49 protein-coding genes, 1 pseudogene and 1 riboswitch (2 of these 51 only partly in view) are annotated in these 57,671 nt (G+C 67.0%); of the genes and pseudogenes, 32 read left to right on the forward strand and 18 right to left on the reverse strand.

Annotated elements, in window-relative coordinates; genetic code table 11:
• From ACFWF1_RS11240 to ACFWF1_RS11300, 13 genes are all read left to right on the forward strand, one after another.
• Positions 1 to 304, forward strand: the end of a protein-coding gene (locus tag ACFWF1_RS11240; protein WP_379281650.1) for an AMP-binding protein. It extends 1,811 nt beyond the left edge of the window; the window shows 304 of its 2,115 coding nt (coding positions 1,812–2,115); its start codon lies off the left edge, out of view; the stop codon is at positions 302 to 304.
• A 2-nt stretch (positions 305 to 306) separates the two neighbouring features.
• On the forward strand, positions 307 to 1,350 hold the full coding sequence (locus tag ACFWF1_RS11245) for a 3-oxoacyl-[acyl-carrier-protein] synthase III C-terminal domain-containing protein (RefSeq protein ID WP_379281651.1): 1,044 nt from the start codon (positions 307 to 309) through the stop codon (positions 1,348 to 1,350).
• Between the two features lie 22 nt (positions 1,351 to 1,372).
• Entirely contained in the window at positions 1,373 to 3,994 is a 2,622-nt protein-coding gene (locus ACFWF1_RS11250; protein WP_379281652.1) for an aminotransferase class III-fold pyridoxal phosphate-dependent enzyme, read from the forward strand.
• A 54-nt stretch (positions 3,995 to 4,048) separates the two neighbouring features.
• Complete coding sequence (locus ACFWF1_RS11255; RefSeq protein ID WP_379281653.1) at positions 4,049 to 5,149, forward strand: acyl-CoA dehydrogenase; 1,101 nt, start codon at positions 4,049 to 4,051, stop codon at positions 5,147 to 5,149.
• A gap of 37 nt (positions 5,150 to 5,186) precedes the next feature.
• On the forward strand, positions 5,187 to 6,665 hold the full coding sequence (locus ACFWF1_RS11260) for an FAD/NAD(P)-binding protein (protein WP_379281654.1): 1,479 nt from the start codon (positions 5,187 to 5,189) through the stop codon (positions 6,663 to 6,665).
• Positions 6,662 to 8,242 (forward strand): DHA2 family efflux MFS transporter permease subunit, encoded by a 1,581-nt coding sequence (locus ACFWF1_RS11265; RefSeq protein ID WP_379281655.1) that lies wholly within the window; start codon positions 6,662 to 6,664, stop codon positions 8,240 to 8,242. The genes ACFWF1_RS11260 and ACFWF1_RS11265 overlap by 4 nt, the downstream gene beginning before the upstream one ends.
• Positions 8,243 to 8,272: 30 nt before the next feature.
• The gene (locus tag ACFWF1_RS11270) at positions 8,273 to 9,367 is read left to right on the forward strand and encodes a DUF3419 family protein (RefSeq protein ID WP_379281656.1); all 1,095 of its coding nucleotides are present in this window, start codon (positions 8,273 to 8,275) and stop codon (positions 9,365 to 9,367) included.
• Between the two features lie 7 nt (positions 9,368 to 9,374).
• A complete protein-coding gene (gene mtnA, locus ACFWF1_RS11275) occupies positions 9,375 to 10,952 on the forward strand; it encodes an S-methyl-5-thioribose-1-phosphate isomerase (protein ID WP_379281657.1) in 1,578 nt (525 codons plus the stop codon).
• A complete protein-coding gene (locus ACFWF1_RS11280) occupies positions 10,949 to 11,518 on the forward strand; it encodes an acireductone dioxygenase (protein ID WP_379281658.1) in 570 nt (189 codons plus the stop codon). Before mtnA ends, ACFWF1_RS11280 begins: the two co-directional genes overlap by 4 nt.
• 502 nt (positions 11,519 to 12,020) lie before the next feature.
• Positions 12,021 to 12,956 carry an SGNH/GDSL hydrolase family protein gene (locus ACFWF1_RS11285; protein WP_379281659.1) on the forward strand — a complete coding sequence of 312 codons (936 nt, stop codon included), beginning with the start codon at positions 12,021 to 12,023 and terminating at the stop codon, positions 12,954 to 12,956.
• Between the two features lie 17 nt (positions 12,957 to 12,973).
• Positions 12,974 to 14,242: an acyltransferase family protein gene (locus ACFWF1_RS11290; RefSeq protein ID WP_379281660.1), complete on the forward strand. Its 1,269-nt coding sequence runs from the start codon at positions 12,974 to 12,976 to the stop codon at positions 14,240 to 14,242.
• A gap of 76 nt (positions 14,243 to 14,318) precedes the next feature.
• Positions 14,319 to 15,185 (forward strand): alpha/beta fold hydrolase, encoded by an 867-nt coding sequence (locus tag ACFWF1_RS11295; RefSeq protein WP_379281661.1) that lies wholly within the window; start codon positions 14,319 to 14,321, stop codon positions 15,183 to 15,185.
• 31 nt (positions 15,186 to 15,216) lie between these two features.
• Positions 15,217 to 15,771 carry a TetR/AcrR family transcriptional regulator gene (locus ACFWF1_RS11300; RefSeq protein ID WP_379281662.1) on the forward strand — a complete coding sequence of 185 codons (555 nt, stop codon included), beginning with the start codon at positions 15,217 to 15,219 and terminating at the stop codon, positions 15,769 to 15,771.
• 2 nt (positions 15,772 to 15,773) lie between these two features.
• Here the strand turns inward: ACFWF1_RS11300 and ACFWF1_RS11305 are convergent, their stop codons facing one another.
• The gene (locus ACFWF1_RS11305; protein ID WP_379281663.1) at positions 15,774 to 16,826 is read right to left on the reverse strand and encodes a glycosyltransferase; all 1,053 of its coding nucleotides are present in this window, start codon (positions 16,824 to 16,826) and stop codon (positions 15,774 to 15,776) included.
• On the opposite strand from ACFWF1_RS11305, the gene ACFWF1_RS11310 reads away from it, so the two are divergent.
• Entirely contained in the window at positions 16,798 to 17,193 is a 396-nt protein-coding gene (locus ACFWF1_RS11310; RefSeq protein WP_379281664.1) for a hypothetical protein, read from the forward strand. The two genes, ACFWF1_RS11305 and ACFWF1_RS11310, sit on opposite strands and share 29 nt — an antisense overlap.
• 196 nt (positions 17,194 to 17,389) lie before the next feature.
• On the forward strand, positions 17,390 to 18,295 hold the full coding sequence (locus tag ACFWF1_RS11315; protein ID WP_379281665.1) for a cutinase family protein: 906 nt from the start codon (positions 17,390 to 17,392) through the stop codon (positions 18,293 to 18,295).
• Positions 18,296 to 18,337: 42 nt separating this feature from the next.
• Here ACFWF1_RS11315 and ACFWF1_RS11320 read toward each other — a convergent pair whose 3' ends face one another.
• The 6 genes from ACFWF1_RS11320 to ACFWF1_RS11345 all read right to left on the reverse strand — a co-directional run bounded on the left by ACFWF1_RS11320 (position 18,338) and on the right by ACFWF1_RS11345 (position 24,970).
• Entirely contained in the window at positions 18,338 to 19,069 is a 732-nt protein-coding gene (locus ACFWF1_RS11320) for a copper homeostasis protein CutC (protein ID WP_379281666.1), read from the reverse strand.
• 119 nt (positions 19,070 to 19,188) lie between these two features.
• Positions 19,189 to 19,803, reverse strand: a complete 615-nt coding sequence (locus tag ACFWF1_RS11325) for a class I SAM-dependent methyltransferase (protein WP_379281667.1) — start codon at positions 19,801 to 19,803, stop codon at positions 19,189 to 19,191.
• 129 nt (positions 19,804 to 19,932) lie between these two features.
• Positions 19,933 to 20,805 (reverse strand): alpha/beta fold hydrolase, encoded by an 873-nt coding sequence (locus ACFWF1_RS11330; RefSeq protein WP_379281668.1) that lies wholly within the window; start codon positions 20,803 to 20,805, stop codon positions 19,933 to 19,935.
• Between the two features lie 112 nt (positions 20,806 to 20,917).
• Entirely contained in the window at positions 20,918 to 22,063 is a 1,146-nt protein-coding gene (locus tag ACFWF1_RS11335; protein ID WP_379281669.1) for a diguanylate cyclase domain-containing protein, read from the reverse strand.
• Between the two features lie 124 nt (positions 22,064 to 22,187).
• Complete coding sequence (locus ACFWF1_RS11340) at positions 22,188 to 23,648, reverse strand: FAD-dependent oxidoreductase (protein WP_379281670.1); 1,461 nt, start codon at positions 23,646 to 23,648, stop codon at positions 22,188 to 22,190.
• A 143-nt stretch (positions 23,649 to 23,791) separates the two neighbouring features.
• A complete protein-coding gene (locus ACFWF1_RS11345) occupies positions 23,792 to 24,970 on the reverse strand; it encodes an aminotransferase class V-fold PLP-dependent enzyme (RefSeq protein WP_379281671.1) in 1,179 nt (392 codons plus the stop codon).
• A gap of 198 nt (positions 24,971 to 25,168) precedes the next feature.
• Between ACFWF1_RS11345 and ACFWF1_RS11350 the strand changes: the two genes are divergently transcribed.
• Positions 25,169 to 26,059, forward strand: coding sequence for a hypothetical protein (locus ACFWF1_RS11350; protein WP_379281672.1), 891 nt, complete (start codon positions 25,169 to 25,171; stop codon positions 26,057 to 26,059).
• Positions 26,060 to 26,062: 3 nt separating this feature from the next.
• Here ACFWF1_RS11350 and ACFWF1_RS11355 read toward each other — a convergent pair whose 3' ends face one another.
• Positions 26,063 to 26,956: a LysR family transcriptional regulator gene (locus tag ACFWF1_RS11355; protein ID WP_379281673.1), complete on the reverse strand. Its 894-nt coding sequence runs from the start codon at positions 26,954 to 26,956 to the stop codon at positions 26,063 to 26,065.
• Positions 26,957 to 27,031: 75 nt separating this feature from the next.
• On the opposite strand from ACFWF1_RS11355, the gene ACFWF1_RS11360 reads away from it, so the two are divergent.
• Together ACFWF1_RS11360 and ACFWF1_RS11365 are read left to right on the forward strand one after the other, a co-directional pair.
• Entirely contained in the window at positions 27,032 to 28,555 is a 1,524-nt protein-coding gene (locus ACFWF1_RS11360; protein WP_379281674.1) for an MFS transporter, read from the forward strand.
• 148 nt (positions 28,556 to 28,703) lie between these two features.
• Positions 28,704 to 29,369 (forward strand): TetR/AcrR family transcriptional regulator, encoded by a 666-nt coding sequence (locus tag ACFWF1_RS11365; RefSeq protein ID WP_379281675.1) that lies wholly within the window; start codon positions 28,704 to 28,706, stop codon positions 29,367 to 29,369.
• 4 nt (positions 29,370 to 29,373) lie between these two features.
• On the opposite strand, the gene ACFWF1_RS11370 is transcribed toward ACFWF1_RS11365, so the two are convergent.
• The 3 genes from ACFWF1_RS11370 to ACFWF1_RS11380 all read right to left on the reverse strand — a co-directional run bounded on the left by ACFWF1_RS11370 (position 29,374) and on the right by ACFWF1_RS11380 (position 32,079).
• Positions 29,374 to 30,459 carry an S-(hydroxymethyl)mycothiol dehydrogenase gene (locus ACFWF1_RS11370; RefSeq protein ID WP_379281676.1) on the reverse strand — a complete coding sequence of 362 codons (1,086 nt, stop codon included), beginning with the start codon at positions 30,457 to 30,459 and terminating at the stop codon, positions 29,374 to 29,376.
• An 8-nt stretch (positions 30,460 to 30,467) separates the two neighbouring features.
• Entirely contained in the window at positions 30,468 to 31,628 is a 1,161-nt protein-coding gene (locus ACFWF1_RS11375) for an NAD(P)/FAD-dependent oxidoreductase (RefSeq protein WP_379281677.1), read from the reverse strand.
• Positions 31,629 to 31,728: 100 nt separating this feature from the next.
• The gene (locus tag ACFWF1_RS11380; protein ID WP_379281678.1) at positions 31,729 to 32,079 is read right to left on the reverse strand and encodes a bifunctional 3-phenylpropionate/cinnamic acid dioxygenase ferredoxin subunit; all 351 of its coding nucleotides are present in this window, start codon (positions 32,077 to 32,079) and stop codon (positions 31,729 to 31,731) included.
• A gap of 195 nt (positions 32,080 to 32,274) precedes the next feature.
• Between ACFWF1_RS11380 and ACFWF1_RS11385 the strand changes: the two genes are divergently transcribed.
• The 10 genes from ACFWF1_RS11385 to ACFWF1_RS11430 all read left to right on the forward strand — a co-directional run bounded on the left by ACFWF1_RS11385 (position 32,275) and on the right by ACFWF1_RS11430 (position 47,372).
• Positions 32,275 to 34,716, forward strand: coding sequence for an FAD-dependent oxidoreductase (locus ACFWF1_RS11385; RefSeq protein ID WP_379281679.1), 2,442 nt, complete (start codon positions 32,275 to 32,277; stop codon positions 34,714 to 34,716).
• A 4-nt stretch (positions 34,717 to 34,720) separates the two neighbouring features.
• A complete protein-coding gene (solA, locus tag ACFWF1_RS11390; RefSeq protein WP_379281680.1) occupies positions 34,721 to 35,884 on the forward strand; it encodes an N-methyl-L-tryptophan oxidase in 1,164 nt (387 codons plus the stop codon).
• Positions 35,885 to 35,933: 49 nt separating this feature from the next.
• Positions 35,934 to 37,073 carry an aromatic ring-hydroxylating dioxygenase subunit alpha gene (locus ACFWF1_RS11395; protein ID WP_379281681.1) on the forward strand — a complete coding sequence of 380 codons (1,140 nt, stop codon included), beginning with the start codon at positions 35,934 to 35,936 and terminating at the stop codon, positions 37,071 to 37,073.
• Positions 37,074 to 37,080: 7 nt separating this feature from the next.
• Entirely contained in the window at positions 37,081 to 38,562 is a 1,482-nt protein-coding gene (locus tag ACFWF1_RS11400) for an aldehyde dehydrogenase family protein (protein WP_379281682.1), read from the forward strand.
• A gap of 62 nt (positions 38,563 to 38,624) precedes the next feature.
• Positions 38,625 to 40,154: an APC family permease gene (locus tag ACFWF1_RS11405; RefSeq protein ID WP_379281683.1), complete on the forward strand. Its 1,530-nt coding sequence runs from the start codon at positions 38,625 to 38,627 to the stop codon at positions 40,152 to 40,154.
• Positions 40,147 to 41,703 carry a GMC family oxidoreductase gene (locus ACFWF1_RS11410; protein ID WP_379281684.1) on the forward strand — a complete coding sequence of 519 codons (1,557 nt, stop codon included), beginning with the start codon at positions 40,147 to 40,149 and terminating at the stop codon, positions 41,701 to 41,703. Before ACFWF1_RS11405 ends, ACFWF1_RS11410 begins: the two co-directional genes overlap by 8 nt.
• 7 nt (positions 41,704 to 41,710) lie before the next feature.
• Positions 41,711 to 43,573, forward strand: a complete 1,863-nt coding sequence (locus ACFWF1_RS11415) for a putative nucleotidyltransferase substrate binding domain-containing protein (RefSeq protein ID WP_379281685.1) — start codon at positions 41,711 to 41,713, stop codon at positions 43,571 to 43,573.
• A gap of 12 nt (positions 43,574 to 43,585) precedes the next feature.
• Entirely contained in the window at positions 43,586 to 44,371 is a 786-nt protein-coding gene (locus ACFWF1_RS11420) for an IclR family transcriptional regulator (protein WP_379281686.1), read from the forward strand.
• A gap of 210 nt (positions 44,372 to 44,581) precedes the next feature.
• A riboswitch (glycine riboswitch) is annotated at positions 44,582 to 44,675 on the forward strand.
• Between the two features lie 40 nt (positions 44,676 to 44,715).
• Positions 44,716 to 46,008 (forward strand): serine hydroxymethyltransferase, encoded by a 1,293-nt coding sequence (gene glyA / locus ACFWF1_RS11425; RefSeq protein WP_379281687.1) that lies wholly within the window; start codon positions 44,716 to 44,718, stop codon positions 46,006 to 46,008.
• Positions 46,005 to 47,372 carry an L-serine ammonia-lyase gene (locus ACFWF1_RS11430; protein WP_379322169.1) on the forward strand — a complete coding sequence of 456 codons (1,368 nt, stop codon included), beginning with the start codon at positions 46,005 to 46,007 and terminating at the stop codon, positions 47,370 to 47,372. The genes glyA and ACFWF1_RS11430 overlap by 4 nt, the downstream gene beginning before the upstream one ends.
• An 86-nt stretch (positions 47,373 to 47,458) precedes the next feature.
• Here ACFWF1_RS11430 and ACFWF1_RS11435 read toward each other — a convergent pair whose 3' ends face one another.
• From ACFWF1_RS11435 to ACFWF1_RS11445, 3 genes are all read right to left on the reverse strand, one after another.
• Positions 47,459 to 48,511 carry a medium chain dehydrogenase/reductase family protein gene (locus ACFWF1_RS11435; protein ID WP_379281689.1) on the reverse strand — a complete coding sequence of 351 codons (1,053 nt, stop codon included), beginning with the start codon at positions 48,509 to 48,511 and terminating at the stop codon, positions 47,459 to 47,461.
• Positions 48,512 to 48,584: 73 nt separating this feature from the next.
• Positions 48,585 to 49,148, reverse strand: coding sequence for a TetR/AcrR family transcriptional regulator (locus ACFWF1_RS11440; protein ID WP_379281690.1), 564 nt, complete (start codon positions 49,146 to 49,148; stop codon positions 48,585 to 48,587).
• A gap of 109 nt (positions 49,149 to 49,257) precedes the next feature.
• Positions 49,258 to 49,452 (reverse strand): hypothetical protein, encoded by a 195-nt coding sequence (locus ACFWF1_RS11445; RefSeq protein ID WP_379281691.1) that lies wholly within the window; start codon positions 49,450 to 49,452, stop codon positions 49,258 to 49,260.
• Between the two features lie 80 nt (positions 49,453 to 49,532).
• On the opposite strand from ACFWF1_RS11445, the gene ACFWF1_RS11450 reads away from it, so the two are divergent.
• From ACFWF1_RS11450 to ACFWF1_RS11460, 3 genes are all read left to right on the forward strand, one after another.
• Positions 49,533 to 50,282, forward strand: a complete 750-nt coding sequence (locus ACFWF1_RS11450; RefSeq protein WP_379281692.1) for a molybdopterin-dependent oxidoreductase — start codon at positions 49,533 to 49,535, stop codon at positions 50,280 to 50,282.
• Entirely contained in the window at positions 50,266 to 50,892 is a 627-nt protein-coding gene (locus ACFWF1_RS11455) for a cytochrome b/b6 domain-containing protein (RefSeq protein ID WP_379281693.1), read from the forward strand. Before ACFWF1_RS11450 ends, ACFWF1_RS11455 begins: the two co-directional genes overlap by 17 nt.
• Before the next feature lie 169 nt (positions 50,893 to 51,061).
• Entirely contained in the window at positions 51,062 to 51,475 is a 414-nt protein-coding gene (locus ACFWF1_RS11460; protein ID WP_379281694.1) for a hypothetical protein, read from the forward strand.
• A gap of 30 nt (positions 51,476 to 51,505) precedes the next feature.
• Here the strand turns inward: ACFWF1_RS11460 and ACFWF1_RS11465 are convergent, their stop codons facing one another.
• Positions 51,506 to 52,492 carry a monodechloroaminopyrrolnitrin synthase PrnB family protein gene (locus ACFWF1_RS11465; protein WP_379281695.1) on the reverse strand — a complete coding sequence of 329 codons (987 nt, stop codon included), beginning with the start codon at positions 52,490 to 52,492 and terminating at the stop codon, positions 51,506 to 51,508.
• 639 nt (positions 52,493 to 53,131) lie between these two features.
• Here ACFWF1_RS11465 and ACFWF1_RS11470 point away from each other — a divergent pair.
• A complete protein-coding gene (locus tag ACFWF1_RS11470) occupies positions 53,132 to 54,610 on the forward strand; it encodes a cellulase family glycosylhydrolase (RefSeq protein WP_379281696.1) in 1,479 nt (492 codons plus the stop codon).
• 77 nt (positions 54,611 to 54,687) lie between these two features.
• Here ACFWF1_RS11470 and ACFWF1_RS11475 read toward each other — a convergent pair.
• The 3 genes and pseudogenes from ACFWF1_RS11475 to ACFWF1_RS11485 form a co-directional block, all read right to left on the reverse strand.
• A pseudogene (locus ACFWF1_RS11475) lies at positions 54,688 to 55,533 on the reverse strand (fatty acid desaturase family protein); the annotation flags it as partial.
• Between the two features lie 20 nt (positions 55,534 to 55,553).
• Entirely contained in the window at positions 55,554 to 56,465 is a 912-nt protein-coding gene (locus ACFWF1_RS11480) for a pyridoxal-phosphate dependent enzyme (RefSeq protein ID WP_379281697.1), read from the reverse strand.
• Between the two features lie 10 nt (positions 56,466 to 56,475).
• On the reverse strand, positions 56,476 to 57,671 hold the 3' portion of the coding sequence (locus ACFWF1_RS11485) for an amino acid adenylation domain-containing protein (protein ID WP_379281698.1). It continues 5,710 nt past the right edge of the window; 1,196 of the gene's 6,906 nt are visible here — the last part of the coding sequence; its start codon lies beyond the right edge, outside the window — the gene reads right to left on this strand; its stop codon occupies positions 56,476 to 56,478.

Raw genomic sequence — 57,671 nt, forward strand, 5'->3', positions numbered from 1 at the left:
ACTGGTGCAGCAGGGCCTGCTGACCCAGGTGCAGGAGTGGATCGCCCAGCACCTGGGTTCCGAGGTGGCGCAGGTGGATACCGGCCGCTCGCTGGTCGAGCACGGGCTCGGCTCGGTCGATCAGATGAACCTGCACGACCACCTGGAGACCTGGTCGGGCAAGCGGTTCCCGCCGGAGCTGATGTGGGACGCCGAAACCATCGACGACATGACCGGCCGCATCGCCGACCATCTCGTGCCCAATCCCACTGCGGCGCCGCTCGAAACGCCGGTCACCGATCCCACCGGCGTAGGAGCTCAGTAGCGATGAAGATTCGTTCGGTGGCCGCGGGCTTACCCGCCCGCACCGTGACCAATACCGACATCACCGACCTGATCGCCGAGCACAGCGCGGACTACTTCGAGGGTGACCTCGACGCCGCACTGCGCAAGGTCGACTACTACCTGCGTTACGCGGGTTCGGAATCGCGGCAGTGGCTCGACGCCGGGGAACGACCCATCGAACTGCTCCGCGATGCGGCCAATTCCGCACTGGCACAGGCTGATCTGCGCCCGGACGACATCGACCTGCTGATCTACACCGGCATCGGCCGCGGCTTCATCGAACCGGGCGGCGCGTACCACTCGGCCGCCGCGATCGGCCTGACCAACGCGCACTGCTTCGACATCCTCGATGCCTGTATGAGCTGGACCAGGGCCGTGCAGGTCGCCGAATCCCTTTTCCGGACAGGGCAATTCCGCAGGGCGATGATCGTCAACGCGGAGTTCAACCTGCGCTGGGGTGGTGCGGTGTTCCCGCACCTGTTCCGGATGCGGCAGCTCGACGCGCTGGAATCGACCTTCCCGGCCTACACCCTCGGCGAGGCGGCCACCGCGACCGTGCTCACGGCCGAGGACAACGAGCCGTGGGAGTTCCACTTCGCCTCGCGCCCGGACCTGGCGCCGCTGTGCAACGTGACGCTCGACGGCTACGAGGGCTACTGCGAGCCGTCGGACAAGCTGGCCGCGAACGGCGTCGGCTTCTTCACCTCCTACGGCTTCGAGATGCACGAGGCGGGTGCGGCCGACGCGCACGCGGTCTTCGAGCGGCTCGACGTGCCGATCGACGAGGTTGCCGCGCTGTTCACGCACGCGTCGAGCAAGCGCTACTGGCAGAGCATGGCCGACAAGGTCGGCCTGGGCGAGGTGATCCATCACGTCTACGACACCACCGGCAACGTGGTGTCCGCGTCGGTGCCCGCTGCCATCGCCTCCGCGGTCGCGGCCGGGCGATTACGCCCCGGCGACCGGGCGGTCGGCTGGGTCGGCAGCGCAGGCATGTCCTTCGGCGCGTTCTCCTTCGTCTTCTGAGCCTGATCGGAACTGGTTAACCATGCTCAAGCATCTGGCCAAGGCGGCCACCTTCTCGGCGCTCGGCGCCGCGGAGTATTCGATCGCGACGATCCGGCAGCGCGACGTCAAGGGCACCGAACAGCGGCGCGCGGACGCCATCCTGGAGTTCCTGCTGCGGATGGGCCCGATCTACATCAAGATGGGCCAAATCGCCGCCACCCGTTCGGATCTGCTGCCGCCGTCCTGGGTGGACACCCTGCGCGTGCTGCAGGATCAGACGCCGCACATGTCGAAGGAGGCGTCGCGCCGGGCGATCGAACGCGAGCTCGGCGGACCGATCGAAAACACCTTCCGTTCCCTCGATTTGGAGCCGGTGGCCAGCGCGTCGGTCGCGCAGGTGCACATCGCCGAGCTGCTCGACGGCCGCAAGGTCGCGGTGAAGCTGGTCAAAGACGCGGTGCCGCAACAGATCGAGGAGAGCCTGAGCGCCATCGGCTCGGTGCTGAAGGTGGTGCACCGCGCCACCCCGCGGGTGCGGGAACTGAACCTGCCCAAGCGCTTCGACGAGGTGGCCCGGTTGCTGCGGCCACAGGCCGACATGACGCACGAGGCCGAACAGCAGCGGCGGATCGGCGCGAACTTCAAGGCGCACCCGTATGTTCAGGTGCCGACCGTGCTGCCCGAACTGGTCACCTCGCGCATGCTGGTGATGCAGTTCATGGACGGCATCCCCGGAAAGCTCTCCGAGACAGTGGGATTCCCGCGCGAGCGGCTGGCGCAGCGGTTGCAGGACGTCATCTACACGATGCTGTACATGCACGGCATCTGCCACGGCGACCCGCATCCCGGCAACGTCATGTTCACCGCGGACGGCTCGCTGATCCTGCTGGACTACGGCGTCACGGTGGAGCTGAGCGAGGACGAGAAGTGGGGCCTGTCCTCGTTCTACTACGCCTGCACCCGCAAGGAGTGGGATGTCGCGATCGACCGCTTCACCCGCTACTTCGTGCTGACGAACAAGAAGCTCGATGCCGATCGCGACACCTACAACGCCGAGATGGCCGAGGTGCTGCGCTACCACTTCGACATCAGTTCGAATCAGTGGTCGACCGTGTCGTACTTCAACGACGTGAGCAACGTGCTGCGCAAGTACGACGCGCAGTACACCACCAACTTCACCAAGGTCGAGCTGGTCTTCCTGTCGTGTGAGGGCTTCGCCTCGCAGATCGATCCGAACATCGACATCTGGGCCAACGCGCGCAAGTTCACCGATCGCTACTCGCCCTACATGAACGCCGAGATCGAGAAGCGCTTCGAGACCGGCTTCGCCGCGCAGATGCCGACCTCGCTGGCCATGCGCGACCGGGCCCGCGACACGCTGGTCGCGCCGACGCACATCGACCGCTACTTCTTCCCGAGCGGGTTCCCGGTGTTCGTCAAGGAAGCCGCGGGCGGCAGCGTGCGCGACTTCGACGGCAACGAATACCTCGACCTGTCCGGCGGTTACGGCCCGCACCTGCTCGGCTACGCGCACCCCGTGATCAACGCCGCGATCACCGCGGGCACCGAACGCGGCCTGGTGAACGGCATCGGCAACGCGGCCGAGATCGAGCTGGCCGAACTGCTGGTCGACGCCTTCCCCGCCGCGCACAAGGCGGTGCTGTGCAATTCGGGCACCGAGGCGATCATGATCGCCACTCGGATGTGCCGCGGTTACCGGCGGCGGACCACGGTGGCCAAGTTCGAGGGCCATTACCACGGCTTCTCCGATCAGGGCATGGTCAGTTCGTGGTTCCGGTTCTCCGGTGACAGCAAGCGGCCCGAGCCGGTGGCCGGTTCGCTCGGTTCCGACCCGGGCACCGTGGACAACACGCTGGTCATGCAGTACGGCGACATCAACGGGCTGGCGCGGCTGCGCGAGCATGCCGACGAACTGGCCTGCGTGATCCTGGAGCCGATGCCGACCTCGGTGGTCGCGTTGAAACTGGAGTTCCTGCGCGAATTGCGCAGGCTCTGCACCGAACTCGACATCCCGCTGATCTTCGACGAGGTCGTCTCCGGCTTCCGCGTCGCCTACGGCGGGGTGCAGGTCTTGGCCGACGTGCACCCGGACCTCACCTGCCTCGGCAAGGTGATCGGCGGCGGCCTGCCGTGTGGCGCGGTGGTCGGCGACGCGCGGATCGTCGACCTGGCGAAGAGTTCGCAGGATCCGTTCTACGACTACGAGAACAAGGTCTTCGCCGGTGGCACGCTCAGCGGCAACTCACTGACCTGCACGGCCGGCCTGGCCGCCCTGACCTATCTGCGTGAGCACCAAGAGATCTACGTCGAACTGGAGGAGAACACCCAGCGCCTGGCCACCATGCTGCGCGCGGCCACCGAGCAGCGCGATATCGCCTGCCGGATCAACGCCCGTAACTCGATTTTCTCGCTCAACTTCAGCCACCGCGAGGCGGGGCTGTACCGAGAACGGATGGCGGGCAGCAACTTCAAGGCCACCATCGCGCTGGCCTACTACATGCGCAAGCATCAGGTGTATCTGCCTGAGCTGCACAGCTTCCTGATCAGCGCCGCACATACCACCGAAGACCTCGACCAGATCGCGAATGCGTTCGAGAAGAGCCTCGACGAGATGCTCGCCGATCAACTGTTCGTCGTCTGACCCCGTACCAACGAAACACTGGGGGGTCAATCATGGGAGATAGCAATGCGATTCATGTCGAGGGAACGAGAGACCGCCGAGCGGTACGTGCCCGGACTCGATGCCAAACTGGGCGAGGTCGCGCTCGACGTCCTCGAATCCACCGATAGTCCTGGACTGAGCCTGTTCCGGGCGGCGGGCGGCGCCGGCCTGCTGATCGGCAAGGAGGCGGGCGGTCTCGGCGCCTCGCTGCTGGAGGCCGCACAGGTGCACCGGGTGCTCGGAAGTCGTTCGCCCTCACTGGCTATCGCGGTGAACATGCACTCGTGCACGGTCGCCGCGATCCCGCCGGGGCCGACCACCGAGGCGATGCTCGGCATGGTCGCCCAGGGCGGCCTGTACCTGGCTTCGGCGTTCGCCGAAGGCGTGCCGAGCGCGAGCGTCATCGCGCCCAAGCTGCGCGGCGAGCGGGTGCCCGGCGGCTGGAAGCTGTCCGGCAGCAAGAAGCCGTGCAGCCTGTCCCGGTCGATGGACATCCTCACCGCGAGCGTCATGCTGCGCCCGGACGGCGAGGACGAGGAACAGCTTGCCCTGGTGATCATTCCGGCGGATTCGCCGGGCATCGAGGTGCGTCCGCTCGGCAACGGACTGGTCTTCCCCGGCTCGGAAACCGAGGAGGTCGTGCTGACCGACGTCGAGATCCCCGAGGAGTCGGTGTCGTTCTTCGGCAAGACCGACAGCCTGAACGCGGCACTGACCGCGGGCTGGCTGACCTTCGAATTGCTGGTCTCGGCCTGCTATCTCGGCATGGCGAGTGGGCTGGCCGAGCAGGTGCTGAATCAGCGTCGCGGCAGTGCCGTGGATCGGATGCTGCTGGTGAGCGAGTTGGACGCCGGGATGGCCGGGATCGAGTCCGTCGCCACCGACATCATGAACGGCCGGGCCGACGCCGAAACCGTCGCGCGCGCTTTGCATGTGCGCTTCGCGGTGCAGCGCACCGTCGAACGGACCTCGGCGCTGGCCACCGAGCTGCTCGGCGGCGTCGGCTTCATGGTCGGTTCGAGCGCGCTGTTCTACACCGCCTGTCGCGGCCTGGCCTTCCACCCGCCGTCACGGGTGAGCATCGCCGACCCGCTGGACCGGTTCCTGGCCGGCGAGGCGTTGATCGTCACGTGAGAGCCGCATCGCGAGAACAGGATTCGAGGTCGGACTGATGGGGAAAGACCCGGACACGGCGGTCGTCGTGCAGATCGGGCGCGGGCCGACCGGGACGGCGCTGGCCAGGCAGCTGCTGCCCGGCCTCGCCGCGGGCTCGCGCTATGTGGTGATCGACCGTGACCCGGCCGCACCGCATCTCGCGTTCGGCACGCCGGAGCCGACGCACCTGCTGAACACCAGGGCGGCCAAGTCGGCGCTGAATCTCGGTGACCCCGAGGAACTTCAGCGCTGGCTGACCGAACAGGCGGCGGTGACGGGGGAGCCGGTCGCGGAGTTCCCGTCGCGCGCGGCGTTCGGGCGCTACCTGCGGGACGTCTTCGATCAGGCGGTGAAGCAGGCGGCGGCCACCGGGGTGGTGGTCGATCTCATTCAGGACGACGCCGTCGGGATCACCGGCGAGCCGGGAAACTGGGTGGTGCACTGCGCCGGTGGCGGTAGCTATCGGGCCGATCGGGTGGCGATCTGTGTCGGGATGCTGGCGCAGAACGATCCCTTCCCCGAATTGGCATGGCAGCCAGGGTATTTCGAAGACCCATGGCGGCTGCCCGCGGTGCCCGCCGATGCCAGCGTCGCGGTGCTCGGTACCCGGCTCACCGCGATCGACACCGGACTGACGCTCGCCGCGCGCGGCCACACCGGCCCGGTGCTGTTCGCCTCCCGGTCGGGGCGGCTGCCCCGGCTGCGCGGCCCGGAGACCACCGCGCCGGTACCGCACGTCGACCAGTGCATGCGGGCCGCCGCCGACGCCGGCACGCTGCGGCTGGCCGACTTCGGCCGGGCGCTGATGGCCGACATCGAGGCGGCGTCTACCGAACCGCCGGATTGGTCGCAGGTTCGTGACTGCGGCCCGACCACCCGGGAGATGCTCGCCGCCGAGCTGGCCGAGGTCGAGGCGGCTACCGAACGCGGCTGGCAGCAGGTGGTCAACGGCGCCTCCCCGCTGCTGCTGCCCGCCTGGCAGCTGCTCGCCGAGGCCGACCGGGTGGAGTTCTTCGCCGAGTGGCTCACGCCGCTGCTGGTGCACGGCGCGCCGATCCCGCCGGAGACCGCGCGGCGGGTGCTCGACGCGATGGACGCCGGGCGGTGGCGGGTGCTGGGCGGGCTGTACCACGTGGTCGCCGACGACACCGGGTTCGAGGTGTTCACCGAGGACCACGTGCAGCAGGTGGACGTGGTGATCAACGCGACCGGCTCGGGCACCGACGAGCCCGCGCTGCGCACCGAACCGTTGCTCGCCGCGCTGCTCGACGCGAACCTGCTGACGGCGCATCCGCTCGGCGGGGTACGCATCGACGTCAGCACCTTCGAGCCGCTCGACGATGCCGGCGCACCGGTGCGCGGCATCCACGTGATCGGTGACCTGACCCGCGGTGCGGTGCTCGTCACCAACGATGTGATCGCACTGTCATTCCAGGCCGCACTCGCCGCCACGGCGATGCGCGCGAAGAACGAAGCAGGGGTGCATATTTCATGACAACATCGGCCGTGACCAGCACGACCTCGCGAACGAAATCGCTCGTGCTCGCAGTGCTGTGCCTGTGCGTCATCGCGATCTACATGGACGCGATGATCGTGAACCTGGCGCTGCCGAGCCTGGTACGCGAACTGGGTTCGAGTACCAGTGGGCTGCAATGGATCATCGACGCCTACGCGCTGACCTTCGCGGCGCTGGTGCTCGCGGCCGGTAGCCTCGGTGACCGATTCGGCAGGCGCTCAACGCTGTTGGCGGGTCTGCTGGTCTTCACCGTGGCGACCGGCGCGGGTGCGCTGTGCACCTCGACCGGTCAGCTGATCGCCGCGCGCACGGTGATGGGTCTCGGTGCGGCGCTGATCTATCCGTCGACACTGTCGATCCTGACCAACGTCTTCGTCGAGCGTAAAGAGCGCGCGGCGGCGATCGGCGTCTGGGGCGCGGTGTCGGGCATCGGCGTGGTGCTCGGCCCGATCCTGGGCGGCGTACTGCTGGAGCACTTCTGGTGGGGCAGCGTGTTCGTGGTGGTGGTCCCGGTCGGGCTGGTGTGCCTCCTGCTCGTCGCGCTGCTGGTGCCGAATTCGCGGGACCCGGAGACGCCGGGCCTGGACTTCCCGGGTCTGGTGTTGTCGACGACGGCGATCGGGCTGCTCGTCTACACCATCATCGAGGCGCCGAACCGCGGCTGGTTGAGCGCGGTAAGCTTGCTCGGCTTCGTCTGCGCGGCAGCGCTTTTCGCCGGTTTGGTCTGGCGCGAACTGAATACCGCGTATCCGATGATCGACGTGCGGCTGTTCCGTAACCTGCGGTTCTCGGCCGCCTGCGCGACGATCACCATCACGTTCTTCACGCTGAACGGCTTCACCTTCCTGGTGACCCAGTACTTCCAGTTCTTGAAGTCCTACACCCCGCTCGGCGCCGGTGTGCGGCTCATCCCGGTGGCGGTCGCGATCATCATCGGCTCGGTGGTCGGCGGCAAGCTGGTGATCAAGCTGGGCACCCGGATCGTGGTGACGGCGGGGCTGGTGCTGATGGCCAGCGCCTACGCCTGGTTCTCCATCGACGGCATCGAGACCAGCTACTGGCTGATCGCGGCGCAGATGGTGGTGATCGGCCTCGGCATCGGCTCGGTCGCGGTGCCGGCCACCGAGGCCATCATGGGCGTGGTGCCCGCCGCCAAGGCGGGCATCGGCTCGGCAATGAACGACGCGACAAGGCTTTTCGGCGGCACCCTCGGCATCGCCGTGGTCGGCAGCGTGCACCACTCGCTCTACAACAACAAGCTGCCCGACGGCAGCGTGCCCGGCGTGCCGCCGGAACTGCTGGAGCACAGCCGGGATTCGGTGGGTGCCGCACTGCAGGCCGCCGCGGGTCTGGCCGCGCGCGGCCAGAACGCGGTGGCCGAGGCGCTGGCCGACGGCGCGCAATCGGCCTTCCTGCACGGCTTCCAGGTCTCCTGCCTGGTGGTGACCGGCATCTGCGCGGTCGCCGCCGTCGTGGCGGGCACGCTGCTGCCCGCCCATCCGCCGGTGCCGGAGCCCGCACCCGCCGCCGACCAGGCCGACGTGGCCAACGCATGACAACACGCTTTGCTCGGAGAGGTACACATCATGAAAAGTGCTGAAACCAACGAACGTTGGCTGCTGTACAGCACCTGCGACGAAGACTCCCGCTCGGAGCTGCGCGCGCTCGACATCGCCGAAGGCGACAACGTGCTCGCGGTGACCGGGAGCGGCTGCCGGGCGCTGAGCCTGGTGGTCGGCAACCCGGCCACCGTCACCTCGGTGGACAGCTCGGCCGGACAGACGTATCTGCTGGAGCTGAAACTGGCGGCCATCCGGCACTTTTCGTATGACACGCTGCTGGAGTTCCTCGGCGTCGACGAGTCGGCGCACCGCTGGAAGCTGTTCGAGGAGCTCTCGCCGAAACTCTCGCGTGGCGCGGTGGCCTATTTCACCAAGTACCACAAGGCGATCGAGAAGGGCGTGCTCCAGGCGGGCCGGCACGAGCAGCTGTATGTGCGGGTGGTCGCCCCGGCGATGCGGCTGCTCTACGGCGCGGGCATGCGCGAGCTGTTCAGCGCGCCCGATCTGGAGACCCAGCGCCGGATCTACCGCAACCGCATCGACGGCAAGCTGTGGCGGGCCATGGTGCGCAACGGCTTCACCGAACGCACGCTCAAAACGGTGCTCAACGACGACTCCTACCGGGTGGTCACCGACGTGCAGTCCTGCGGCGACTACGTGCTGGAGCGGCTGGACCACACGCTCACCAATCACCTTGCCAAGGACAATGACTGGGTCACCTTCATGTTCAATGGCAAGTACCTGAACCGAGAGGTGCTGCCGCACTACCTGTTGCGCGACAGCGTGGCGGCCATCCGGGCCGCGGACACCGCCGTGAACGTGGTCAGGGCGGACCTGATGGATCACCTGCGCTCGCTGCCGGACCGGTCCGTCGACAAGTTCTCCCTGTCCGACGTGACCAGCTGCATCGACCGGGAGCAGTTCGGCACCCTGATGAAGGAGGTCGTGCGGGTCGCCCGGCCGGGCGCGCGCATCGTCTACCGCAACTTCCTGTCCAGGCACACGCCCGCACCCGAATTGCTCGACCTGCTGCAGCGCGACGACGAGCTGTGCGCGGCGCTCTACCACGACGATTACGCGTTCGTGTACCAGTTCGAAGTGTTCACCGTCGCGGCCTGAGCGCATCATGGAACGCTCACTGGACTGGGTGGACGGCACCGTCCACGCCGTGGATCAGCGCGCACTGCCCGGCGAATACCGGGTCGTCGCGCTGGGCACGGTCGATGAGGTCATCGAGGCCATCAAGACGCTGACCATCCGCGGCGCGCCCGCGATCGGCGCGGCCGGGGCCCTCGCGGTAGCGCTGGCGGCCCGCAAGCACGGCGACGACCATGCCGCGGTGCGCGCCGCCGCCGAGCGGATCGCGGTGGCCAGGCCGACCGCGGTGAATCTGGGCTGGGCGGTCCGCCGGGTGCTCACGTCGCTGGCGGACGGGCCCGCGGCGGTGCTGGATACCGCCCTCGCGCTGCTCGCCGAGGACGAACAGGTCAACCGGACGATGGCGGCGCGGGCGGCCGACGAGGTGCTGGCGTTGTCGGGCCGGGATCGGCTGCGGGTGCTGACCCATTGCAACACCGGCAGATTGGCGACCGTCGCCTGGGGCACCGCGCTCGGTACGATCCGCGAGCTCGCGCAGCGGGGCCGGCTGGAATCGGTGCTCGCCGGGGAGACCAGGCCGCTGCTGCAGGGTGCCAGGCTGACCGCGTGGGAATTGGCCGAAGCCGGTATCCCACACCGGGTCTGTGTGGACTCGGCCAGCTCAGCGGCCATCGCTGCGGGTCTGGTCGACTGTGTGCTGATCGGCGCGGACCGGATCACCGCCGAGGGCGACGTCGCCAACAAGATCGGCAGCTATCCGCTGGCCCTGGCCGCAGCGCGGGCAGGTATCCCTTTCGTGGTCGTCGCGCCGGAATCCACTGTGGACGAGACGATTTCGGATGGTGCGTCGATCGTGATCGAGCAGCGGGCGGCCGTCGAGGTCACCTCGTTCGCCGGTCAGCCGGTCGCGCCTGCGGGCACCGACGCGTACAACCCGGCCTTCGACGTGACACCGCGCGATCTGGTCACCGCGGTGGTCACCGAACGACGCACGCTGCGCCCGGCACTCGGCCACGGCATTCCGGCGGTCGCCGCACGGCTGTATCGGCGCGGCTGGCTGGACGGCACGGCGGGCAACCTCTCGGTGCGGGTGCCCGGCGGCCGCGCACTGATCACCGCGAGCGGCCGGAGCAAGGGCGAGCTCAGCGCGGCCGACCTGGTCGCGGTGGACGCGGAAACCGGTGCGCCGGTAGGGGAGTCGGGGCGACCGTCGGCCGAGGTCAGTATCCACGCCGCGCTCTACCGCGCCTTCCCGGACTGCGGCGCGGTCGTGCACGCGCACCCGCCGCACGCCACCCTGGTCGCGACGCAGGCCGGGCCGGGGACGGTGCGCTTCGGTGACTTCGAGATCGTCAAGGGATTCGGGCCGCGCGGTGCGGGACCGTTCGCGGTGCCGGTGCTGGCCAATCACACGGACGTGCCGCGCATCGCGGCCGAGCTCGCCGCGCTGTGCACCCCGGACTCGCCGCCCGCGCTGCTGATCGACCGGCACGGCGCGACCACCTGGGGCCCCGATCTGGCAACCGCACTCAATCGAATGGAGTGCCTGGAAATGCTGTGCCGACTACATCTACGCAGCACAACGACCGAAGGAGGTCAGTCATGACCATCGTGCAGGTGATGGCCGAAGACGATCGCGACGATGTGCTGGTGCGTACCACCGATCGCGACGAGATCGCGGAACTGTTGCAGCCGTTCGGCATTCAGCTCGCCCAATGGCCGACGAAGGATCTCGACGCCAGCGCCGAGGAAGCGGAAGTGATCGCCGCCTACCGCGCCGAAGTGGATGCCGTGTGCGCCTCCGGCGGCTACCAACTGGTGGACGTGGTGCGGATGGTGCCCGATCCGGAGAACGAGGGCTGGCGGTTGCGGGCCAAGGGCGCGCGGGAACGGTTCCTCGACGAACACCGGCACGCGGAGAACGAGGTTCGCTTCTTCGTCGAGGGCCGGGGTTGCTTCTATCTGCACCTCGGCAACCGGGTGTACGCGGTGGTCTGCGAGGAGGGCGACCTGATCTCGGTGCCCGCCGGGACCACGCACTGGTTCGACATGGGCGCGGTGCCCCGATTCTGCGCCATCCGGTTCTTCGAGGAGGCGGACGGCTGGATCGGTGATTTCACCGGTGATCCGATCTCGGGCAAGATGCCGACGCTCGACGAGCTCCTCGCGTGAGTTCGGCGTCGGAAACGGCTGCACACCAGGGGATCACCCGATTCGCCTGGAACGAGTTGGGAGAGATTGCGAATGACATCGACCAGTAATCGGAGCAGGTTAACGCGGCGGGCTGTCGCGGCGGTCGCGTTGTGCGGCATCGCGTTTGCGGCCGCAGCATGCGGAGACGATGCGAAGTCGACGACGCCGAGCAGTTCGGTGGCACCGTCGCCGGTGCTCGCACCCGCGTCGTCGGTCGCGCCCGCATCATCGAGTGTGGCACCGGAAGTCGCTCCGCCGCCTGCACCCGCGCCGGCCCCTGCGCCGGAACCAGCTCCTGCGCCCGCGCCTGCCCCGGCTCCCGCGCCTGCTCCGCAGCCCGCACCCGCGCCGAAACCCCAACCCCAGCAACCACAACCGCAGCAGCCGGCGCCACCCAAGCCGCAGCCGCCGACGTTGCCCGATCCCGGATTCGAACCGAAACCCGGCTACTGACCCTGCCGCGCACCCGACAAGGAAGCACATGAAGCTCTCGACCCGTTACCGCGCACTGGCCGCCGCCACCATGAGCATGGCGTCCGCGCTGCTGCTCGCCTCGGCCCCGTCCGCCTCCGCCGACACCGATGGCGGGAAATCCCTTGTGGTGCTCGGTGACTCGTTCACCGCGAACGGCGATATCGCCGCCGCGCTGGAAAACGTGACGCCCGGTGCGGCACCGGACTGCTCGCACGGCCCGACCTCCTGGCCCACTCAGCTGGCCCAGGATCTCGGCATCTGGGGTACCAACGATTTCGCCGACATGTCCTGCCGTGGCGCGTCTTTGGTGAGCGGCCCCGGATTCACCCTCGCGCACGAGGCGCGCGGCGCGGACGCGCAGGGCTCGTTCGGGCCACGGACCAAGACGGTGCTCATCCAGACCGGCCTGAACGATGCCTGGGGTGAGAACACGGTGCGGCTGCGGCAGACCCTGCTGAACTGCGTGCTCGACGTGATCCGGGGCTGTGGCCCGGAGGCGGCGGAACAGGGCCGCGCCACCGACTTTCGCGGTGTGAACACCCAGGAATACGTGAATCGCATTCGGCCGGTGGTCGATTACGTGCGGTACTACGCGCCCAACGCGCGGATCGTGTTCGTCGGCTACCCGGAGATGAACGCGCCTGGCCAGCAGACCTGGTGCGTCGACGTGCTCGGCGTCGGCTCCATCGTGCAGAGCAGGGCCGGCTCGGCGATCCAGCTGTGGGACCGGATGGACGTGGCACAGCGCGAGGCGGCGCAGCTGCTCGGGGTGGACTTCTTCGACGCGAAGGCGGTCACCGCCGGGCACGGGCTGTGCTCGCCGCAGCCGTGGCTCGCGGGCATCCTCGACCCGCGCAGCGAGCTGATGGGCACTCCGGTGCATCCGTCCTCGCACGGTGACGGTGTCGTCGCGGCGGCGCTACAGCGGCTGATCGCGGGCTGATCATGGTGAGCGCGCCGGTGGCGGTATCGCGGGAGGTCGAGCGGCGGCGGCCCGCGCTGCCGTCGCTGACGGGCGCCCGGTGGTGGGCGGCATTCGCGGTATTCCTGTTGCACGCCTTGGTGTTTCTGCCGGTGTATCCGTTCCAGAAGTCCGAGCTGTTCCGGCACATCCACCAGGTGATGCCGATGCAGCTCGGCGCCGCGGGCGTGACGTTCTTCTTCGTGCTGTCCGGGTTCATCATTTTCTGGTCGTTCAAACCGGGTAGTTCGGTGCCGCGGTTCTATTGGCGGCGGGTGCTGAAGATCTATCCGACGCACCTGGTGGCGGCGCTGGCGTTCATCGTGCTGGCGAGCGTGCCGTTGCATCGGCTGGTGCTGTGGGTGCCGAACCTGTTGCTGGTGCACACCTGGGTGCCGAAGTGGACGACGGTGGGCGGGCTGAACGTGCCGTCCTGGTCGCTGTGCTCGGAAATCCTGTTCTACTTCAGCTTTCCGTTGCTGCTGCCGCTGGTCCGGCGGATACCGAGCGCTCAGCTGTGGTGGTGGCTTGGCGGGTTGCTGGTGCTGATCCTGGCCATCCACACGGGGTACTACCTCTGGGTGGACGGTCCGAAGGGCATCGCGAATACCTTTGCGCCGCGGCTGGTTCCGGGCGACGACTCACCGTATTTCGAGTTGCACGCGTCGCAGGCGTGGTTCCGGCAGCCGGATATCCCGGTGTCGCCGTCGTATTGGCTCAGCTACAACTTCCCGCCGTCGCGGCTGCCGGAGTTCTTCCTCGGCGTGCTGGCCGGGCGGCTGGTGCTGGAGGGACGCTGGCGGCTGACCAACGTGCGCTGGCCACTGTGCGCTCTCGCCATCGCGTATGTCGCGACCTGGGTGGTTCCGGTGAACTACAAGATGTCGGCGCTGCTGGTCGGCCCGATGACGGCGGTGGTGGCCACCCTGGCGGCGCGCGATCTGGCCGGAATTCGCGGGCTGAACTCCACGCCGCGGATGGTGTGGCTCGGCAACATCTCCTACGCGTTCTACCTGATCCAGTTTCCGGTCATGGTGCTGGTGACCCGATTCTTTGTGGGCGGCAAGCAATTCGGGCTGTTCGGCTGGCTAGGCTGGGCGGGGCTGAGCCTGGTGCTGTCGACGCTCGCCGCGGCGGCGATCTATCACTGGGTGGACGATCCACTGATGCGCCGGTTCTCCGGGCGGCGGTCGAAGGGCGGCGCCGGCGATTCCGGTGCGGTGGCGACTGTCGGTGCGCCACACTCGAAACCAGCGTCGGCGCGGTAGCCGAGCGGCCCATCGGCAGTAGACATACATGCGGTATGTATGTAAATTTCAAGGTGCCTACCAAACCGGAGGGAACATGGGACACAGTACTTCGCTCGGCCCGGCACATGAGGTGGATCTGCCCGGCGGCCGAATTCGATACTACGACACGGGATCCGGCGCGCCGGTGGTCTTCGTGCACGGGCTGCTCGTCAACGCGAATCTCTGGCGCAAGGTGGTGCCCGCGATCGCCGCGGCGGGGCATCGCTGCCTCAGCCCCGACTGGCCGCTCGGTGCGCACTCGATCCCGGTGCCCGACGCCGACCTCTCGCTGCCCGGGCTGGCCGACCGGATCGCGGACTTCCTGACCGCGCTCGACCTCACCGACGTCACCCTGGTGGCCAACGACACCGGCGGCGCGATCGTGCAGGTGCTGCTGAGCCGGAGCACCGATCGGATTGGCCGGGTGGTGCTGAATTCGGTGGATTGTTACGACCGATTCCTGCCGCCGCCGTTCAACATCCTGCCGCCGATCGCGCGGATTCCCGGTTCTATTCGCCCGGTGACCGAGTTGCTGCGCATCCGGGCGCTGCACCCGCTGCCGATCGCGCTCGGCTGGGTCGCCAAACATCCTGTGCCGCATGACGTTATCGACTCCTACCTGCTGCCGAGCCGCAACTCCGGCGCCATCCGGCGCGACCTGCGCCGCTTCCTGAGGGCCGTGAGCAGCCGCTACACCCTCGCGGCCGCCGAGCACTATCCGGAGATCAAGATCCCGGTGCTGCTCGCCTGGGCCAGGGACGACAAGCTGTTCCCGATTCCGCTGGCCGAACGGCTCGTCAAGGAGCTGCCGAATGCCACCTTGCGTTTCATAGAAGATTCCTATACCGCGAGCCCTGAGGACCAACCGGAGTTGCTTACCGAGCTTATTTTGGAGTTCACTCGGCTCCATGCAACACCGTAGTCAAGAAGAACGTTCGCGTAGTACTCGGACTGTGCTGGAGCAGGCAGGCCGAAAGTTGTTCGCCGAGGACGGCTTCACCGCCGTCTCGGCGGAGCAGATCGTCATCGCCGCGGGCGTCACCCGCGGCGCGTTGAACTATCACTATGGCGACAAGCGCGGCCTGTTCCTGGCCGTGCTCGCGCAGCTGGAGACGGAGAATACCGAGGAGATCGAGGCGGCGATCGCCGCGGCGCCCGCGCCGGATGATCTGTTGGCCACCATGGCGATCGGGCTCGGTGTCTTCCTGGAGATCTGCCAGCGGCCCGAGATGGTCCGGATCGCGCTCTCGGACGCGCCCGCGGTGCTCGGGTGGCAGGCGTGGCGGGAATTCGAGGCCCGCCACGGCCTCGGCCTGATCGTCTCGCAGCTCGAAAGCGCCCGTGCCGCAGGGTTGATCGTCGACGCGCCGATTCCGATGCTGGCGCAGTTGCTGCTCAGCGCGGTCACCGAGGCGGGGCTGATCGTCGCGCACGAACCCGATCCGCGCACCGCGCGGGTCGAGGCGCAGCGGGCACTGATGGCGCTGATCGCGGGCCTGCTGCGTTGAGGTCAGCGGCCTCGCTCGGCGACAGGTTCGTGGGTGCGTTGCGCCGCGAGTTGCTCCAAGAGGTCGGTGCCGCGACCGGCGGGGCTCTCCTTCGGCGCTGAATCACGCACGCGCACTGCCGCTTTGCGGTATCTGTCGTCGGCGAGCACGGTCGTGACCGCAGTGCCGATCGCTGCGGCAGTCGGTGTCTCGGTCCGGAGGTCGATGCCGACGCCCGAGTGGGCGACGCGGGCGTTGACGTCCTTCTTGTCCTCGGTGGTGCCCGCGACGACCAGGGGGACGCCGTGCGCGATGGCTCGCTGTACGCCGCCGAATCCGCCGTTGGTGACCAAAACGTCTACGTGCGGCAACAATTCGTCGAAGGGGATGAAACGCTCGGCAACCGCGTTGTCGGGCAACGGATCCAGCGACTCGACCGGCGCGCCACCTGTCGCCGCCACCACGAATACGTCGCGGTCGGCGAGCGCCGCGAGGGTTGGGCGCAACACTGTGGCGGGGTCCACCGCGACGGTGCCCTGAGTGACGAGCACGACGCGTCCGTCGAGCCGGTCCCACCATGCAGGCTTGTCGTAGGCGGTCGATTCGGCGATGGGATAGCCGAGGAAGTGGACGTGCTCGGGGAGGTCGCGGCGCGGGTATTCGAATTCGGGTGGCGACAGTTGCAAGTAGAGCTGGGTTCGTGCCGCGTAGGCCAACGGGTTTCGCCGCGCGCGTGGCAGGCCGATCTGTCGACGGACATCGTCGGCCACCCGCACGGACGGTGCCAGCGCGACCTTACGGACGATCGTGTCGAGGAATCTATTGCGCGCCCGATTGAACGGAGCGCCGATCGGTGTCATGCCCAAGCCGGCGGGCGGCGCGTCGATGCTCGGGAACAGCAGGGGATTGACGCCGATCGTCGCGGTGGGCACCCCGGTCGATTCATGCAGCCACGGCACCGCGACCGCCCAGGTGTCGCCGACGACGACATCGGCGGACGGCATCGCCGACAGCGCCGTGAAGTGCGCGCCCGCCGGTCGCCGGAAGATGTGCTCCAGATCGAATCGGCCGGACATCGCCGCAGCCATCCGCCGCCTCGCCCGCTGGATCGCTGACAACAACGCCCGCGTCGCCGGACTCTGGCGCATCATCACCGCCGCCGCGACCAGCGATGCCGACGTGGCCGACTACCACCGGGAACACCTCGCGCGGATGCGCGGGCAGACCGCCGACATCCTCAAAGGTCTGATCGAGCGCGGACTCATCGCGCCGAAACGATCAGTCCAGGAAACCGCGGACCTGGTGTGGAACTCGCAGCTGCCAGATGTTCACTCGCGACTCGTCATCGATGCGGGCTGGACCCACGACGCGTATACCGACTGGCTCGGTGCGACTTTCATTGATCTGTGCCGACCTGTCACCAACTCGAAATCCGGGCGTTAGCGCGAATACTCCGCACGTACTGTCGAACAGGCTGGCGCCGGACGGACTTTCTGGGGACACTGATCCCTAGCTGCGGGGACGTTCCCGACGACAACTTGAAGTATCCACCTGAAGAAAAGACAGTCATCGGCGCTCAAACGGACACCGAGCGCCTTCGCCGACCGGGCAATGCCCGGCAGTGAACACGGAGTACACGATGTTATCGCGATGGAAGAACACCGCCGCTTGTGCGGCTGCGCTGGTCACGACCGCCCTACCGATCGGCGTCACCGCGACCGCGCAGGCCGCCCCGCAGGACTGCCCCGAAATGTATGTCGTAGCGGTTCCCGGTACCTGGGAGACCTCGAACACCGATCCGGGCAAGGGGATGCTCGCCGCGGTCGCCGACAACTTGCCGGGCAACGTCCGCACGGACTATGTGGTGTATGCCGCGACCGCGTTTCCGTGGGAGGGCGACGTCTACGGTCGTTCCAAGGGCGAAGCCATCGACCACGCGCGCGGCCTGATCGCCACGATGGCGCAGCATTGCGACAACACCCGATTCGCGCTGCTCGGCTACAGCCAGGGTGCGGACGCGGCCGGAGATCTGGCCGCCGAGATCGGCACCGGACTCGGAGTCGTGTCGCCCAACCGCGTTTCGCTCGTCGGACTCATCTCCGATCCGCGTCGCTCGCCCACCGACACCCTGATCGGCCCGCCCGTCGCGGGTGCGGGTGCGGGCGGTCCGCGTATCGGCGGCTTCGGCTGGCTCAGCCCGCAGACCTACACCTTCTGCGCCGCAGGCGATCTCTACTGCGCGACCCCCGACGGTGACTTCGCCGCCCGCTTCGCCGGCCTGTTCGCCCAAATCTCCAACCCCAACCCCGCGCTGTTCGGCAACTACCAGCAGCAGGCGAACCAGCTCATCGCCGACGCCCTCGCCGCCGGTGGTCTCGGCCTGCTCGCCGACCAGCTCAACAACTCGGCCTACGAAGAACGCAAGCGTCAGGTCGACGACTTCCTGAAATCCGGTATCCACCAGAGCTACCCGGGTTACGCCGTCGGCGGCGGCGCGACGCCGCTCACCTGGCTGCGCCAGCGCCTGATCGAAGCGAGCCGCTAGAGCTGACTGCGGTCCGGCGATCGCCGCCGGACCGCAACGCACTCAACGGTTTCGGACGAGCTCGCAGAGCGCGGCCACCTCGGCAGGGTCGGTGTCGAAATGGTCGAACCCTTGGGGGACACCAACTCCCGCGAACAGCGCCGCACTGTCCGCATCCCCGGAAACCGGGGTTCGCACGGCGGCATGCAGAGCCGAAACGCCCGTCGCTTCAATCGCTTGAACAGCATTCGACGGCCGAACGCCGCCACATGCCATCACCTCGATCGCCGTACCGGCTTGCCGCACCAGCTCTTTGATCACCGGTGCACCATCCAGAACGGACCGTTGCCTACCTGAGGTCAGCACGCGAGTGAACCCGAAAGCGATCGCCTGATCCAAGGCACGCTCCGAAGACGCGCTGACATCGATCGCCCGATGAAACGTGACCTCCAGGCCCTCGGCCGCATCCACAAACGCCGCACAAACCGGGTCGAGCGCCCCGGAACCATCGATCGCACCGACCACAACCCCGTCCGCACCCGCCGCGCGAGCCGCACGAATATCCCGAACCATCACCGAAATCTCGTCCGCCGAGTACCGAAAGTCGCCCACCCGCGGCCGAATCAGCACGTGCACTTGGGTATTCACGGTAAGCGCGACCGCATGCTCGATCAACGCCACACTCGGCGTCAACCCCCCATCCGACAACCCACAACACAACTCGACCCGATCCGCCCTCGCCTCCTCAGCAACCCGCACCCCACCAACCGACTCAACACAGATCTCAATGCGCACAGCAGCGAGTATCCACCAGCCCCGCCCCCCAGGCCCGACTTGACGTAGGTTGCACGCTCTTGACTGATGCTGCAGCTCGAGTCAAGAGCGTGGTTCGTACGTCAAGTGGGCAAACGCTGCTAGCCATCCAGAAGTTTCGGGTTGCGGGTGAATCGTACGGTGTCGTGCCATCGGTTGCCGCGGGTGTCGAGTAGGGAAAAGCCTTCTGGCTCAACCAGTTTCTGTAGCTCGGCTACGCTCAGGCGATCCGGATCGGGGAAGTGTTCGAAGAACGCGAGTCGTCCGCCGGGCTTCAGGGCGCGGGCGAGGGAGCGGATGCATGCGGGCTTGTCGGGGACTTCGCCGATTACGGCGGCGAGGAACGCGACGTCGAACGTGTCGTCCGGGAACGGTAGGCCTGCGCCGGCGTCGCCGCTGTGGAAGCTGACGTTGTCGCATCCGGCGCTCGCCAGTTTCCGGCGTGCCTTGTCGAGCATTTGCGGCTGGATGTCGAATAGTTCCAGTCGGCCGTCGGTGAGCTTGCGTGCGAGTTCGAGGCTGTAGAAACCGGGGCCGGGACCGAGCTCCAGGACCTGTTCGGTGCCGGTCAGTTCGAGCTGGTCGATCGTGTCGCGTGGGTTGGTGAAGAGTCGTCGCACCGGATTGTCGAGCAGGAATGCGGCCTGATGTGGGTACGGGAAGTCGCCGGCTCGTCGCGTTTGCCGGAGCAGTGTGTCAAGCCAAGTGGTTGTCATAGGCACCTCCAAGGGGGTAGTAAGGCTTACCTTACTTCGCGGAATCATGTTGCGCTACAACCTCGATGGGGCGGGCCGGTGCATGGGTCGACCTGGGCTGCGGCCTGTCGACCCGATTCGATCGCCCGGTCAGCGGACGGAATCCGGCTGGAGTGCCAGCAAGGCTGCGAGCAATTGATCCCAGGTGGTGGCCGGAAGTTCGTGCCCTATGCCGTTCAGCGGGAGCAGGGTGGCACCGGGGATCTCGCGCGCCAAGGCCTGTCCGTTGCCGTAGGGAAAGAACGGGTCGTCGGTGCCGTGTGCAACCAACGTCGGCACAGCGAGCTCGCCGAGACGCTCCCGCCAGCGGTCGCCCGCCTCGGCATACGCCAGGTTGAGCACGCTGGCGGCGATGTTGGTGGTGCGGTCGAGCATTCGGGCCGCCTGCTGCCGTGCCTGCTGTTCGTCGAATCCGTTCGCACCGGCGAGTATTCGGTCCTGTTGGACGCGGTAGTCGAGCACCGCATCCCGGTCGGACCAGTCCGGCGCGGGTGCCGTGGTGAAGAACTCGATGACCCGGTCCGAATGTTCGGGCAGGTCCGGGTCCGCCGGGCCGGGGGCCGTTGAGCGGGTGTTGATCAGCGTCAGGGCCGACACTCGGTCGGGGTAATCGAGGGCGGCGAGCTGACAGATCCATCCGGCCACGGAGAAGCCCACCAGGTGGGCTCGCGGAAGTTCGAAGACATCCAGCAGTCCGATGAGGTCCGAAGCCAGGTCGCGCAGGCGGTAGCCGGGAGCGCCGGTCTCGTAGGCCGTCGACCGGCCGGTGTCGCGGATGTCATAACGCAGGACGAACCGGCCGGCACCGGCGAGCCGGTCGCAGAATTGGTCTTCCCAGCACAGTCTCGAAGTGCTCGGCAGCAGCACCGGCGGCCGCCCGTCGTCTCCGAAGGTGGTTACACACAGGTTTACGTCGCCGACGGTGACCAAGTGCTCGGGCGATCGTTGAACATGAAGCGGCAAGGGGACTCCTCTGTGGTTACGTCTGTTGAGGAGACCGCTGCCGCGGCCGAAACTCATCGGTCCGCCGATCCAGGAACGACGACGCCCAGGCACGCGAAGTCCGGCCGGAGTATCAGGCAGTCCGAGAGTCGCGCAAGGGCGGCATCCCGTCCAGCGGATCGGCGATGACAACTGTGTTGCCGCCCAATTGCTTTGCCCGGTACATGGCCGAGTCCGAGCTGCGAAACAAATGACGCGGTGTCGTCGCGAGCTGCTGTTCGCAATGGCGGCCGGGCTCGAATTCCGCGGCGCCGACGCTGGCGGTGATCCCGCTCGGCAGACCGGGCGTCGTGGCGACCGCGTGCCGTAGTCGCTCCGCAACAGCACCGATGTCCGCACCGTGCAGGTGACCGACCACCATGAACTCCTCACCACCGGTGCGCACCACGATGGCGTCGGGTGACGCCGCGCCCCGCAGGCGCGCGGCCGTTCGCACCAGCACCTCGTCGCCGAACGAATGACCGAAGGTGTCGTTGACCGTTTTGAACCGATCCAGATCGAGGGTGACCACGTAGACGCTTTCGTGGCAGCGGCGTCCGAAGAAGCGCGGCAGGTGCGAGTCGAGGCCGCGCCGGTTCAACAGCTTGGTCAGCGGATCCGACAGCGCGTCCACCCGCAGCAGCCAGTTGTAGAAGTGCACGATCGGCAGCAGCACGCCGGTCACGACGAGGACTACCAGAATGACGACTATGCCGAGCGCGTGATCGCCCTTGCCGTGTCCGTTGGTCGTCGGCACGCCGTGCACCATCATGTAGGCCAACGCCATGATCGACAGCACTGACCAGCCGATATGCATGGCCAGGACCTGCGGACTGTGGAAGATGGTGATGTATCCGCCGGTGATCACCAGCAGAACGCACCCCATCGCGCCGAGCAGGCGGTCCTGGATCATCACATTGTTGGCGGTGATCGCGAGATCGACCCCGGCGATCCAGAGCAGCGACTCGAGTTCGTTCGGCCACGGCAGCAACCACCAGCGCAGCGTCCACACCACCGCCATCACGACCACGAGGACGGCCTGTGCCTGCCCGGCCGCTCCGTGCTGACCGGCGTGCGAGATCAGCGCCAGGATGGTGATCAGTCCCATCACGATGCCGCCCGAGCCGACCATGAACTTCAGCGGTCCGAGCGCGGAGTGGGATTCGAGCGTCGCGATCAGCCAGCGGTAATGGATCCGGTACCGCCACCAGGCGCGAACCATTCCTCGACTGTTGGTCACCGATCCACCGCCTTCGGCTGGCAATCTCCGGTCTGTTGTGTGCTCCTGACAAACGCTGGCTCTCCCGAGAGTTTAGCTGTAACTATGGGTAACTGGGAATTTGCCTTATGGGAAGAAGCTACGGTCACGCAGGATTGCTCGGCTCGAACCACAACGGGATCACGTCACGAACGAATGAGCTGATGCATTCCGCGGTCGGCCCCGAGAGGATCTCGCCGACGAAGTAGATGCCGTGCCGTCCCTGGATGTCCGCGACCCGTTCGAACCAGCCGTCGCCGACCGCGGCCGCGCTCGGATACGCGGGCCATTCGGCGATCGTCTCGGCGACCAGCTCCGGGTCGTGGAACAGGAACAGGCTGTCCTTGGCGAGGGACCACGCCTGCGCGTCGGATATCGAGGTGTCGGAGTTGCTGAAGCAGACCCAATACTGGCCCGCGTGTTGCTTGTTGGCCGCGGTGATGCGGTGCATGGCCTGCTCGGGATCGGTGTCGGTGTAGCTGCCGTACGGGTCGATCACCCAGAAGCCAAGGGGCTCAACGGAATCGGGACGTCGAGGAAAGCTGATGAGCTCTTCGCGCGCCCGGATCAGGTAGCTGCGCGTCCACCTGCGCGGGCAGTTCTGCTCGGCGAACAGTTCGCGAATTGCCCCCTCGGGGAACATTTCTCGAATCTGCGCGGGCCGTGCGGTCACCACTACTCGCGCATAGATCGCACTGCGCTGCTCGCCGTCTGCGGTGAAAGTCACCCGAACCCCGTCCGGCTGAACGGGTTCGATGCCGGTCACCTGCCTGTTGACCGTGACGGTGAGCCGGTGGTCCTCGGCTATCCGGCGCAGGAAACTGACGAACCCGTCCCGGAAGCTCAGGCTCACCGGTCGATGGGAGGTCAACTGAGCGACCAGCGACTGCGGCATCCGGGCGAGCAGCGCCGCTTTCTCGGCCGGATACAGCGACAGCACCAGCTTGGCCAACTGCGAAACATGCCCGGAGATATGAGCATTGATATTGATGATGGTTTCGGCGGGCTGGCGCGGCCGGCGCATGTTGGCGTAGATCACCAGCCCCTGCAGCACCTCGCCGACCAGCGGTGCGTGGCGCGCCCGATAGGTCTCCCAGGTCTCGCCGGGAACGCGATCGAACGCCACACCGCTCGCCCCGGGCCCGTGCCTGTCGCGGAGCGCCCGTTCGATGATGTTCCACGCCTCGGCCAGCTGATCGATCGTCTGCGCCGCGGTCAGCGTCTGGAACAGCGGCACGAAATGTGGTGGCACGGCCAGCTGTGGTTTGCCGGAATCGGATCTGCCGACGAAGTACAGCGCCTCGGTTTTCGTCGGCACCGGATGATTGCTGAGCAACTCATCGATGGCCGTGCCCGCCATATCCGCGCCGAACGACTGCTGAATGACCAGATGTGACTGGAAATCGTAGATGTCACCGTCCACATCGACGGTCTGGCAGTAGCCGCCGAGCTGCGCCCCGGCTTCGAGAATGTCGATGTTCTCGAAGCCGAGGTCACGCAGCTTCGCGGCGGCGAGGATGCCGCTCTGGCCCGCGCCGACGACGCAGATGGGTGCCGCGAGATCCATGGGGACTCCTACGGGTTGGGCGAATGCCAGGGCCGTAGGCAGTGGAATGCGGGAGGGATTCGCACGCACACGCGTTCATGACGGGTCCTCGGCAGGGGGATAGTCATGAGTATGCGGCACCGACGATGGTCGGCTGATCGGTTTCAGGTGTGGATCAGCGTGGCCACGGTATCGACCAATCGCTCGATATCCTCGTCGTTGTTGTAGCCGTGCGGCGAGATGCGCAGCCCGCCCGCGCGGGCCGAGACCGCGATGCCCTCGGCCTGTAACCGCTTGGCCAGCAACGGGATCGGCGGACCGTCGAGGTGCACCGCGACAATCCCGGATCGTCCATCGGCCGAGCGGTCCGACAAGACGGTCGCGCCGATCGAGGTGAGGCCGTCGCACACCAGATCGCACAGCCGATCGACATGCGACCAGATCGCCGGGATGCCCGCCGCATGCAGCAGGTCGATCGACGAACCGAGCGCGGCGATACCGGTCACGTTCGGCATCCCACCCTCCAAACGCCGTGCCGTGTCGTCGAATACCAGCTCGAGGTTGTCCCAGTCCTCCCGGTGCGCGACCGAATTCCAGCCGGGTTCCAGTGGCCGCAGCAGCTCCAGCTGTGACCCCCGCACGTACAGCACGCCGCACCCTTCCGGGCCGAGCAGCCACTTATGTCCGTCGGCCATCGCGAAATCGACACCCCAGTGCGCTAATTCGGCCGGGAGCACGCCGAGGCCCTGAATCACGTCCGCGCACAACAACGCTCCGACCTCCCGGCATGCCCGGCCCAGCTCCGCGAGGTCGACCCGCCAGCCGCGACCGAACTGCACCCAGCTGGTGACAACCAACTTCGGCGGCGGCCCGTCCTGAATCCGATCGGCGAACGCCTCGACGGTGAGCCGCCCACCCGGTCCCTCGGGCTGAACCCGGTCCACCAGCACGCCACGATCCGCCAATGCCAGCCACGGATACAGCGTCGACGGAAATTCCAGATCCGGCACCAGCACCCGGTCGCCGGGAGCCCACTCCAGACCGTTGGCGATCATCCCGAGCCCGGTCGTGGTGTTCTTGACGAACGCGACATCCGTCGAAGGCACTCCCATCAACCGCCCGGCCGACGAACGCACCCGCTCGATTTCGGCACTGTGCGTCGCATAGGTGAGCTCGCCGTCCAGCGAAACCTCCGTCGCCCGCCGGAGCATCGCATCGACCGACGGCTGCGGCATCGGGCTGATCCCGGCATGGTTGAGGTACGCCCACCGGCGCGCGGCCGGAAAGTGTTCGCGGACAAGGGGAGTGGTGCCGACCCCTACCGCCCCGATCGTCGCCGTCATCTCATCGCCTCCAAACCAAGTGGACATGACGTCCACTTCTCGATGCCTGAAGACTACGTCCTAACCGGTCACTGCGTCCACTTAATCTCGGAGGAGTTCACGGCGCCGCGACGGTGCCGGTCGACTGGGCCGCGGTTGACGGACGTTATCGTCGGTTGTGACTGAAACGGTGGGTGTGGTGTCGATGGGGTTGGTCGTGTGCTGATTGGTCTGATTGCCGCGTTGCTCGCGTGCGTGGGGTATGGGGTCGCGTCGGTGCTGCAGGCGTATGCCGCGCGGCGGTCCGCCGCGGCGGCGGAGGCGCGAGGTGCTGACGGGCAGGTGACCGAAACCGGTGCGCCCACGGTTGCTTCCACGGTCGCCGCGGTGTTGACGGTGTGGTTCATCATCGGCAGCGCGCTGGATGTGCTGGGCTTCGCGGGGAATGCGGTGTCGGCGCGACTGATTCCGCTGTTCCTGTCGCAGACGATCATGAGCGCGAATCTGATCATCACCGCGGTGCTGGGGATCTTCGTGCTCGGTATCCGGTTGCATCTGCGGGACTGGGTGGCGATCTGCGCGGTGATCCTCGCGCTGGCGGCGCTCGGCGGTGCGGCGGGGCATGAGGGCGGTGGCAGCGACAATCCGGTCATGCACTGGGGCGTGCTGATCGCGTCGGTGTTGTTGTTCGGTGGCAGTCAGCTCGTGGTGCGCCGGCTCGGCTCCCGGGGCGCGGTGGCCGCGGGTCTGGCCGCCGGAATGTTGTTCGGGGCCTTGGCGATCGCGGTGCGCATCGTGCAGGGGATCGATCCGTTGAACGTGCCGACGCTGCTCGCCGATCCGGCCGCGTGGACGATCGCGATCGCCGGCATCGGCGGTTTCTACCTGCATACCGTTGCGCTGCAACTCGGTTCGGTGAACGGCGCTACCGCGGCGCTGGTGGTCGGCGAGACCGTCATCCCGGGAATCGTCGGAGTCCTTGTGCTCGGCGATACTTCGCGACCCGGGCTCGCCTGGCTGGCCGGACTCGGCTTCGTTCTCGCCATCGGCGGGGCGGTAGCGGTCGCGGTGTTCGGCAACCTGTCCCAACTGGAACACGCGGACACGTAGCGCCTAGCCGGCCGCGTCCCGCAGGGTGTCGCGAAGCCAGCGCTGTGCGGGATCGGCATCGAGGCGTGCGTGCCAGAGCAGTCGTACCTCGACCTCGGGCAAGGCTGCGGGGATGGGAAACCAGCGCAGGCCGAGCGCCTCGCCGTACTGCTCGGCGAGGCGCTGCGGCGCCAATCCGACGTAGTTGCTGGCAGAGACCAGGAGCGCGGCGATGGCGGAGGTGGGGACGACGGCGGCGACGCGGCGTTGCAGGCCCTCGGCTTCGAGCGCATCGTCGAGCGGTCCGCGGGCCCGGCCCCGGCGGGAGGCGGAGACGTGCGGAAACTGGCACAGCTGTGCCAATGTGGGGCGGCGGTGCTTGCCGAGCGGACTGTCGGCGCGGACGATGCCGACAATTCTCTCCTGATACAGCACCGCGGTCTGGATATCGGGCGCCGTGACATCGCCGACGCCGATATCGAGATCGACCGAACCGTCGCGCAGCGCCTCGATGCTTTCGCTGCCCTCGGTGACGAAGCGCAGCGTCACACCGGGTGCCACCGCGGCGGCCTCGGCCGCCACCGCCGCCAAGGTCGCGGCGACACCGTCGTTGAGGCGAATCGTGAAGGTGCGCTTCAGCTCTGCGACCGTCACCTCGCGGTCGGCGCTGATCAAGGCCGCCGCCTCGTCGAGCAGGGAACGCACCCGCGGCGCGGTGCGCAGCGCGAACGGCGTCGGCGCCATCCCGCGACCGGCCCGCACCAGGATCGGATCGTGCATCGCGCGCCGCAACCGGCCCAACGCGCGGCTGGTGGCCGGGATCGACAGGTGCAGGCGTTCGGCCGCCGCCGTGACGCTGCCGTCCTGGAGCAGCGCGTCGAACACGCGCAGCAGGTTCAGGTCGAGCTGTTCGGGCATGATTGCATCGTACGCAAGTCTCTGTTGTGAAAGTTGCGTGGCGTGGAAACTAGCGATTTTCCTAACGTCATACCCATGCCTTTCAACGTCCTGCTTCGCGATCGTCTACCGACGCCGCGTGACCCCTTATCCCGTCCGGTCGCGCAGCGCGGGCTGCTCGCGGCCATGTCCGCCTGCGTCGTGCTCGTCGTCGGCATGGTCGCCGCGACCAACCTCGCCGTCCCGATGCTCGCCGCGAGCGCACTGCATCCCTCCGCGTCGACGCTCGTCTGGATCGTCGACACCTACGTCATCTTCTTCGCCTGCCTGGTGATTCCCGGTGGGGCCGCGGGCGATCGCTTCGGCCGCAAGGGTGTGCTGATCGGCGGCCTGCTGCTGTTCGCGGTGGGCGCGCTGCTGTCGGCGATCGCGCCGAACGTGGCCGTGCTACTCGTCAGCCGGGCGATCACCGGCGTCGGCGCCGCCGCCGTGCTGCCCAACACCCTTGCCGTCCTGCTGCATGCCGTGCCCGTCGAACGCAAAGGCCCGACGATCGCGGTGTGGGCCTCGATGACCGGTATCGGCGGAGTCGTCGGCAATGTCGGTGGCGGAGCGGTGCTTTCGGGCGGATCGTGGCGGTGGCTGTTCATTGTCGCCGTGCCGATCTCGCTGGTTCTCGTCGCCCTCGTCGGGCGTATCGCGCCGGTATCGCCGCGGCATGACCGCCGCCTCGACCTACCCGGCGCGGTGTTGTTCGTCGCCGCCTCGGTCGCATTGCTGCTCGGCATCGTTCAGGGGCCGGAGTCCGGCTGGGGCAGCGCGGTCGTCGTCGGCGGGTTCGCCGGTGCCGCAGCGTTGTTCGCGGTGTGGGTGTTCGTCGAGCTGAAAGTCGAACACCCACTGCTGGATCCGCGCCTGTTCCGCGTCCCCGGCCTGCGCAGCGCCTGCCTCGGCATGACGACGGTCTTCTTCGGCATGTTCGCGCTGTTCTATATCAACGCGTCGTTCCTGCAGTACGGCATGGGATTCAGCGTGCTGCGCACCGGTCTCGGCATCATTCCGCTGACCATCCCGATCATCGTCGGCGCACGATATGTCGGCCGCCTATCCCAGCGCATCGGCATCGACGCCACCGTCGCGCTCGCCTTCGCGTTCGTCGGCGGCGGACTGCTCGGCCTGTCCACGAGCAACGCGCAGACGCCGTACTACGTGTATGCGGTCTGGCTCGTCGTGACCGGAATCGGTGTGACGCTGGCACTTCCGACCCTCTCCGGTGCCATCGCGGGCTCGTTGCCGCACGCGCAGGCGGGCGTCGGTGCCGGATTACAAGCCACCACCCGCGAATTCGGCAGCGCCCTCGGCGTCGCGGTGATCAGCACGGTCCTCACCGCGCGGTTCGTCGCCGCGCTACCCGCCGACATCCGCGCCGGCCACGATCCCCACACCGTGGCCCAAGCCCTCGCCACCAACCCCGGCCGCACCAATGACGTTGTCACAGCGTTCATCTCAGGTGCCGACACCGGGTTGCAGATGGTCGGCGTGACGGTCCTCGTCCTCGGCGCGCTCGTTGTCCTGCAGTCGCTGCTGTCCCGGCGTGGGCACACACGCCCGGTGCGGTAACGAGCCGACAACACTGTGCTGGTGTTGCCGCCTGTATGCCTCGCTACAGCGCCGCGCGCGGCGCTTCTGCTACGGGCCACGGGGGCGGGCTTGCCGAGACTGGCCCACGGATGGTCGGCCGCGTCACCGCGTGGGGGAGGATGGCTTGATGCCAAGGCAAACGGATCGCACAGGGAAGGTTGGTCGGCCACCGCGGCTGTCGCGGGAGGCGATTGTTGCGGCTGCCGATCAGGTGTTGCGGACCGAAGGGGCGGACAGTCTGTCGATGCGGCGGCTGGCGAAGGAGCTGGGCAGCACGCCGATGGCGCTGTATCACCATGTGCGCGACAAGGACGAGTTGTTGCTGCTCGTGCTGGAGACGCACGCGCAACATATCCCGGTGCGGGAGTTCCCCGACGATCCCCGGGAGCGGCTGCTCGAGGTCGCGTTCACCCTCTATGAGGGACTTGCCGAGCGACTCTGGATCATCGAGGTCCTGGCGTCCGACCCCGTCGTGGTGCCCGCGGCCATGGGGCTGGTGGAGATGATCATCGCCGCGGCCGTCGACTGCGGGTGCACCATCGAGGAGGCCGTTGATGTGTACCGGACCATCTGGTACTACATCGTCGGCGATCTGATCGTCCGGGCCAGCCGGGATCGCCGGCGGGCACGGTTGGCAGCCTTATCTGTCACTGAACCGGGCATTGCTGAGCTCGAGCTGGCAGAGCTGCCCACGCTCGCGGCCATCGGCGACCAGTGGGCCGACCTGACCTCCCGCGACATTCACCGGAAGAGTCTGGCGGCTTTGGTGAACGGCATACTCCCGCAACGGTGACCAATCACCACACCACGACAGAGCGCAGGACGTCGCCATGATGCATTGCGGTGAACGCCTTTTCGACCTCATCGAGTGAGATGCGTTCGGTGACGAAGCGTTCCAGGGGGAGTCGGCCTTGTCGGTAAAGATTGATCAGCATCGGAAAGTCGCGTTCGGGTAGGCAGTCGCCGTACCAGGAGGACTTCAGGGTGCCGCCACGCGAGAACAGATCGATCAGCGGCAGGTCGAGGGTCATGTCCGGAGTGGGGACGCCGACCAGCACCACGGTGCCCGCCAGATCGCGGGCGTAGAAGGCTTGCTTCCAGGTCTCGGGTCGGCCGACGGCATCGATCACGACGTCCGCGCCGAAGCCGTCGGTGAGTTCCTGTATCCGTGCGACCACGTTCTCGGTGCTGGCGTCGATGCGGTGGGTGGCGCCGAAGTCACCGGCCCAGGCCAGCTTCCGGGTGTCGCGGTCGACGGCGATGATGGACTTGGCGCCGGCCAGGCGGGCACCGGCGATGGCGGCATCACCGACGCCGCCGCAGCCGATCACTGCCACGCTGTCGCCGCGCGAGACGTTGCCGGTGTTCATCGCCGCGCCGATGCCCGCCATGATGCCGCAGCCGAGCAGGCCCGCGATGGCGGGATCAGCTTCGGGATCGACCTTGGTGCACTGCCTTTCGTGGACGAGGGTCTTGTCGGCGAACGCACCGATGCCCAAGGCGGGCGTCAGCTCGGTGCCGTCGGTGAGGGTCATCGGCTGACTGGCGTTGCTGGTGTCGAAGCAGTACCAGGGGCGGCCGCGGCGGCACGCGCGGCACTCATCGCAGACCGCGCGCCAGTTGAGGACGACGAAATCGCCTACGGTCACATGGGTTACGGCCGTGCCGATCATTTCCACGATTCCGGCCGCCTCGTGCCCGAGCAGGAACGGGAACTCGTCGTTGATGCCGCCCTCGCGATAGTGCAGGTCGGTGTGGCACACCCCGCACGCCTGTACGCGCACCACGACATCGTGCGGCCCGGGGTCGGGGATCACCACGTCGACCAACTCGACCGGCGTTCCTTTGCTGCGGGCGATGACGCCGCGCACGGTTTCGGACACGAATCCTCCTACGGGGTTGCGATGGCCGCGGGCCGCCGCTCGATCTGCTTGCGGTAGCGGGTGAACAGGCGGGCGTTGTCGATGGCGAAGACGGCCACCGGCTCGCCGTCGCGTTCGTAGAGTGCGGTGCACGACGGTGTCGACGGGTCGCCGTCGACGAAGCGAACCTCGTCGTCGGGTCGGCGATTGCCTGCGAACTGGATCATGCGGCCGTACTGCCGTGACCAGAAGTAGGTGGTCGGGATGTTCGCGGGCGGTGCGCCGACGATGCCCGCCGCGGCGATGCGGGCCTGGGCGGTCGCGTTCGACCAGTGCTCGCAGCGATGATGGGTGCCCAAGGCGTCCTGGTAGGCGCGGGCGCAATCACCGATCGCATAGATGTCGGGAATCGTTGTGCGGCACTGCGAGTCGGTGACGAAGCCGTTGTCGATGTGCAGGGCGGAATCCTGCGCCCACTCGGTGTTGGGTACCGCGCCGATACCGATGATCACGGCGTCGGCAGGAAGCAGCGTGCTGTCGGTGAGACGCACCGCGCTGACATGTTCGTCGCCGAGGAATTCGGCTACCGCCACTCCGGTGCGTAGCCGGACGCCGTTGGCCGCGTGCAGATCCGCGCACAGCGCGCCGAGCTGCGGTCCGAAGACACCGGCCAGTGGATCGGTCGCGAGTTCGACAATAGTTGCCTGCACGCCGAGAGTTGCTGCGGTCGAAGCAATTTCGGAGCCGATTAGGCCCGCACCGATGATGACAACGGTACGAGCGGTGCGCAATGCGGCGCGGATCGCGCGCGCGTCGTCGACGGTGCGCAACGTGTGGATGCCGGCCAGTGCCTGTGCGCCGGGCAGCGTGCGGGCGCGGGCCCCGGTGGCGAGCACCAGCGATTGCCCGGCGATCGTTGTCCCGTTGTCGAGGGTGACGCCGGGACCCGTTGCGGTCGAAGCGATTCCGACCGCACGGTGGCCGAGCAGCCAGCTGGTACCCGGATCGTCGATCTCGCTCAACGCGATATCGACGTCGCCGTGCAGGAATTCCTTCGACAGCGGCGGCCGGTCATAGGGCGGATGGATTTCGTCCCCGATCACGGTGATGCTGCTGTCATAACCCCGTTCGCGAAGGTCGTGCACCAGCGAAAACCCAGCCAATGATGCGCCGACGACCACTACGCTCACGACTCCACCGCACTGCGGCGTGGATCGCGGTCCGTCTTGATCCGTGTGTTCACCAGATCGGCGCGGGGTTCTGTGCTGCGCAGTGCAACGATCCGCCGACTCATGACGGCACGCTGCTGACCACAACGTCGCCGTCGAGTACCCGCACCGCATAGGTGCGCACGGCGATCTTGGCCGGTGGACCCGAGACTCGACCGGTCTTCAGGTCGAAACATGACTCGTGCAAAGGACATTCGACCGTGCAGTTCTCCACCCATCCATCGGCGAGTGACGCATCCTGGTGCGTGCAGGTGTCGTCGATCGCGAACAAGCCTTCGTCGGTGTGGAAGACCGAGATCGGCGTTTCGTCGTCCGGCCGCACGGTGGCGACCTCGCCGACCGGCAGGTCTTCGAGGCGGGCGACGAACAGTTCCGTCCCGGAGGTCGCCACGGGCTTCGCAAGGGATTCCATCAACCCTCCATGAGTTGCTTAGAGCGCAACAGATATCGCGATACGCAACAGTGTGAATCAGCGTGGAGCCGTCGTCAACCCCTGAATGCCCCGGTAAACAACTGGTTTCCAACGGTTGACAGCGTGCCATGACAGGCGGACTATTTGTTGCGTAATACGAATTCGTTGCGCTACTAGCAACAACGGAGGCACCCTTTGGCTCACCCGAAAGTCGTCATCATCGGAGCCGGGATCGTCGGGGCATCGCTGGCCGACGAAATGACCGCCCGTGGTTGGGCCGACATCACCGTGCTCGACCGGGGACCGCTGTTCCAGACCGGCGGATCCACCTCGCACGCACCGGGATTGGTGTTCCAGACGAACCCGTCCAAGACGATGACCGAGTTCGCCCGATACACCACCGAGAAGTTCGGCGCGCTCAGCCATCCGGCGGGAGCTGCGTTCGATCCGGTCGGCGGACTCGAGGTGGCGACCACACCGGAGCGCTGGCGGGATCTGCACCGCAAATTCGGCTGGGCGCAGTCGTGGGGGATCGAGGGGCGCCTGCTGAACGCGTCCGAATGTGCCGCACTGTACCCACTGCTCGATATCGACCATGTTATCGGCGGATTCCACACTCCGGCAGACGGTTTGGCGAATGCGGTGCGTGCCGTGGAGGCGCAGGCGCGTTCAGCGACGGCCCGCGGCGCGCGGTTCCTACCCAACCAGGAGGTGCTCGGCGTCGCCGAGCGGGGCGGGCGAGTAGTCGGCGTGCGGACGGCCGACGGGGTCATCGCCGCGGACATCGTCGTCTGCGCGGCCGGATTCTGGGGCGCTGAGCTGGCGAAGCAGGTCGGACTGGTGCTGCCGCTGGTGCCCATGGCCCATCAGTACGCCAAGACCGGACCGCTGGCGGCACTGGCAGGCGCTGCGGGCGCGAGCCTGCCGATCCTGCGTCATCAGGACCAGGACCTCTACTTTCGCGTACACGACGACAGAATCGGCATCGGCTACTACGGCCACCGGCCGATGCCCGTCGACATGTCCACCCTGGCGTCGGCCACCGCGGGCGAAGCAATGCCGTCGATGCTGCCGTTCACCGATACCGACTTCGTGCCCGCCTGGCGCGAATCCATGGAATTGCTACCGGCACTCGGTGATTCGAAGCCCGAGGAGGGATTCAACGGGATCTTCTCCTTCACCCCCGATGGCTTCTCGATCATGGGTGAGCACCGTGATCTCGCGGGTTTCTGGGTGGCGGAGGCTGTTTGGGTCACCCATTCGGCCGGGGTCGCCAAAGCGACGGCGGAATGGATCATCGACGGTGCGCCGAGCACCGACGTGCACGAGTGCGATCTCTACCGTTTCGAAGACGTCGCGCGCAGCGGGAAATTCATCATGGAGACCAGCTCGCAGGCCTTCGTCGAGGTCTACGACATCATCCACCCGCACCAATATCGAACGGCACTGCGCGGCTTGCGCACCAGTCCTTTCTATGCCCGGCAACAGGAATTGGGCGCGTTCTTCTTCGAGGGCGGCGGCTGGGAACGGCCCGCCTGGTACGAGGCGAATGCCGCACTGACGCAACGACTTCGCGACGACGGCATGCCGGTCCCGGCCCGGGACGACTGGTCGAGTCAGTTCTGGTCGCCGATCGCCATCGCCGAGGCGCGCTGGACCAGGGAACGCGTCGCGCTGTTCGACATGACACCGCTGACCCGATACGAGGTGGCGGGTCCGGGTGCGCTCGACCTCCTGCAGCAGCTCACCACGAACAACGTGGACAAGAGCGTCGGCTCGGTCACCTACACGCTGCTGCTCGACGAGACCGGCGGTGTGCGCAGCGATCTCACCGTCGCCCGACTCGCCGCACAGCGCTTCCAGGTGGGTGCCAACGGCCCGATGGATTTCGATTGGTTCACCCGTCACCTGCCCGCCGACGGGTCAGTGACGTTGCGCGACATCACCGGCAGCACCTGCTGTATCGGCGTGTGGGGCCCGAACGCCCGGGACCTGGTGCAGCCCTTGTGTTCCGACGATCTGTCCCACCAATCCTTCAAGTACTTCCGTGCGCTGCACACCTACCTCGGCGCGATTCCGGTCACCATGCTGCGGGTGTCCTATGTCGGCGAACTCGGCTGGGAGGTCTACACCACCGCCGAATACGGCAACGCACTGTGGGATCTGCTGTGGGCGGCAGGCGGTGCCTACGAGGTCATCGCGGCAGGCCGGATCGCCTTCAACAGCCTGCGCATCGAAAAGGCCTACCGCAGTTGGGGAACCGATATGACCGCGGAACACCTGCCCGCGGCCGCCGGTCTCGACTTCGCGGTCCGCATGACCAAGCCCGGCTTCGTCGGCAAGAGCGCACTGGAGCAGGCCGAACCACCGGCGAAGATCCTGCGCAGCATCGTCTTCGAGAGCCCATCGGCGATCGTGCTCGGCAAAGAGCCGGTTTACGTCTACGGCTTGCTCGGTGGATATGTGACCAGCGCGGGCTATTCGGCCACCATCGAACGCTGCATCGCCTACGCGTGGCTGCCCGCGTCCGTCGTCGTCGGCGACGTGGTCGAAGTCGAGTACCTCGGTAAGCGCTACGTCGCGACGGTGCACGCCGAGCCGGTGGTGGATCCCGAGATGTCCAGGATCAGGAGGTAGCGACATGGCCACGGCGACAAAGGGATACGACGTCATCGTGATCGGCGTCGGCGGCATGGGCAGTGCCGCCGCCTACCACCTCGCGGCGCGCGGACACCGAGTGCTCGGGCTGGAGAAGTACACGCCCGCGCACAACCGCGGCTCGAGCCACGGCGGCTCCCGCATCATCCGGCAGTCGTATTTCGAAGACCCCGCCTATGTTCCGCTGCTACTGCGCTCCTACGAACTCTGGGCGAAGCTGGCCGCGGACGCCGATCGCGAAGTCGTCCGCCTCACCGGCGGTTTGTACCTCGGCCCGCCGGACAGCCTGACGGTCGCGGGCAGCCTGCGGGCCAGCCGCGAATGGTCACTGCCGCACGAGGTCCTGGATGCCGCCGAGATCCGGCGGCGCTTCCCGAACTTCACCCCGGCCGACGACGACATCGGGGTATACGAGTCGAACGGTGGATTCGCCCGCCCGGAACTGACGGTGCAGGCCCACATCGACCTCGCGTTGCGAGCAGGTGCGACCCTGTCGTTCGGTGAGGAGGTGCTGAGCTGGGCCGAAACCGCTTCCGGTGTCACGGTAACGACGGCCAGGGCCACCTACGAAGCGGATCAGCTCGTCGTCTGCCCCGGGGCGTGGGCGCCACAGTTGCTGGCCGACTTCGGAATTCCGATCACCATCGAACGCCAGGTGTTGTACTGGCTCGATCCGATCGGCGGCACCGCGGCTTTCGAAGATCAGCCGATCTACATCGCCGAAAACGAGTCGGGCATGCAGATATACGGCTTCCCCGCCATCGATGGACCGGCGGGCGGGGTCAAGATGGCGTTCTTCCGCAAGGGCATCGTCTGCACGCCCGACACCATCGATCGCGTCGTCCACCCGCACGAGATCGACGAGATGCGAGATCGAGTCGCCGCCCTGCTCCCCGCGCTGGCCGGCCCGTGCGTCCACACGGCCACCTGCATGTACTCCAACACCCCCGACGAACACTTCGTCATCGCCCGCCACCCAGGCGGCACCCGCGTCACCATCGCCTGCGGCTTCTCCGGTCACGGCTTCAAATTCGTCCCGGTGGTCGGGGAGATCCTGGCCGACCTGGTCATCGACGCGACCACCAAACACCCCATCGCACTTTTCGACCCGCAGAGGCTGGTGACCAGTGGAAACTGCATCGCATAGCGATTCCATGAGGGGCGGCGGCCGGGCGACGGGTGGGCCCACGGCGGACATGACTTCGGTGCCGACACCGGCCCTGATCCCGACCCTCGGCGGCAAGTGGTACGTCGACGACGCCGTCTTCGCCGCCGAACAAGAGCAACTCTTCGAGCGAATGTGGTTCTGCGCCATCAGAACCGGCGACATCGCCCAGGCCGGTCAGTTCAAACGAGTACAGGTCGGCCGCGAAAGCGTCCTGATCGTGCGCGGCCGCGACGGCGCGTTGCGCGCCTTCCTGAACATCTGCCGCCACCGCGGCGCGATGCTGTGCACCGAGGACCAGGGCCAAGTGCGACGCAACCTGCAGTGCCCGTACCATGCCTGGACCTACGGCCTCGACGGCACGTTGATCGCCGCGCCCAATATGGCCGCACTGAAGGACGCCACCGGAGCCGACATCGATCGCGTCGCGTACGGCCTGGTCCCGGTCGCCCTCCGGGAATGGCTCGGCTATGCCTGGGTCTGCCTCGCCGACGAGCCACCGGCGTTCGAAGACGAGGTGATGGGCGCGGTCACCGAACGCCTCGGCGACCCGGCCGCGATCGACGCCTACGAGATCGACACCCTCGAGGTGGGCCGTCGAGTCGTTTACGACGTCGCCGCGAACTGGAAGCTCATCGTCGAGAACTTCATGGAGTGCTACCACTGCGCGACCATCCACCCAGAGCTCACCGAAGTGCTCCCCGAATTCGCGCAGGGGCTGGCCGCGCAGGTGTTCGTCGGTCACGGCGCGGAATTCGGCGCCGATATCGCCGGATTCACCGTCGACGGATCGCCGGGTTTCGATCGGCTGCCGGGGGTTACTCCGGAACAGGACCGTCGCTACTTCGCCATCACCATCCGGCCGACGGTTTTCGTCAATCTGGTCCCGGATCACATTATTTTCCACCGGATGTTCCCCGTGTCCGCGGACCGCACTATCGTCGAGTGTGATTGGTTGTACACCAAGGATGTGGTCGCCGCGGGACGAGATGTGTCCCGTTCTGTCGAATTGTTCCACCGGGTGAACGAGCAGGATTTCGCGGCATGCGAGCGAACGCAACCCACAATGTCGTCGCGCGCCTACCGTAAGGGCGGGGTGCTGGTGCCCGCCGAGCATCACATCGCGGAGTTCCACGAGTGGTTGTCCTGTCGTATCGGTGACGTGAGGTGACGTGAGAATGAATGGTGATCCGGATCTGCTCATCGGCGGTCGATGGACGCATGCCGCGGACGGTGGGGTGCGCCAGATCATCGATCCGGCCAACGGGTCCGTCGTCGCGACGGTGGACGAGGCGACGCCGCAGGACGCGCGCGACGCGGTGGCCGCGGCCCGCGCGGCGTTCGACGAGGGTGGTTGGGCGGCAACGCCGGTCGCCGAACGGGCGGCGCTGCTGTTGCGCATCGCCGACCTGCTGGCCCGCGACAAGGACCGGCTGGCCAGGCTGGAGACGGCGGACACCGGAAAGACGTTGGTGGAGAGCGAGATCGACATCGACGATGTGATCTCGGTGTTCCGCTACTACGCGAGCACGGTTGCGGTGCAGGCGGATCGGCTGATCGACGTGGGTGACCCGGCGGTGATCAGCCGGGTGGTGCACGAGCCGATCGGTGTGTGCGTGCTCATCGCGCCGTGGAACTATCCGCTGCTGCAGATGTCGTGGAAGGTCGCGCCCGCGCTGGCCGCCGGCTGCACCATGGTGCTCAAGCCGAGCGAGGTCACCCCGCTGAGCACCATCGAGTTCGCGCGGCTCGCCGAAGAGGCGGGCGTCCCCGCCGGGGTGCTCAACCTGCTCCAGGGCAGCGGCGCGGTGCTCGGCCCGGCGCTGACCGACAACCCCGAGGTCGACTTCATCTCGTTCACCGGCGGCCTCGCCACCGGCCGGACGATCAGCAAGGTCGCCGCCGAGCACGTCACCAAGGTGGCGGTGGAACTCGGCGGCAAGAACCCGCACATCGTATTCGCCGACGCCGACTGGGAGAGCGCGGTCGACCACGTGCTGACCGGTGTGTTCCTGCACTCCGGCCAGGTCTGTTCGGCGGGCACCCGGTTGATCGTCGAGGAGTCCATCGCCGAGGACTTCGTCGCCGAACTGGCGAGCCGGGCCGAGCGGATCCGGGTCGGCCCCGGCCTCGACCCGGCCACCGAGACCGGCCCGCTGGTCTCCGAGGAACATCGCGCGAAGGTGGAAGCGTATGTCGCGCTCGGTATTTCGGAGGGTGCGAAGCTGGTGACCGGCGGTGCGCGGCCGAGTGATCCCGCATTGCAGGACGGAAGTTACTACCTGCCAACCATCTTCGATCGATGCGACCGATCGATGCGCATCGTGCAGGAGGAGACCTTCGGCCCGATCCTGACGGTCGAGCGATTCGAGACCGAGGCCGAGGCGATCCGGCTCGGCAACGACACCGAATACGGTCTCGCGGCCGGCGTGCGCACCGCGGATCCGGCCCGCGGCGAGCGGGTGGTGCGCGCGCTGCGGCACGGCACGGTATGGCTCAACGACTTCGGCTATTACACCGCCGGTGCGGAATGGGGCGGGTTCAAGAAGTCCGGCAACGGACGCGAACTCGGCCCGACCGGCCTGGCCGAATATCAAGAAATCAAACACATTTGGCACAACACGGCACCTAAGCCGGCGGAGTGGTTCAAGGGCGTCTGATCGTTAGTTACAAATCTCGGCCGGACAGCCCGTACGGCCGCCCGCGGAAGGCACGGTAAGCAATGGTGGTCCAAGAACACGGTGTGTCCGACGACAGCGGAATGGAGGATTTCGGCTATAAGGAATCCCTCGACCGAAGTATCGGCAAATTCGCCAGCTTCGCGGCGGGGGTCAGCTATATCTCGATCCTCACCGGCACATTCCAGCTGTTCTATTTCGGTTTCGGCAGCGCGGGTCCCGCGTATCTGTGGTCGTGGCCGATCGTTTTCGTCGGACAGCTGGCTGTCGCACTGTGCTTCATGGAGCTCGCGGCACGCTATCCGGTCGCCGGGTCGGTATACAACTGGTCCAAATCGCTCGGCAGCAGAATCGTCGGCTGGTCGTCGGGCTGGTTGATGCTGACCGCCTCGATCGTGACCCTGTCCGCCGTCGTGCTCGCGCTTCAGCTGAACCTGCCCCGATTGTGGAGCGGCTTCCAGATCATCGGGGACGGCACCGGCGAATACGACTACGCCACCAACGCGGTCGTACTCGGCACGATCATGATCGTGTTCACCACCACGATCAACGCGCTCGGCGTGCGATTGATGGCGATGATCAACAGTGCCGGCGTCTTCATCGAGCTCATCGCGGCGGTGCTGATCGCGATCATCTTGGCGGCCAACGCGACTCGTGGCCCGCAGGTGTTCTTCTCCACCCACGGTTACGGCGCGGGGGAGTCCGGTGGCTACCTCGGCGCGTTCCTGGTGGCCTCGCTGGCCTCCGGCTACGTGATGTACGGCTTCGACACCGCGAGCTCGCTCGGTGAGGAGACGGTGGAGCCGCGGCGCACCGCGCCCAAGGCCATCCTGCGGGCCGTGCTGGCGTCCTTCGTCATCGGCGGCGCGATCCTGGCCTTCGCGGTGATGGCGGCGCCCGATCTGGACGATCCGCAGATCGGCAGCTCGAGCGGTGGCCTGCAATACATTGTGGAGCAGGTGATGTGGGGTCCGCTCGGCACTATCTTCCTGTGCTGCATCGTAATTGCCGTGACGGTGTGTTCGCTGGCCGTGCACACCGCCGCCATCCGGCTGACCTTCGCCATGGCTCGCGACAACGCGCTGCCGTTCGGCGAGAAGCTCGCCCGGGTGCATCCCAAGACGCAGACGCCGGTGGTGCCCGCCATCCTGATCGGCGTGCTGGCCGCGCTGATCCTGGTGGTGAACATCGGCCAGCCGAAGATCTTCACGGTGCTCACCTCGATCGCGATCATCATGATCTACCTGGCCTATCTGATGGTGACCGGGCCGATGCTGAAGAAGCGGCTCCAGGGGCAGTGGCCGCCGAAAGAGCTCGCCGCGGGCGGCTATTTCACGATGGGTCGCTGGGGGATGGTCGTCAACATCATCGCCGTGGTGTGGGGCGTCGGGATGGCGATCAACCTGGCGTGGCCGCGCGAATCCGTTTACGGCACACCCTGGTACAACACCTGGGGTGCCTTCGTCTACATCGGCGCCATCCTCGGCGCCGGGCTCGCCTGGTACGGGCTCAAGGGCCGCAAGCGAATCGGCACCTTGGCCTCACACGCAGTGGAGGTGCGCGGGAATGTCTGACACGGTGTTCGACTATGTGATCGCGGGCGGCGGAACGGCCGGGTGCGTGCTCGCCGCCCGGCTCAGCGAGGATCCGGACGTGTTGGTGTGCCTGCTGGAGGCGGGCCCGTCGGATGTCGGCGATCGCGCCATCCTCGAACTCACCCAGTGGATGCATCTGCTCGATTCCGGCTACGACTGGGACTACCCTGTCGAACCGCAGGAACGCGGGAACAGCTATCTGCGCCATGCGCGCGCGAAGGTGCTCGGCGGATGTTCCTCGCACAACTCCTGTATCGCGTTCTGGCCGCCCGCCGAGAATCTGGACGAGTGGGCGGCGCTGGGCGCGAAGGGGTGGGGTGCGGCCGATGTGTTGCCGTATGTCACCCGGCTGGAGAACAACGACGCGCCCGGCGATCAGCACAGCCGCAGCGGTCCGGTCCGGCTGCGCGATGTGCCGCCGGACGATCCATGCGGCGTTGCGGTGCTCGCGGCGGCCGCGGCGGCCGGATTGCCGACGGTGCAGTTCAATCGAGGTGCCACCGTGCGCAATGGGGCGGGCTGGTTCCAGATCAATGCCGCCGAGGACGGTACGCGCATGTCGACATCGCATGCGTATCTGCACCCGGTGCTGGATAAACGCCCCAATCTCGAGGTGCGCACCGACTGCTGGGTCAGCGAGATCCTCTTCGACGACGCGCACGGCGCGACCGGTGTGCGGTATCAACGCCCGGACGGCATCGGTTACGACACGGCCTCGGCACGGCGCGAGGTCATCGTCACCGCCGGTGCCATCGATACGCCGAAGTTGTTGATGCTGTCCGGGATCGGGCCCGCGGAGCACCTGCGCGAGATCGGCATCCCGGTGCTGGTCGACTCGCCCGGCGTCGGCGCCAACCTGGACGATCACGTGGAAGGCCTGGTGTTCTGGGACGCCGCGCGGCCGATGGTCGATACCTCGACGCAGTGGTGGGAGATCGGCCTGTTCGCCACGACCGACGAGTCGCTGCGCGTGCCGGACGTGATGATGCATTACGGCAGTGTGCCTTTCGATATGAACACGCTGCGTCGTGGTTACCCGACCACCGACAACGGTTTCTGCCTGACACCCAACGTCACGCAGGGCCGCTCACGTGGCACGATCCGGTTGCGCAGCCGCGACTTCCGGGACCGGCCGAAGGTCGACCCCCGGTACTTCACCGATCCGGACGGCCACGACGAACGGGTGATGCTCGCCGGCGTGCGGCTGGCCCGCAAGATCGCCGAGCAAGCGCCGCTGCGGGAATGGATCGCCGCCGAACTCGCCCCGGGACCGGACGCCACCACCGACGACGAGTTGATCAGCTACATCCACGCCACCCACAACACCGTCTACCACCCGGCCGCCACGGCCAGGATGGGCGCGGTCGACGATCCGACGGCGGTGCTCGACCCCGAGTTACGGGTGAAGGGGGTGTCGCGGCTGCGGGTGGTCGACGCGTCCGCGATGCCGAAATTGCCCGCGGTGAACCCGAACATTACTGTCATGGCCATGGCAGAGAAGTGCGCGGATCTCCTCCGGACCACGTGAGCCGGAGATGCCTGCGGAGGGCGAACTAGCGGCGTTCCTCGGCGGGCACGCGCCGTTCCAATCGATGTCGACCGCCGAACTCGACCGCCTCGCCGCGGCCTCGTCCCTGCACGAGTTCGCGGCGGGCGCGGTGATCAGCGACTACTCGACGCAGGTGCCCGACGACATCTGGATGTTGCGGACGGGCCGGGTCATCCTGCGCCGCAGCGGTCCCGACGCCGCCAGTTCACCCCGCGCCGACGACGGCCGCACGATCGATACCATCGAGGCCGGTGGGATCTTCGGCTACGTGCCGCTGCTGACCGGCGGTAGCGCCGAATTCGTCGCGCTGGCAGCCGAAACCAGCGTGCTGATCCGGTTGCCCGGCGCGCTGGTGCGCGCGCAGTTCGCGCAACCGGACGGGCTGGCGTTTCTGGCGTCCTCGGCGTGGAAGACGGTGTCCGGCAACCGGACTCCGATGGCGCAGGTGCTCGGCATTCGTCCGGCGGGTGAACTCCTCACGACGGCAGCGGTTTTCGTGACGCCCGACACCAGCGTCCGGGATGCGGTGATCCGGATGACCGAGCATCGCGTGTCGTCGGTGCTGATTCGGTTGCCCGACGGCGACTTCGGCATTTTCACCGATCAGGACCTGCGCGCCAAGGTGGTGGCGGCGGGGCTGTCGGTCGAGGTGCCGATCGCCGGGGCGATGAGTGCACCGGCTCGGCGGGTCAGTGCCGACCTGTCCGCCGAGACCGTGCTGATGGAGATGCTGGAGGCCGGTCTGCGGCATATGCCGGTGGTGTCGCGGCGGGGCGAGGTGCTCGGCGTGCTCGAAGACTCGGAGCTGCTCGCGGCGTCGGCGCGGCAGAGCTTCGTGCTGCGTCGGGCGATCGGCGCGGCGACGGATGCGAGCCAGCTGGCCCGAGCGGCTCGCGACATCCCGGGTACCACAGTCGAATTGTTCCGCAACGGGACGAAAGCGTCCGCGACGAGCGGCATTCTTTCCGTCGTGATCGACTCGGTGATCCGTAAGGCGCTCGAGCTGGCGCTCGCCGAATCGGCTGAGGCACCGGCCGTCGGGTTCGCGTGGCTGACGCTCGGCAGCATCGCCCGACGTGAGGCGATGCCGTCCTCGGACGTGGACAGCGCGCTGTCGTGGGCGGATGAATTGTCCACGGCCAGTGCACAACTGCGTGCGATCGCCGAGCGGACGCATGCCATTCTCGACGCGTGCGGGTTGCCCGCGGACAGCAACGGGGCGATCGCCTCGCGACCGAAATTCGCTCGTTCCCGGTCGGATTGGACGAAAGCGGCGGCACGCTGGCTGGATGATCCGCTTATCGATCGCGGGTTGGTGATGTCGTCGCTGCTGATCGATGGGCGGGTGGTGTGGGGTGATCCAGCGCTGCATGCGGTGCCCGCCGTGTTCAGCAGGATGCGGGCCGACTATCCGAATGCTTTGCGCCTGCAGTTGCTCGACGCGTTGTCCGGGCGGGTTCGGGCTCGGTCACTGCGGGACGTGCTCTCCCGGCGCGGCGGCACGTTCGATCTGAAGAGTCACGCGCTGGTCCCGATCGTCAACCTCGCGCGCTGGGGTGGGCTGGCCGCCGGGGTGACCGCCGCCACGACGCCGGTGCGGTTGGCCGCCGCGGCGTCGGCCGGGGTGATCGCCGAACGCGATGCCGCGGTGCTCACCGAAGTATTCGTCATGCTGCAGCGCATGCGGATGGTGCATCAGGTCGAGCAGCTGTCCGCGGGCCACCGGCCGGGCGATATCGTGCTGATGTCGGAGTTGTCCCCCTTGAATCGGAGCCTGCTCAACGACGCGCTGCGGGAGATCGCCGCCGTCCAGCGACGCGTTCGAGGTATCGCGATGACATCGGCTTAGAATGACGGCGTCATGGCGAAACAGGATGGTGAGGACCCGGGCCGGACCGCTGCGGTGCAGTCGGTCGACCGCGCACTGCTCGTGATGGAGATCATCGCCAAGCTGGGCCAGGCCGGCGTCACAGAGATCGCCGCCGAACTCGGTGTGCACAAATCTACCGTCTCCCGCCTGATCGCCGTGCTGGAATCGCGCGGTTACGTCGAGCAACTCTCCGACCGCGGCAAGTACCGGCTCGGCTTCTCCATCGTCCGGCTGGCCGGATCCACCAGTGCGCAGGTCGATCTCGTCGGGCAGAGTCAGGGCGCGTGCAACGCGCTGGCCGCCGAAACGGGGGAGACCACGAATATCGCTGTGCTGGACGGTAATCGGATCATCAATATCGTGGAGGCGGCGGGGACCGGGTCGATCGCGCTGCGGTCCTGGGTCGGGCAGAGCTGTCCGGCGCATGCCACGTCGAGTGGCAAGGTGCTGTTGTCCGGCCTGGAACCGGCGGTGTTGCGTAAGCAGGTCGGGCCGAAGTTGGAGGCGTACACCGAGCACACCCTGACAAAGGTCGCTGATCTGGCGGCGCAGTTGGTGGCGGTCAGGGAGAACGGATGGGCAAGTGTGCGTGAGGAACTGGAGATCGGGCTGAACGCCGTCGCCGCGCCCGTCTTCGACAGCAACGGGATGATCGTTGCGGCACTGAGCGTTTCGGGGCCGTCCTATCGGCTCGGTCCGGATCTCTTCGCGTCGACGGCGGAGCTGGCGATCGCGAGCGCCGCGGACATCAGTCATCGGCTGGGCTACTTCGGCTGACGAACTGGGGTACGGTTTCGTCATTGACAACGCGCGCGGCCGCCGACAATACTAAGTCGCGTGCCACGCCGTTGTTGCGCTATACGCAACACCTAGCGGTATCCGACAACTGAATACGCCGCACACGCAGCGGGAGATCTCCATCCAGGCGATGGAGAGCCGAAGGAGCAACACCTCCCGGGAATCTCTCAGGCCCAGTACCGCCGCGCTCAAGGCAACTCTGAAAAGTAGTGCACCACGCACTCGCCGACGGGGCAAACGCGATCCGCGTGAATCTCTCAGGCCATAGGACAGAGCGGGAGGAGCCACACCCCACGCGCGTATGCGTCGACGAAAGGCTCCCCATGGCTGATCCTGGCTCTGCCCTCCGCACCGAACTCGACGTCTCGCTGCGTGAATTCGACCCGGTCATCGCCGCGCTGGTCGATCAGGAGACCGGTCGCCAGCAGCGCGGACTGGAAATGATCGCCTCGGAGAACTACGCGCCGCTCGCGGTGATGCAGGCCCAGGGGACGGTGCTCACCAACAAGTACGCCGAAGGGTATCCGGGACGCCGGTATTACGGCGGCTGTGAGTATGTAGATCAGATCGAGACGCTGGCCATCGAGCGGCTGCGCGCGCTGTTCGGCGCCGAATACGTCAACGTGCAGCCGCATTCGGGCGCGCAGGCGAACGCGGCGGTGATGCACGCGCTGCTGCGTCCCGGCGACGGCATCCTCGGGCTGGCGCTGGACCACGGCGGTCACCTCACCCACGGCATGAAGGCCAACTTCTCCGGTCGTCTGTATGACGTTGCGGCATACCATGTTCGGGCCGAGGACCAGTTGGTCGACATGGCGGAGGTGGCGCGGCTCGCGCAGGAGCATCGGCCGAAGCTCATCGTCGCGGGCTGGTCGGCCTACCCTCGGCACCTCGACTTCGCCGAATTCCGGCGCATCGCCGATGAGGTCGGCGCGTATCTGATGGTCGATATGGCGCACTTCGCCGGGCTCGTCGCGGCCGGGCTGCATCCGTCGCCGGTGCCGCACGCGCATGTCGTCACCTCGACCACGCACAAGACACTGGGTGGGCCGCGTGGCGGATTCATCCTCGCCGCAGCGGATTTGGGGAAGAAGCTGGATTCGGCGGTGTTCCCCGGGCAGCAGGGCGGACCGCTCGAGCATGTGATCGCGGCCAAGGCGGTGGCCTTCAAGATGGCGGCGGAACCGGCGTTTCGCGAGCGGCAGGAACGGACCCTGGTCGGCGCGCGCGTGCTCGCCGATCGGCTGGTGGCCGAGGACTGCCGGGGCGCCGGTATCGGTGTGGTCAGCGGTGGCACGGATGTGCACCTGGTGCTGGTCGATCTGCGCGATGCGGAACTGGACGGGAAGCAGGCCGAGGACCTGCTGCAGAACCTGGGAATCACGGTGAACCGCAACGCGATTCCTTTCGACCCGCGGCCGCCGATGATCAGTTCCGGACTGCGGATCGGCACGCCCGCGCTGGCCGCGCGCGGCTTCGACACCCCGGCGTTCGCCGAGGTCGCCGACATCATCGCGACGGCGTTGTGCGGTGGGGACGCCGCGGCGCTCACCGCGCGGGTGGACGCGCTGGCCGAGCGATTCCCGCTGTACCTCGGGCTGCGGAACCCGGCGTGACGATCAGCGTCTTCGACCTGTTCCGGGTCGGCATCGGGCCGTCTAGTTCACATACGGTCGGGCCGATGCGGGCCGCGGCCGCGTTCGTCGAACGGCTGAAAGATGCCGACGTGCTGCACGAGACGGTCGCGATCCGGGTTCAGCTGTACGGATCGCTCGGCGCGACCGGCCGCGGGCACGGCACGGTCGAGGCGGTGGTCGCCGGGCTGTCGGGTGCGCAGCCGGAGAGCATCGACCCGGACACGATGAGCGCCACCGTTGCCGCGGCGCGCGCCACCGGTCAGCTGTTTCTCGGTGGCGCGCAGCCGATCGCGTTCGCTGTCGACAGTGACATCGAACTGCTCGGGCTGACAAGGTTGGCCTTCCATACCAACGGGATGCTGTTCGGCGCGTACGACGATGCGGGACGGGTGCTGCTCGAACGCCAATACTTCTCGGTGGGTGGCGGTTTCGTCCTCGACGAGGATGAGATCGACGGCCGGCCCGCCGACGCGGCGGTCGCGGTCGCGCATCCGTTCGGTTCAGCGGATGAGCTGCTCGCGATCACCGCCGCCACCGGGCAGTCGATCAGCTCGGTCGTGCTCGCCAACGAAATGTCTTGGCGCAGTGCGGAGCAGATTCGAGCGGACCTGCTCGACATCTGGAATGTCATGCGCCGCTGCGTCGAACACGGAATGTCGACGGGCGGGGTGCTGCCCGGCACGCTGCGAGTGCGCCGCCGCGCCGCGACCTTGTTCGAACGCCTTGGTACCGAGGCGGAGGAGAACGACCCGCTGCGCGCGATGGAGTGGGTCACGTTGTACGCGATGGCGGTCAACGAGGAGAACGCCGCGGGCGGCCGGGTCGTCACCGCCCCGACCAACGGCGCCGCAGGCATCATTCCCGCTGTCCTGCACTACATTCAGCGTTTCATCACCGACGACGAGGACAGCATCGTCGAATTCCTGCTGACCGCAGCCGCCATCGGCCAGCTGATGAAGGAAAACGCCTCGATCTCCGGCGCCGAAGTCGGCTGTCAGGGTGAGGTGGGTTCCGCCTGCGCCATGGCCGCCGCCGGCCTGGCCGCGGTACTCGGCGGCACCCCTCAGCAAATCGAAAACGCCGCCGAAATCGGCATGGAACACAACCTGGGCCTAACCTGCGACCCCATCGGCGGCCTGGTCCAAATCCCCTGCATCGAACGCAACGGCATAGCCGCCGTCAAAGCAATAACCGCCGCCCGCATGGCAATCCGAGGCGACGGCATCCACCACGTCTCCCTGGACCAGGTAATCCAAACCATGCGCGCCACCGGCGCCGACATGCTCGACAAATACAAAGAAACCTCCCGAGGCGGCCTAGCCGTAGCGGTAGTCGAATGCTGACCCCCAAAATCCGCACCCTAACTCGGGACATGCACTGGCTTTAGGGCCCTATTCCGAGTGCAGATCCCGAGTGAGAGTGCAGATCTTCAGCGGCGCTGGGGGTCGGGGACGATCACGACTTTGCCGGTGACGGTGCCGGATTCGGCGAGGGTGAGGGCTTCGGCGGCTTGGCTCAGGGGGATTCGGGCGGCGACCTGGGGGCGGAGGGTGCCGTCGGCGGCCAGGGCGAGGACCTTGCCGAGGTCTTCGTTGAGGTGATTGCGGAAGCGGGTGAGGTTGCGCTTGCCTGCCCAGATGTTGTAGAAGTGCGCGTTTCGCTTGTTGGGGAGCGTGTTCCACAGCATCAGCTGGCCGAACAGCTTCAGCAAGGGCAGGCGGGAGTTGCCTTCGTCGTTCTTGGTGGAGGCGGTGCCGTAGGCGACGAGGGTGCCGTGGTCCGCGAGCAGGCCGAAGGAGTCGACGATGCCGGGGCCGCCGACGTGATCGAATACCGCGTCGACACCCTCCGGTGCCAGCGCCCGAACCTGTTGCGCCACATCGCCTCGGTAGTCGACGGGGCTCGCACCCAGCGCCTCGACGATCGCCGCGTTCTTGGCCGAGGCGGTGCCGATCACCCGGATGCCTGCGGCCCGCGCCAGCTGGACCAGGGTCGAGCCGACGCCACCGTTCGCGCCGTGCACGACGATGGTCTGGCCGCGCTTGACCTTCGCGATCCTATGCAGCATCTGCCACGCCGTAATCCCGTTCACCACAAAGGTTTCCGCCTCCGCCGGATCGAGGGTCGATGGCACCGAGATGAGGTCCGCGGCGTCGAGCACGATGTGGCTGCTCCAGCCGCCGACCTTGGTCAGTGCGGCGACGCGACGGCCGAGCAGCGCCTGATCGACCGACGAGCCGATCGCGGCGACCGTCCCGACCAGGTCGTAACCGGGCACGAAGGGAAACGCGGGCTGGTCGTAGTACTTTCCGCGACGCATCTGCTGCTCCGCGAAGGAGACGCCGGAGGCTTCGACCTGGACCACGACCTGATCCGGTCCCAGCGGGGGCAGCTGACGCTCGGTGACCTGCAGGCCCTCCGGCTCGACCTGGCCGGGCAGGACGATCTCGACTGCGGTGATGGGCTGCGTGGTGGTGCTCATGAGGACTCCTGGTGTGTGACTGGTCAATCACTATATGGGCTGAAAAAGCGCCCCGACGTGGGGCTCGGTGGATCTAGTGCGGGTGGCGCATGCCGTCGGTGAGTACCGCGGCCCAGCCGCCATCCTGTCCGTCGAGTTCGAGTGTGACGATGAGGTGACAAAGCTGGCCGTAAGCCATGAACCGTTGGACGGCGCTGTCTTCGGCGCCGGAGCGCGTCTTGGCGAAGCTCGTCACTCGGGCGAGCCCGCGTCGCATCGCGTCCGCGATCTCCGGGATGTCCGAGGCGGACTGTGCGTGCACCTGCAGCATCAGCAGGCTCTTGTCCGCGATGAGTTGCGCGTAGGCGCCGCCCATTGCGAACAGGATCTCGTCCGGGCTCGCACCGTCGGCGCGGGCGACGCCTGCCGAAAGTGCCTGCTCGACGAGTTCGAAACAACGGTCGATCGCCGCGACGAACAGGGCGATCTTGCCGGGGAACAACTTGAAGACATAGGCGGGAGAGATGGCGGCTTTGGCGGCCACGGTGTTGATCGGCGTGCCGTGGTAACCGGTACGTGCGAATTCGGTGATCGCCGCATCGACAACCGCGTCCCGTCGAACCTCCGAGGTGGAGAGTGTTGCTCCGCGCTTCGTCATGTGAGTGACTGTACACTCACTCTTGAAAAGTCGTCAAGTGCCAGCGGCGAGTTCATCCATTGAGCAGCCGAATGTACTGGTAGCGCAGGATTATTCGGCCAGCGACCGACTAGCGGGAAGCCCGCCCGCGCCAGCCCCACACTGCCAGCAGCACCCCGGCGATCAGCACGATCGGCCCGATGATCGACCAGGTGACGGTGTCGCTCATCGGACTGCCCGAGACCACGCCGAAGCCCTGCAACGACCAGAGAAGTCCGGCGAGTCCGATGATGACGCCGAGTGCGACAAAGATGGGGCTGCGCATGAGGCTGCCTTTCGTTTCACCGCGTGACGGCGGTTTCCGATTCAACAGTAGCGCCGGTCGGCCCATTGCCAGGGAAGTCGGTGGATAGTGGAGAGGTGCCCGTCGCCGAGAGTCCCGATCCGAAGCGCCTTGGCGCGCCGGTCGGGCGGCGCGTGGTGCTCGGGCTGCTCGCCGCCGGTGCCGCGGGAGTGCTCGGCGGCACGCATATCCAGAAAGGGCTGTCGGCGGTGCTCGGGCCGATCGGCAACCGCGATCCGACCGGGCTGGTCGGACTCTTCCCGCTGGGCAACACCTTTCGCTTCTACTCCGTCACCAGCAGTGTGCCCAAGCGCAACGCGAGCGACTATCGGCTCGATATCACCGGCCTCGTCAACACACCGCGCAGCCACTCGTTCAGCGATTTGCAGGCCATGCCGCAGCAGGAGCTGGTGCGCGACTTCCAATGCGTCACCGGTTGGCGGGTGCCGGAGGTGCGCTGGCGCGGCGTCCGGCTGTCCGATCTCCTCGATGACGCCGGCGTGACGAGTGCCGCGAAGGCGGTGCGGTTCACCTCGTTCGACGGCGCGTATTCCGAGAGCCTCACCCTCGAACAGGCCCGGCGGGCCGATGTACTCGTCGCATTGGAGATGCTCGACGGGCCGGTCACCCACGACCACGGGGGACCGGTCCGGCTGTACGTGGCACCGATGTACGGCTACAAGAGCTGTAAGTGGCTCTCCGGAATCGAGCTGACCAAGGACGTCGTGCCCGGCTATTGGGAGCATCGGGGCTACTCGATCGACGGATGGGTCGGCCAATCGAACGGGCGTAGCGATGACCCCACCAGCTGACCCGACCGGGCGCGACCTGCACCGGTTCAGCCGCGCCGAGCGCTGGGTGCATTGGCTCACCGGTGTGCTCGTCCTGATCTGCATCGTCACGGCCGCGATCCTCTACAACGGCTCGCTCGCGGTGCTGGTCGGCAACCGTCACATCGTCGAAATCGTCCATGTCTATTGCGGTTTCGCGCTACCGGTACCGATCCTCCTCGGCCTGGCCTCGCGCGCGTATCGCGCCGACCTGTCGCGACTCAACCGCTTCACCCACTCCGACTGGCTGTGGTTTCGATCCAAGGGTCGCCGCCTGTCCGGCGAAGACGTCGGCAAGTTCAATGCGGGACAGAAACTCAACGCGGCCTTGAGCGCCGGATCGATCTTCGTACTCCTCGGCACCGGCGTGATCATGTTCTTCCCGGACTGGACCCGCTTGGCCTGGCGCACCGGCGCGACCTTGATGCACGACTGGTTCGCCCTGGCCTTCGGCATCCTCGTCGTCGGCCACCTCATGTACGCCCTACGCGACGCAGAAGCCATGCGCGGCATGCTGACTGGGAAAGTCACGAAGAACTGGGCGGAGCAGGAGCACGTGCGGTGGGCGGAAGAACACGACGCCTCCGAATAGACACCGCGCGCGGCAATGACAATCTGCACAAAACCCCAGCTGGGCAATCTCGGTTTTGTCAATTGTCGGCCGGTCGGCTCGTATAGTTTGCTGATGAGTAACGGAAATGCTCGGATCTGTCGGAGCCGCTAGCTGGATGACATACCCCACTACAGGTAGGGAGACCATCATGAACTTCCGTCTCGCCCGACTCGGCTGCTCGGCTTCGATAGCCGCCGCGATCGCCCTGCCTGTGCTGGCACCCCACGCGGCCGCGGACGTCGAATATGTGTCCATCGACTTCGGCGGGGTGCGCGGCCCCGCTGTCGGGTGCCCGTACCGGGTGATCGCGACGCTCACCACTCCGGAAGCGAACCCGGCGCTCACGTTCACCATCAATGGTGTTCCGCTGGCAGGCCCGGTCGATTTTCATCCAGACGACAATCGCGCCTACGCCACCTGGACTCCCACGGACTACGGCTGGCAGGCCATCGGGGTCGTGCAGACCCTGCCGGATGGGCGCGAATCTCGCTCGGACACCTCCGTTTTCATCCGAGGAAACGGTGTGAGCACTGGTAGTTCCTGCGTGGCGTGGCCGCCGTGATCGGCCGAACTCGTTGCCGCCTGCCGGAACTCAGGATCGGGTGCCGGTGCGGCGGGAGCGGGCGTACCGGGCGCGTTCGCGGGTGAGGGTGAGGATGTGGTCGAGGAGGCCGGGGCTGACTCCGGCGGTCGCGGTCGAGTATCGGGATGTGTCGGTGTAGGCGCCGCCTGCTATGAGGCCGTGTTTGGTGCGGAAAGTGACCAGCGCGTTCATGATTCGGATCACGCCGTCCATGGCGTCGGCCACCCGGGTCGCGGGTGGGCCGGTGGGGCGGTCGAACTCGCGCGCGAGCCGGGTGACCAGGGACGGGGCGCCCGCGGTGTACTCGAACAATCGGCGCCATTGGGGGAGGCCGTATTTCACGAGATCGTGGTGGAAGTACCTCAGGCCGGCGTCGCGGTGGTCGGAGGACCACACGAGGCGATCGATCAAGTAGAGGGGGACGTGCATGGGTGCGGGTCCGTAGAACGGGCGGTCGGCGACGACCACGTCGGTCATGAACGGTCCCAGGCGGGCGGCATAGAACTCGACGGGGTCGACATTGCGGTAGACGTCGTTCATCACCTCCGGCAGGGTTTCCAGTTGATCCGCTGCCGCATGACAGATCTCGCCGAATGCGGTGTCGCTCGGGCGTAGTTCGGCCAATTCCGCGAGCGTCGGCGCGATGTCGTCGATGAGCAGGGTACCGACGCGGACGGCGTCGATCAGCACGCTCTCCTGCCGGTCGCCGAGAAACATCCGCTGACGTTTGCCCGGCGGGTTCCAGACGCCGTAGTGCAGCACGGTATCGCGCGGCACCATGTCCACCGAGAGTCCCCAGGCCAGTAGCGCGTCCGTGGCCTCGGGCACGGCTTCGAGCGGCTCGACGCCGTGGCGCTGCAACGACGAGAGGAACATGCCGGCATCGCGCATTGCGGCGAGCCGGTCGGGAACCCGCAGCAGTTCTACCTCACGAGCCCGCCAGATCAATTGTCGAAACGACTTGGCGAGTTCGCGCACGTCGGCGGCGGCATTCATTGCGGGCAAGTTCGCCAGCAATGCGTCGGCGGACAGCGGATCGCGGCGCGCAACCTGATGGCAGGACGATTCATCCAGTCGTATCGAGCGGACTCCGCTACTGCTTGGATCGACGTGTGCGGACGGTCGAGACCGCTTTCGAAGGGCTGGCATCAGGTCCTGTCTTTGCTCTGCGAGTCGATAGACCTCGCAGGTGGTCGTGCTGGATGCCGTCACCATCGTGCGGTCCGAAGCGATTGTGTTGCAAGGCAAACAAACATCCTATGAGTTGTCAATTCGGAGTCGGGCAAATGTCTGGTAAATCTCATGGACGTAAACCATTGATAGGCCTTGTATCACCGGTATTCACCTCATGTTCGCCCTGATTTCGGCCTGCGGACTGCGCGGGTTTTCCAGGTGCAGAAGGTAATGCATCGAGCCATTTGAATTGGACCAGTGACCAATTCGCATCGTTTATGAACTAGGCGCGGAGCCGTGCTCGGTGCGGCAGTTTCGGCGTAACCCCGGTTGCCGGTCGTCCGCCGCGGGGCCGTCCCCAGACGACTGGGGAAGTTGCTGCGGCTATGGTCTGCCGAACTGGACGTGTGACCATTAATTTCGCTGTCGGTCACGCGAGCGGAGATGCCAATGCGCAGTGTCATGAGAAAGACGATGGCCGGGGTGCGGGTGCGACGTTGGGCGGTGGGGGCTGCGGTAGCCGTGATCGGGTGTGCGGGGCTGGTTGCCCTTCCGGGCCCGGCGCTCTCCGCACCGGCCGTTCCTTCGATCAGCCGCATTCAAGCCGAGGGGAACTATCTCGTCGATGCGCTCGGGCGCAAAGTCCTGCTGCACGGCGTCAACAACGTCGACAAGCAAGCGCCGTACATCGAACCCGGCGACGGTTTCACCCTGACCGATGCGGACGCGACTCTCCTTGCCGGACACGGCTTCAACACCGTCCGGCTCGGGGTGAGTTTCGACGGGCTGATGCCGACGCGCGGCGTCGTCGACACCGCCTACCTCGACCGCATCGGCACGGTGATCGATACGCTTGCGGCACACGGCATCTACACCCTGCTCGACAACCATCAGGACGGGTTGTCGAAGATCTGGGGCGGCAACGGCTTTCCGGAATGGTCCCTGCGATCGCGACCGGCGGTCTGGGAACCGAATCCCGGTTTCCCGCTCTACTATCTGATGCCCAGCATGAACAGGGGCTGGGATGAGGTGTGGGACAACAGCAACGGGGTGCTCGACTATCTCGGCACCGCCCTGGCAGCCCTGGCAGCCAAGGCGAACGGACGCGCCGGGGTGCTCGGCATCGAGTTGATGAACGAGCCATGGCCCGGATCGGCGTTCCACACCTGCTTCCCGAACGGGTGCCCCGGCTTCGACACCAAATATCAAGCGGCCATGCAGAAACTGACCGACGCGGTGCGCGTCCGCAACACCGGCATCCCGGTCTTCTGGGAACCGAATGTGACCTGGAACGAGACCATGCCGTCGAACCTTGGCAAGAACCCGCCGATCACCTCACCCGATATCGTCTTCGCCCCACACGACTACTGCATCCCCAGCCAACTGGCGATCTACCTCGGTCTGCCCGAACAACTGCGCGGGCTGTGCCCGGTGCAGCAGGACAAGACCTGGGGCAACATCGACGCCTTCACCAAGCGAACCGGAATCCCGACGCTGGTAACGGAATTCGGCGACGGCGACGCCACCGTGCTGCGCAACACCCTCACCCGCGCCGACGAGCGATTCATCGGCTGGCAGTACTGGCACTACGCGTCCAGCTTCGGTCCGGGCGGGCCCAAGCCCGACCCGTTCCTCGGCGACATCGGCCGCGACCTGGTGCGCACCTATCCTCGAGCCACCGCAGGCACCCCGGGTCGACTCGTCTTCGATTCCACCACCGGCGATTTCGCGTACACCTACACCCCGAAAGCCCTCTCCGCGCCGACCGAAATCTACGTCTCCGATCTGCACTACCCGAACGGCTACGAGGTCCGCGTCGACGGCGGCACCGTCACCTCGGCTCCCGGTGCCCGGGTGGTCACGGTGGAGGGCAACGGGTCAGCCTCGGTCACCGTGCGGATCAACCGGCCCGGCTCGGCGGGGGCCAAGGGCGGCTCGTAAGCCCCGGGATCGACCGGCACTCGGGCGGACCGGATCGCCTGCCACAGCGTGCGGTAGAAGTCGAGGTAAGTGCGTTCGACGTGAAGCGCGCGTTGCCGGACCTCGTCGTGGCGCGCGGGTAATTGGTTGAGCGGCACCGACATCGCGGCGTGGTGTTCGATGTGCAGGTTGTTGCCGTTGGTGAACCAGGTGCTGAGGCGGCTGCCACGGATGGAACGGGTGTTGCGCAGGACGTCGGTGGTGTCGGGGTCACAGAGAATGTGCTCGGGTAGTTCGACCAGGAAGTGCATCGGGACCGCGAACAGCAAGGGCAGCAACCAGAGTCGGAGAACGAGTTCGTACTGTCCGGCCACAGCGAGGATTACGGCACCGAGCAATAGTGCGCCGAGGAGCAGGTGTTCGGTGATGGCCCGGCGGCGCATCGTGGCGCTGATATCACCGTGTTCGTACTGCCAGCGTCCGGTCGCCGCGCGCAGCACGTCCCGGACGACGACCATGAGCCGCGCGTAATCGAACATGCCGCGCAGCAGCAGGCCGACGGTCAGCGGCTTACGGGTGTCGAATCCGAAGAACTCGGTGTCGCTCGGTGTTCCGAGATAACGGTGGTGCTGCAAGTGACGCACCCGGTAGTTGGTGTAGACGACGAACAGCGGCATGCCCAGCGGCACTCCGACCAACCGGTGCGGCCCCGCGGACCGAAAAGCGGAGTGGTGCAACGCTTGATGCTGCAACTCGACGGCATGGGTGTACATGGCCGCCAACAGCAGCACCCCGACGATCAGCGCGACCGGCTCCGGCCGCAGCGCGAGCACGACGCCGAGCGCGGTGAGCACCGCGAGCAAGGCGAGTTTGGCGAGAAAGACGCGCTCGTCGGCGGCGCTGGTCCGGGCACGGGCGAACAACAGGCCTGGCGGGTGGTTCATGAGAATCTTCTCGGCTCGGGTCAGCGGCCGCTGAGCAGGACGACGTGGGTTCCGGTCAGGGTGGTATTTCGGGCATGACCGAGCAGTCCGGCGAGCGCGACCGCTCCGGAGGGCGTGGGCTGGGCGCCGTGCTCGGCCAGCAGATCCCGAGCGGCCAGCAGTTCGGTGTCGTCGGCACCGAAGATCGCGCCGCCGGTCTCGGCGACCGCGGCCATCGCCTCGGGGCCTTGCAGCGCATGCCAATTGACCAGTGGCTGATTGTGATCGGTGGTGACGACGCCGTCCGCGGGCAGCATCTGATATTCACCCGGCCAGCTGGTCACCACCGGATTGTTGGCGGCCGAACCCACGCCGTTGATCGGCACCGACCAGCCGATGGCGCGCAGCTGCCGGTGCACCGCGATGATGGTGGTGCCGTTGCCGACCGGAATCCACAGTGCGGCAGGCGGTTCGGTGAGGGAAGCGCGCAGTGCGTGCACAACGACGCCGTGACCTTCGAACACCGCGTCCACGTACGGGCCGTCGACGTTGCCGTCGATCGAGCCCGCCTCCTTTGCGAGCAGCCGGGATTCGTCGACGGCGTCCTCATAGGTGCCGGGGACCAGGTGCACGTCGGCGCCCGCTTCCCGCATGAACGCGCCGCCGTCGCTCCACCCGGTGGGCAGCACGACGGTGCAGGCGAGGTCGGCCGCGGCACACGCCATGGCCATGGCCCGGCCGTAGTTGCCGCACGTCGCGATGACGACCCGCCGGTAGCCCTCGGCCAGCGCGCGGGCGACCACCGCGCGGGCGGCAGGTTCCTTGTGACTGCCTGAGGCGTAACGGGTTTCGTCCTTGATCAGGATCCGGGTTCCTGGCACGAGCGCACCGGCATCGATGAGCGGCGTGGCATACGCGTCGGTCGGCGCGGTGGTCAGGGGTGAGGCGGGCACGGTCGGCCTTTCAGCGGAGAAGTTGAGCGTCGGCAAGGCGTTGCAGGTCGTCCCGGGAGTCGATCTCGGCGGGCGGCAAGGCGTCGGGCAGGTGGTCTTCGAGCAGGCGCAGCCGGGTGTCGAGCCAGCCGCGCACCGCCCAGGCGAGTTGCAGCAGGCCGCTGAGCACGACGAGCAGCGCCAGCCCGCGGCCGGGACCGACCCCGATGAGGTGGCCGACGGTGTCGGCGAGCGGGCCGCCGGGTTCGAGCAGCGGTCGCACGTAGCGTTGCGCGATCGGGCCGACCAGCAGATAGCCCAGCGGCATGGTCAGCATCATCACGGTGATGAAGATGGACAGCACCCGGCCCTGCAGTTCGAAGCCGACCTTGGTCTGCACCACGGCGATCCAGTGTCCCTCGGCCAGCGATTCGCCGAAGGTCAGCAGGAACATGCCGGCGATGACGAAGACGGGGGAGCTCCCCGAACCGACGACGGTCATGCCGAGGCTGCCGATGCCCATGAAGATGATCAACCCGTTGGTCCGCCGCACGGTGCCGCCCCACAGGCCCATCACCAAACTGCCTGCCAGGCCGCCGAATCCGCCTGCACCCAGCGCGATTCCGAGCACCGCCGGTGACTGCTCGAGCAGCAGCATCGGCGTGATCACGGCGAAGCCGAGGGTGTAGAACGCGTGGTCGATCACGAAAAAGCGCAGCGCGGCGCGCATTCCGGGACGCCGGGTGATGTAGCGCCAGCCGTTGACGATCTCGCTGCGGAACGTCTCCTCCCGGCGGTGGAACAGCAGATTCGGGAATCGGACCAGCAGCAGGGTCAGCACGCCGACGGTGAAAGTCAGCATGTCGAGCAGGATTACGCCCGCGATCCCGATCAGTCCGATCAGTCCCGCTCCGAGCATCGGCGCGAACACCAGTCCCACGCCGACACCGAGCTGGCTGATGCCGTTCGCGTGCCCGAGATAGCGCTTGGGCACGAGTTGGGCGACGGCGGCCAGGTACGCGGGCCGCTGGAATGCCCCGGCGATCGAGGTGACCGTGACGGCCAGAAATATCTGCCACAGTTGCAGACCGCCGGTAAACACCAGCGCCGCAAGGACACTCATCGACACTGCGGCCGCGCCGTCACTGATCAGCATCACCCGGCGGCGGTCCCACCGGTCGGCGGCGGCACCCGCGATCGGGCTGACCAGGATGCCGGGCAGCAGTC

This window comes from Nocardia sp. NPDC060255 (assembly GCF_042727395.1).
Lineage (GTDB): Bacteria > Actinomycetota > Actinomycetes > Mycobacteriales > Mycobacteriaceae > Nocardia.

Excerpts from the sequence above, each read along its gene's own strand:
- ACFWF1_RS11245 (WP_379281651.1), top strand. The coding sequence starts at position 307 with ATGAAGATTCGTTCGGTGGCCGCGGGCTTACCCGCCCGCACCGTGACC.
- ACFWF1_RS11250 (WP_379281652.1), top strand. The coding sequence starts at position 1,373 with ATGCTCAAGCATCTGGCCAAGGCGGCCACCTTCTCGGCGCTCGGCGCC.
- ACFWF1_RS11255 (WP_379281653.1), top strand. The coding sequence starts at position 4,049 with ATGTCGAGGGAACGAGAGACCGCCGAGCGGTACGTGCCCGGACTCGAT.
- ACFWF1_RS11260 (WP_379281654.1), top strand. The coding sequence starts at position 5,187 with ATGGGGAAAGACCCGGACACGGCGGTCGTCGTGCAGATCGGGCGCGGG.
- ACFWF1_RS11265 (WP_379281655.1), top strand. The coding sequence starts at position 6,662 with ATGACAACATCGGCCGTGACCAGCACGACCTCGCGAACGAAATCGCTC.
- ACFWF1_RS11270 (WP_379281656.1), top strand. The coding sequence starts at position 8,273 with ATGAAAAGTGCTGAAACCAACGAACGTTGGCTGCTGTACAGCACCTGC.
- mtnA (WP_379281657.1), top strand. The coding sequence starts at position 9,375 with ATGGAACGCTCACTGGACTGGGTGGACGGCACCGTCCACGCCGTGGAT.
- ACFWF1_RS11280 (WP_379281658.1), top strand. The coding sequence starts at position 10,949 with ATGACCATCGTGCAGGTGATGGCCGAAGACGATCGCGACGATGTGCTG.
- ACFWF1_RS11285 (WP_379281659.1), top strand. The coding sequence starts at position 12,021 with ATGAAGCTCTCGACCCGTTACCGCGCACTGGCCGCCGCCACCATGAGC.
- ACFWF1_RS11295 (WP_379281661.1), top strand. The coding sequence starts at position 14,319 with ATGGGACACAGTACTTCGCTCGGCCCGGCACATGAGGTGGATCTGCCC.
- ACFWF1_RS11310 (WP_379281664.1), top strand. The coding sequence starts at position 16,798 with ATGTGCTCCAGATCGAATCGGCCGGACATCGCCGCAGCCATCCGCCGC.
- ACFWF1_RS11305 (WP_379281663.1), bottom strand. The coding sequence starts at position 16,826 with ATGTCCGGCCGATTCGATCTGGAGCACATCTTCCGGCGACCGGCGGGC.
- ACFWF1_RS11315 (WP_379281665.1), top strand. The coding sequence starts at position 17,390 with ATGTTATCGCGATGGAAGAACACCGCCGCTTGTGCGGCTGCGCTGGTC.
- ACFWF1_RS11325 (WP_379281667.1), bottom strand. The coding sequence starts at position 19,803 with ATGACAACCACTTGGCTTGACACACTGCTCCGGCAAACGCGACGAGCC.
- ACFWF1_RS11340 (WP_379281670.1), bottom strand. The coding sequence starts at position 23,648 with ATGGATCTCGCGGCACCCATCTGCGTCGTCGGCGCGGGCCAGAGCGGC.
- ACFWF1_RS11345 (WP_379281671.1), bottom strand. The coding sequence starts at position 24,970 with ATGACGGCGACGATCGGGGCGGTAGGGGTCGGCACCACTCCCCTTGTC.
- ACFWF1_RS11355 (WP_379281673.1), bottom strand. The coding sequence starts at position 26,956 with ATGCCCGAACAGCTCGACCTGAACCTGCTGCGCGTGTTCGACGCGCTG.
- ACFWF1_RS11360 (WP_379281674.1), top strand. The coding sequence starts at position 27,032 with ATGCCTTTCAACGTCCTGCTTCGCGATCGTCTACCGACGCCGCGTGAC.
- ACFWF1_RS11365 (WP_379281675.1), top strand. The coding sequence starts at position 28,704 with ATGCCAAGGCAAACGGATCGCACAGGGAAGGTTGGTCGGCCACCGCGG.
- ACFWF1_RS11380 (WP_379281678.1), bottom strand. The coding sequence starts at position 32,079 with ATGGAATCCCTTGCGAAGCCCGTGGCGACCTCCGGGACGGAACTGTTC.
- solA (WP_379281680.1), top strand. The coding sequence starts at position 34,721 with ATGGCCACGGCGACAAAGGGATACGACGTCATCGTGATCGGCGTCGGC.
- ACFWF1_RS11395 (WP_379281681.1), top strand. The coding sequence starts at position 35,934 with ATGACTTCGGTGCCGACACCGGCCCTGATCCCGACCCTCGGCGGCAAG.
- ACFWF1_RS11400 (WP_379281682.1), top strand. The coding sequence starts at position 37,081 with ATGAATGGTGATCCGGATCTGCTCATCGGCGGTCGATGGACGCATGCC.
- ACFWF1_RS11405 (WP_379281683.1), top strand. The coding sequence starts at position 38,625 with ATGGTGGTCCAAGAACACGGTGTGTCCGACGACAGCGGAATGGAGGAT.
- ACFWF1_RS11410 (WP_379281684.1), top strand. The coding sequence starts at position 40,147 with ATGTCTGACACGGTGTTCGACTATGTGATCGCGGGCGGCGGAACGGCC.
- ACFWF1_RS11415 (WP_379281685.1), top strand. The coding sequence starts at position 41,711 with ATGCCTGCGGAGGGCGAACTAGCGGCGTTCCTCGGCGGGCACGCGCCG.
- ACFWF1_RS11420 (WP_379281686.1), top strand. The coding sequence starts at position 43,586 with ATGGCGAAACAGGATGGTGAGGACCCGGGCCGGACCGCTGCGGTGCAG.
- glyA (WP_379281687.1), top strand. The coding sequence starts at position 44,716 with ATGGCTGATCCTGGCTCTGCCCTCCGCACCGAACTCGACGTCTCGCTG.
- ACFWF1_RS11435 (WP_379281689.1), bottom strand. The coding sequence starts at position 48,511 with ATGAGCACCACCACGCAGCCCATCACCGCAGTCGAGATCGTCCTGCCC.
- ACFWF1_RS11440 (WP_379281690.1), bottom strand. The coding sequence starts at position 49,148 with ATGACGAAGCGCGGAGCAACACTCTCCACCTCGGAGGTTCGACGGGAC.
- ACFWF1_RS11445 (WP_379281691.1), bottom strand. The coding sequence starts at position 49,452 with ATGCGCAGCCCCATCTTTGTCGCACTCGGCGTCATCATCGGACTCGCC.
- ACFWF1_RS11455 (WP_379281693.1), top strand. The coding sequence starts at position 50,266 with ATGACCCCACCAGCTGACCCGACCGGGCGCGACCTGCACCGGTTCAGC.
- ACFWF1_RS11460 (WP_379281694.1), top strand. The coding sequence starts at position 51,062 with ATGAACTTCCGTCTCGCCCGACTCGGCTGCTCGGCTTCGATAGCCGCC.
- ACFWF1_RS11465 (WP_379281695.1), bottom strand. The coding sequence starts at position 52,492 with ATGAATGCCGCCGCCGACGTGCGCGAACTCGCCAAGTCGTTTCGACAA.
- ACFWF1_RS11470 (WP_379281696.1), top strand. The coding sequence starts at position 53,132 with ATGAGAAAGACGATGGCCGGGGTGCGGGTGCGACGTTGGGCGGTGGGG.